This window comes from Acerihabitans sp. TG2, assembly GCF_035013185.1.
Taxonomy (GTDB): domain Bacteria; phylum Pseudomonadota; class Gammaproteobacteria; order Enterobacterales; family Enterobacteriaceae; genus Acerihabitans.
On sequence record NZ_JAYGJO010000015.1, the window covers coordinates 1 to 57671 of the forward strand.

The 57671-nt window shown below is 53.9% G+C and carries 56 protein-coding genes, 1 tRNA gene and 5 pseudogenes (1 of these 62 running past the window's edge); 39 read left to right on the plus strand and 23 right to left on the minus strand.

The genetic code is table 11. From position 1 onward, the window contains the following. The first annotated feature begins 131 nt into the window (after positions 1-131). The 11 genes and pseudogenes from SJI19_RS14060 (at position 132) to SJI19_RS14100 (ending at position 7038) form a co-directional block, all read left to right on the plus strand. Positions 132-878 carry a hypothetical protein gene (locus tag SJI19_RS14060; RefSeq protein WP_323478898.1) on the plus strand — a complete coding sequence of 249 codons (747 nt, stop codon included), beginning with the start codon at positions 132-134 and terminating at the stop codon, positions 876-878. Positions 879-1947: 1069 nt separating this feature from the next. Continuing rightward, entirely contained in the window at positions 1948-2352 is a 405-nt protein-coding gene (locus tag SJI19_RS14065; protein WP_416347547.1) for a TIGR03757 family integrating conjugative element protein, read from the plus strand. After that, positions 2349-3101, plus strand: a pseudogene (locus SJI19_RS14070) (TIGR03756 family integrating conjugative element protein); the annotation flags it as partial. The gene SJI19_RS14065 and the pseudogene SJI19_RS14070, both read left to right, overlap by 4 nt. Beyond that, entirely contained in the window at positions 3073-3222 is a 150-nt protein-coding gene (locus tag SJI19_RS14075; protein ID WP_323478899.1) for a hypothetical protein, read from the plus strand. The pseudogene SJI19_RS14070 and the gene SJI19_RS14075, both read left to right, overlap by 29 nt. Positions 3223-3561: 339 nt before the next feature. Beyond that, a pseudogene (locus SJI19_RS24860) lies at positions 3562-3750 on the plus strand (hypothetical protein); the annotation flags it as partial. Between the two features lie 44 nt (positions 3751-3794). After that, on the plus strand, positions 3795-4265 hold the full coding sequence (locus SJI19_RS14080; protein ID WP_323478900.1) for a hypothetical protein: 471 nt from the start codon (positions 3795-3797) through the stop codon (positions 4263-4265). 311 nt (positions 4266-4576) lie between these two features. After that, positions 4577-4870 (plus strand): DUF1778 domain-containing protein, encoded by a 294-nt coding sequence (locus SJI19_RS14085; protein ID WP_323478901.1) that lies wholly within the window; start codon positions 4577-4579, stop codon positions 4868-4870. Further along, positions 4867-5355, plus strand: a complete 489-nt coding sequence (locus SJI19_RS14090; protein WP_323478902.1) for a GNAT family N-acetyltransferase — start codon at positions 4867-4869, stop codon at positions 5353-5355. Before SJI19_RS14085 ends, SJI19_RS14090 begins: the two co-directional genes overlap by 4 nt. Before the next feature lie 176 nt (positions 5356-5531). Further along, positions 5532-5795 carry a hypothetical protein gene (locus tag SJI19_RS24865; protein ID WP_416347548.1) on the plus strand — a complete coding sequence of 88 codons (264 nt, stop codon included), beginning with the start codon at positions 5532-5534 and terminating at the stop codon, positions 5793-5795. Further along, positions 5792-6049 (plus strand): annotated as a pseudogene (locus SJI19_RS24870) (integrase core domain-containing protein); the annotation flags it as partial. The gene SJI19_RS24865 and the pseudogene SJI19_RS24870, both read left to right, overlap by 4 nt. Positions 6050-6141: 92 nt before the next feature. Further along, the gene (locus SJI19_RS14100) at positions 6142-7038 is read left to right on the plus strand and encodes a LysR family transcriptional regulator (protein ID WP_323478903.1); all 897 of its coding nucleotides are present in this window, start codon (positions 6142-6144) and stop codon (positions 7036-7038) included. 3 nt (positions 7039-7041) lie between these two features. Here SJI19_RS14100 and SJI19_RS14105 read toward each other — a convergent pair whose 3' ends face one another. Continuing rightward, positions 7042-7746, minus strand: a complete 705-nt coding sequence (locus tag SJI19_RS14105; RefSeq protein WP_323478904.1) for a sulfite exporter TauE/SafE family protein — start codon at positions 7744-7746, stop codon at positions 7042-7044. A 286-nt stretch (positions 7747-8032) separates the two neighbouring features. Here SJI19_RS14105 and SJI19_RS14110 point away from each other — a divergent pair, with 286 nt between their 5' ends. The 19 genes from SJI19_RS14110 to SJI19_RS14200 all read left to right on the plus strand — a co-directional run bounded on the left by SJI19_RS14110 (position 8033) and on the right by SJI19_RS14200 (position 32290). Continuing rightward, complete coding sequence (locus SJI19_RS14110) at positions 8033-9211, plus strand: SfnB family sulfur acquisition oxidoreductase (RefSeq protein WP_323478905.1); 1179 nt, start codon at positions 8033-8035, stop codon at positions 9209-9211. A gap of 516 nt (positions 9212-9727) precedes the next feature. Beyond that, positions 9728-10537 carry a thioesterase II family protein gene (locus SJI19_RS14115; RefSeq protein WP_323478906.1) on the plus strand — a complete coding sequence of 270 codons (810 nt, stop codon included), beginning with the start codon at positions 9728-9730 and terminating at the stop codon, positions 10535-10537. Positions 10538-10560: 23 nt separating this feature from the next. After that, the gene (locus SJI19_RS14120; RefSeq protein ID WP_323478907.1) at positions 10561-11427 is read left to right on the plus strand and encodes an isocitrate lyase/phosphoenolpyruvate mutase family protein; all 867 of its coding nucleotides are present in this window, start codon (positions 10561-10563) and stop codon (positions 11425-11427) included. Beyond that, entirely contained in the window at positions 11421-12353 is a 933-nt protein-coding gene (locus SJI19_RS14125) for a hypothetical protein (protein WP_323478908.1), read from the plus strand. Before SJI19_RS14120 ends, SJI19_RS14125 begins: the two co-directional genes overlap by 7 nt. After that, complete coding sequence (locus SJI19_RS14130) at positions 12353-14536, plus strand: iron-containing redox enzyme family protein (protein WP_323478909.1); 2184 nt, start codon at positions 12353-12355, stop codon at positions 14534-14536. The genes SJI19_RS14125 and SJI19_RS14130 overlap by 1 nt, the downstream gene beginning before the upstream one ends. Positions 14537-14568: 32 nt before the next feature. Then, positions 14569-15762, plus strand: coding sequence for an acyl-CoA dehydrogenase (locus SJI19_RS14135; RefSeq protein WP_323478910.1), 1194 nt, complete (start codon positions 14569-14571; stop codon positions 15760-15762). After that, positions 15759-16907: a cytochrome P450 gene (locus tag SJI19_RS14140; RefSeq protein ID WP_323478911.1), complete on the plus strand. Its 1149-nt coding sequence runs from the start codon at positions 15759-15761 to the stop codon at positions 16905-16907. The genes SJI19_RS14135 and SJI19_RS14140 overlap by 4 nt, the downstream gene beginning before the upstream one ends. A 9-nt stretch (positions 16908-16916) precedes the next feature. Beyond that, positions 16917-18239, plus strand: a complete 1323-nt coding sequence (locus tag SJI19_RS14145; protein ID WP_323478912.1) for an ATP-grasp domain-containing protein — start codon at positions 16917-16919, stop codon at positions 18237-18239. After that, on the plus strand, positions 18232-19500 hold the full coding sequence (locus tag SJI19_RS14150) for an MFS transporter (protein WP_323478913.1): 1269 nt from the start codon (positions 18232-18234) through the stop codon (positions 19498-19500). Before SJI19_RS14145 ends, SJI19_RS14150 begins: the two co-directional genes overlap by 8 nt. 59 nt (positions 19501-19559) lie before the next feature. Beyond that, complete coding sequence (locus tag SJI19_RS14155) at positions 19560-20915, plus strand: lysine N(6)-hydroxylase/L-ornithine N(5)-oxygenase family protein (protein WP_323478914.1); 1356 nt, start codon at positions 19560-19562, stop codon at positions 20913-20915. Between the two features lie 31 nt (positions 20916-20946). Further along, positions 20947-21987, plus strand: coding sequence for an FAD-dependent oxidoreductase (locus SJI19_RS14160; RefSeq protein WP_323478915.1), 1041 nt, complete (start codon positions 20947-20949; stop codon positions 21985-21987). Positions 21988-21999: 12 nt separating this feature from the next. Then, a complete protein-coding gene (locus tag SJI19_RS14165; protein ID WP_323478916.1) occupies positions 22000-24279 on the plus strand; it encodes a class I tRNA ligase family protein in 2280 nt (759 codons plus the stop codon). Then, positions 24276-27530, plus strand: coding sequence for an amino acid adenylation domain-containing protein (locus SJI19_RS14170; protein ID WP_323478917.1), 3255 nt, complete (start codon positions 24276-24278; stop codon positions 27528-27530). The genes SJI19_RS14165 and SJI19_RS14170 overlap by 4 nt, the downstream gene beginning before the upstream one ends. Further along, entirely contained in the window at positions 27527-29044 is a 1518-nt protein-coding gene (locus SJI19_RS14175; RefSeq protein WP_323478918.1) for an AMP-binding protein, read from the plus strand. Before SJI19_RS14170 ends, SJI19_RS14175 begins: the two co-directional genes overlap by 4 nt. After that, positions 29034-29318, plus strand: coding sequence for an acyl carrier protein (locus SJI19_RS14180; protein WP_323478919.1), 285 nt, complete (start codon positions 29034-29036; stop codon positions 29316-29318). The genes SJI19_RS14175 and SJI19_RS14180 overlap by 11 nt, the downstream gene beginning before the upstream one ends. Positions 29319-29320: 2 nt before the next feature. Beyond that, positions 29321-29935, plus strand: coding sequence for a GNAT family protein (locus SJI19_RS14185; RefSeq protein ID WP_323478920.1), 615 nt, complete (start codon positions 29321-29323; stop codon positions 29933-29935). Beyond that, the gene (locus SJI19_RS14190; protein WP_323478921.1) at positions 29932-30984 is read left to right on the plus strand and encodes a C45 family peptidase; all 1053 of its coding nucleotides are present in this window, start codon (positions 29932-29934) and stop codon (positions 30982-30984) included. The genes SJI19_RS14185 and SJI19_RS14190 overlap by 4 nt, the downstream gene beginning before the upstream one ends. Before the next feature lie 23 nt (positions 30985-31007). Beyond that, a complete protein-coding gene (locus tag SJI19_RS14195; protein WP_323478922.1) occupies positions 31008-31487 on the plus strand; it encodes an OsmC family protein in 480 nt (159 codons plus the stop codon). 263 nt (positions 31488-31750) lie between these two features. Further along, on the plus strand, positions 31751-32290 hold the full coding sequence (locus tag SJI19_RS14200; RefSeq protein ID WP_323478923.1) for a 4'-phosphopantetheinyl transferase family protein: 540 nt from the start codon (positions 31751-31753) through the stop codon (positions 32288-32290). A gap of 133 nt (positions 32291-32423) precedes the next feature. Here the strand turns inward: SJI19_RS14200 and SJI19_RS14205 are convergent. Together SJI19_RS14205 and SJI19_RS14210 are read right to left on the minus strand one after the other, a co-directional pair. Further along, a pseudogene (locus SJI19_RS14205) lies at positions 32424-32549 on the minus strand (IS1 family transposase); the annotation flags it as partial. A 117-nt stretch (positions 32550-32666) separates the two neighbouring features. Next, positions 32667-32960, minus strand: a complete 294-nt coding sequence (locus SJI19_RS14210; RefSeq protein ID WP_323479005.1) for a LysR substrate-binding domain-containing protein — start codon at positions 32958-32960, stop codon at positions 32667-32669. Between the two features lie 283 nt (positions 32961-33243). On the opposite strand from SJI19_RS14210, the gene SJI19_RS14215 reads away from it, so the two are divergent. Next, the gene (locus tag SJI19_RS14215) at positions 33244-33951 is read left to right on the plus strand and encodes an ash family protein (protein WP_416347549.1); all 708 of its coding nucleotides are present in this window, start codon (positions 33244-33246) and stop codon (positions 33949-33951) included. A gap of 52 nt (positions 33952-34003) precedes the next feature. On the opposite strand, the gene SJI19_RS14220 is transcribed toward SJI19_RS14215, so the two are convergent. Next, a tRNA-Phe gene (locus tag SJI19_RS14220) sits at positions 34004-34079 on the minus strand. A 641-nt stretch (positions 34080-34720) separates the two neighbouring features. Here SJI19_RS14220 and SJI19_RS14225 point away from each other — a divergent pair. After that, the gene (locus tag SJI19_RS14225) at positions 34721-36877 is read left to right on the plus strand and encodes an ornithine decarboxylase (protein WP_323478924.1); all 2157 of its coding nucleotides are present in this window, start codon (positions 34721-34723) and stop codon (positions 36875-36877) included. A 114-nt stretch (positions 36878-36991) separates the two neighbouring features. Here SJI19_RS14225 and mltC read toward each other — a convergent pair whose 3' ends face one another. From mltC to mutY, 3 genes are read right to left on the minus strand one after another with little or no spacing between them, the layout of a single operon-like run. After that, a complete protein-coding gene (mltC, locus tag SJI19_RS14230) occupies positions 36992-38059 on the minus strand; it encodes a membrane-bound lytic murein transglycosylase MltC (protein ID WP_323478925.1) in 1068 nt (355 codons plus the stop codon). Positions 38060-38119: 60 nt separating this feature from the next. Continuing rightward, positions 38120-38392 (minus strand): oxidative damage protection protein, encoded by a 273-nt coding sequence (locus SJI19_RS14235; RefSeq protein WP_323478926.1) that lies wholly within the window; start codon positions 38390-38392, stop codon positions 38120-38122. Next, the gene (mutY, locus tag SJI19_RS14240; RefSeq protein ID WP_323478927.1) at positions 38389-39495 is read right to left on the minus strand and encodes an A/G-specific adenine glycosylase; all 1107 of its coding nucleotides are present in this window, start codon (positions 39493-39495) and stop codon (positions 38389-38391) included. The genes SJI19_RS14235 and mutY overlap by 4 nt, the downstream gene beginning before the upstream one ends. Positions 39496-39665: 170 nt before the next feature. On the opposite strand from mutY, the gene trmB reads away from it, so the two are divergent. Continuing rightward, positions 39666-40385 carry a tRNA (guanosine(46)-N7)-methyltransferase TrmB gene (gene trmB, locus SJI19_RS14245; protein WP_323478928.1) on the plus strand — a complete coding sequence of 240 codons (720 nt, stop codon included), beginning with the start codon at positions 39666-39668 and terminating at the stop codon, positions 40383-40385. A 33-nt stretch (positions 40386-40418) separates the two neighbouring features. After that, positions 40419-41144, plus strand: a complete 726-nt coding sequence (locus SJI19_RS14250) for a DUF2884 domain-containing protein (RefSeq protein ID WP_323478929.1) — start codon at positions 40419-40421, stop codon at positions 41142-41144. Between the two features lie 13 nt (positions 41145-41157). On the opposite strand, the gene hemW is transcribed toward SJI19_RS14250, so the two are convergent. The 6 genes and pseudogenes from hemW to SJI19_RS14280 form a co-directional block, all read right to left on the minus strand. Continuing rightward, on the minus strand, positions 41158-42291 hold the full coding sequence (hemW, locus tag SJI19_RS14255) for a radical SAM family heme chaperone HemW (protein ID WP_323478930.1): 1134 nt from the start codon (positions 42289-42291) through the stop codon (positions 41158-41160). Further along, on the minus strand, positions 42284-42877 hold the full coding sequence (gene rdgB / locus SJI19_RS14260; RefSeq protein ID WP_323478931.1) for an RdgB/HAM1 family non-canonical purine NTP pyrophosphatase: 594 nt from the start codon (positions 42875-42877) through the stop codon (positions 42284-42286). Before rdgB ends, hemW begins: the two co-directional genes overlap by 8 nt. 55 nt (positions 42878-42932) lie before the next feature. Next, positions 42933-43217 (minus strand): annotated as a pseudogene (locus tag SJI19_RS14265) (DUF167 domain-containing protein); the annotation flags it as partial. After that, the gene (locus SJI19_RS14270; RefSeq protein WP_323478932.1) at positions 43214-43768 is read right to left on the minus strand and encodes a YggT family protein; all 555 of its coding nucleotides are present in this window, start codon (positions 43766-43768) and stop codon (positions 43214-43216) included. The gene SJI19_RS14270 and the pseudogene SJI19_RS14265, both read right to left, overlap by 4 nt. Positions 43769-43821: 53 nt before the next feature. Further along, on the minus strand, positions 43822-44643 hold the full coding sequence (gene proC, locus SJI19_RS14275) for a pyrroline-5-carboxylate reductase (RefSeq protein ID WP_323478933.1): 822 nt from the start codon (positions 44641-44643) through the stop codon (positions 43822-43824). 43 nt (positions 44644-44686) lie between these two features. Then, the gene (locus SJI19_RS14280; RefSeq protein ID WP_323479007.1) at positions 44687-45385 is read right to left on the minus strand and encodes a YggS family pyridoxal phosphate-dependent enzyme; all 699 of its coding nucleotides are present in this window, start codon (positions 45383-45385) and stop codon (positions 44687-44689) included. A gap of 71 nt (positions 45386-45456) precedes the next feature. Between SJI19_RS14280 and SJI19_RS14285 the strand changes: the two genes are divergently transcribed. Both SJI19_RS14285 and SJI19_RS14290 read left to right on the plus strand, forming a co-directional pair. Beyond that, positions 45457-46428 (plus strand): PilT/PilU family type 4a pilus ATPase, encoded by a 972-nt coding sequence (locus SJI19_RS14285; RefSeq protein WP_323478934.1) that lies wholly within the window; start codon positions 45457-45459, stop codon positions 46426-46428. A gap of 46 nt (positions 46429-46474) precedes the next feature. Then, positions 46475-46600 carry a hypothetical protein gene (locus SJI19_RS14290; RefSeq protein ID WP_323478935.1) on the plus strand — a complete coding sequence of 42 codons (126 nt, stop codon included), beginning with the start codon at positions 46475-46477 and terminating at the stop codon, positions 46598-46600. 480 nt (positions 46601-47080) lie between these two features. On the opposite strand, the gene rhaR is transcribed toward SJI19_RS14290, so the two are convergent. Next, positions 47081-47965 (minus strand): HTH-type transcriptional activator RhaR, encoded by an 885-nt coding sequence (gene rhaR, locus SJI19_RS14295; protein ID WP_323479008.1) that lies wholly within the window; start codon positions 47963-47965, stop codon positions 47081-47083. A gap of 88 nt (positions 47966-48053) precedes the next feature. Next, positions 48054-48881 carry an HTH-type transcriptional activator RhaS gene (rhaS, locus tag SJI19_RS14300; protein WP_323478936.1) on the minus strand — a complete coding sequence of 276 codons (828 nt, stop codon included), beginning with the start codon at positions 48879-48881 and terminating at the stop codon, positions 48054-48056. Between the two features lie 444 nt (positions 48882-49325). On the opposite strand from rhaS, the gene SJI19_RS14305 reads away from it, so the two are divergent. From SJI19_RS14305 to rhaM, 3 genes are read left to right on the plus strand one after another with little or no spacing between them, the layout of a single operon-like run. Then, complete coding sequence (locus SJI19_RS14305; protein ID WP_323478937.1) at positions 49326-50582, plus strand: L-rhamnose isomerase; 1257 nt, start codon at positions 49326-49328, stop codon at positions 50580-50582. Positions 50583-50594: 12 nt separating this feature from the next. Beyond that, on the plus strand, positions 50595-51422 hold the full coding sequence (rhaD, locus tag SJI19_RS14310) for a rhamnulose-1-phosphate aldolase (protein ID WP_323478938.1): 828 nt from the start codon (positions 50595-50597) through the stop codon (positions 51420-51422). 49 nt (positions 51423-51471) lie between these two features. Next, positions 51472-51786, plus strand: a complete 315-nt coding sequence (gene rhaM, locus SJI19_RS14315) for an L-rhamnose mutarotase (protein ID WP_323478939.1) — start codon at positions 51472-51474, stop codon at positions 51784-51786. Here rhaM and ruvX read toward each other — a convergent pair. The 8 genes from ruvX to SJI19_RS14355 all read right to left on the minus strand — a co-directional run. After that, on the minus strand, positions 51774-52217 hold the full coding sequence (gene ruvX / locus SJI19_RS14320) for a Holliday junction resolvase RuvX (RefSeq protein ID WP_323478940.1): 444 nt from the start codon (positions 52215-52217) through the stop codon (positions 51774-51776). The genes rhaM and ruvX overlap by 13 nt on opposite strands. Beyond that, the gene (locus SJI19_RS14325) at positions 52217-52780 is read right to left on the minus strand and encodes a YqgE/AlgH family protein (protein WP_323478941.1); all 564 of its coding nucleotides are present in this window, start codon (positions 52778-52780) and stop codon (positions 52217-52219) included. Before SJI19_RS14325 ends, ruvX begins: the two co-directional genes overlap by 1 nt. Positions 52781-52887: 107 nt before the next feature. Beyond that, positions 52888-53844 (minus strand): glutathione synthase, encoded by a 957-nt coding sequence (gene gshB / locus SJI19_RS14330; RefSeq protein WP_323478942.1) that lies wholly within the window; start codon positions 53842-53844, stop codon positions 52888-52890. Between the two features lie 10 nt (positions 53845-53854). Beyond that, positions 53855-54586, minus strand: coding sequence for a 16S rRNA (uracil(1498)-N(3))-methyltransferase (gene rsmE / locus SJI19_RS14335; RefSeq protein ID WP_323478943.1), 732 nt, complete (start codon positions 54584-54586; stop codon positions 53855-53857). 51 nt (positions 54587-54637) lie between these two features. Then, positions 54638-55336: a deoxyribonuclease I gene (endA, locus tag SJI19_RS14340; RefSeq protein ID WP_323479009.1), complete on the minus strand. Its 699-nt coding sequence runs from the start codon at positions 55334-55336 to the stop codon at positions 54638-54640. Between the two features lie 168 nt (positions 55337-55504). Further along, a complete protein-coding gene (locus SJI19_RS14345; RefSeq protein WP_323478944.1) occupies positions 55505-56005 on the minus strand; it encodes a SprT family zinc-dependent metalloprotease in 501 nt (166 codons plus the stop codon). Between the two features lie 10 nt (positions 56006-56015). Beyond that, positions 56016-56357: a hypothetical protein gene (locus SJI19_RS14350; RefSeq protein WP_323478945.1), complete on the minus strand. Its 342-nt coding sequence runs from the start codon at positions 56355-56357 to the stop codon at positions 56016-56018. A gap of 112 nt (positions 56358-56469) precedes the next feature. Continuing rightward, positions 56470-57671 carry the 3' portion of a sugar porter family MFS transporter gene (locus SJI19_RS14355; RefSeq protein ID WP_416347550.1) on the minus strand. Its footprint extends 211 nt past the window's final position, so the window shows 1202 of its 1413 coding nt (coding positions 212-1413); its start codon lies off the right edge, out of view; the stop codon is at positions 56470-56472.

Here is a 57671-nt window from a genome sequence, read left to right on the forward strand (position 1 = left end):
GTAATAATACTCAGATTTTAATAATTATCCCATTTACCAATGACAGATACATTGCCCATCAGTTATCCTGAATGATAGGGTCATTATGCTGATTTACATGCATGTCGTTGGCATCAAAATGAGGGTAAAAAATGAGCGATGTGTTTATAGAAAAAACCAAAAGAGCAATACAGGACAGAGCTGGAAACAGGTGTTCAAATCCTGATTGTAGGGTACTAACTTCCGGGCCAAATGCGCATCCAGAAAAATCAACTAAGACTGGCGTCGCGGCTCATATTACTGCCGCGTCTCCAGGAGGTGCAAGATTCGACCCATCGCTGACAACAGAACAACGAAGGTCAGCAGAAAACGGTATTTGGTTATGCCAAACTTGTGCTCATTTCATTGACACAGATTATTTAAATTACCCAGTGCAACGTTTATATGAATGGAAATTTCAAGCTGAATTTGATGCTGAATGTGAAATTAAACGTCTCCCTAAAAAAACATCATCCACTGACGGATCACGCTCTCGCGAAAACCAAGAGGAGGGATGGATATGTCCTTTCTGTGGGACGGTTGTTGGACTCGGAAAATTTGTTTGCTTGGGATGCCATGCAGAAGTAGTTCCCGGATTAACTAAAAATGAACGAGTTGAGCAAGCTAAAACCGGGATGATGGCTGGCTTCGCGTTATCCGCTATATTTTTATATATACTGCCAAGCTGGATCTTATCGTATTTTGAATTATCAATTTCATTTTCCGGTAATAGGTTTTTATTTTTATTCATTTTTATAAGTGCAATTATTACCTTTGCTTGCGGAAGGGTATTTGTATATTTTTCTGAAAAATCAAGAATGCAAAATCCCCCTAGATTTTTCCGTAGTTCAGTCAGGTAGCCCTCTAGGTATTGGATCATTTCTAGGGGGGGAATACAATTAGCCGTCGTGACTATATAGACAACTATATCAATAATAGTCGATAATTTTTCCGAGCAATATATACAGGCAATAGTTAACTTCTGTCGCAACCAAGAAAATCTTACGACTATACTACTCTTATGAACCGCCTGTTAACCATCTTCCGGCGTGAAGTGGTTTACTGAATTTGGCCACCTGAATAGAGATGTGAAACGTCTGCTTATGGCACTTTGCAGTCGGCAACAAAGGAACTCTCTTCGATTTTTTTTACAGTCGTTTGACAGGGAATATGCACTAAACCATTTAACTTGCATCATGATAAAGCAAGTTTTCATTATTTCAGTAATCAACTATTTTGTACGCCTACAAGCCGGTGGCTTAGGTCAACTCGCCCTAAGGCCTGTTTTAACTGTGTGCGTAAAGAATGTTTAAGGGCTGGCAAATGCAAAAAAAGCCCCGAAAGGCTTTTGTGTTATTCACTTCTTAGTGACGTTTTTATGGTTTGGGATTTTTGCTAGGTTTTACCTTTGGGTTATTTCCCGGAGTTTTTTTGTTATCACGTTGACGTTGATCAGGTTGTCCTGTCGAATCAGCAATTCGCTTTGGACCAGGCTTAAGCCCCATGATAATTCTCCTTAACGTTTAAGAGGGAATTCCTCATGTTTAAAATATGGTCAACCATGAACTTTATCAAGAGATCTTTTTGGCAAATCTGAGAAGTGATCCATGTCCAATCCTCAACAGTATCTACCAGGGTGCACATGACCTGCTCTCGATTGAATAGTATATAGTAAGTCAGAAACGTCCGGTCTTGGCACTGAGCTGACAGTCAGAGCTGATCGGACCCAGAGTAGTAAGGATGCCATATCAAGTAAGAGTCAGGGCACTTTGTGACAACTTTTCATGCTGAGATAGATTATCTGCCGTGGCGGGCGGAAAGTAAAAATCCTGCCGTATAAATTTTCTCAGCCACATATAGAGTTGTTTACTGACGTCAATGCCGTATCGACGCACCTTAGGCGGGTAATCCGCTTAAGGAGTGTTCACCATGATCAAACTCATCGGTTGTTTGCCCGCACTGTGCTTGTCTGCAGGCGCATTCGCCGGCACGGTTATCTACACCGATAGCACCCATCCCGTATCCTTTACGCCCTCCGATACCTCAATTATTTTTCTCGATGCGCCGGACCGCCAGCAGGTTGAGCTGTTTGGCTCTTTGCCGTCCGATGCCGCACTGGCTGAAACTCAGGTACGTGGATCGTTGGTTTCACCGTCATTTAAAGCTCGCGAGCAGCGACTGGCCAGCGCCTACCAGGGAGTGATCAAAGCCTGGTCGCTGGGCCTGGAAAAATACCCGGCTGTGGTATTTGACGATAAATGGGTAGTGTACGGCACCACCGATGTTGGTTTGGCCACACAGCAGATGAATGCCTGGCGGGAGGTGAATCAATGACCCTGATCCCCCCGAGTTCTCGGCGTGTGCTGCTAGTCAGCCTGTTAGCCGGCAGCAGTCTGTGCCTGGCGAATATCAACACCGCCAGTCTGGTCACCAGTGCGGCCAGCGTTTCGTGCATCAGTTGGAAGGTAAAAGGCATTTGTTATTGGTTGTTGTGCACGCCGTTCGGCTGTTCGGTTAAAACCTCCGTTAAGGTTGAGCATTTTATTCCCGAAGCGGTTGTTTCCGCCTATAGCGGTCCCGGTGAGAACCCCTGGACGGAAATGTCGAGCGTTAGCGCAGCGGCCGGTGGGGCTGAAAGCAGCATCACCGGCGCACTGGCTGGCGCCAGTACTGGCGGCGGTCAGCAGGAAATGAAAGCCCCCGGGTTGCGTAAGCAGAACCTGCACTTTTTTTATGCCGACGCTTATGGCCACCCGGCAACAACGCTGATTGGCGGACAGATAGCCGGTTACTCCTGTCAGTCCGCCGCTGCGCCGTTCACACCCTATTTTGCCAGTTCCCTTGATGCCCTGGTCTGGCGCAGCGGGTTGCCGGAGTCGTTATATCCGGAGGCGTTGGTTCCGGGCCAGCGTGAGCTGGGTAGCCAGGCCAGTGCCAATATGTGGGGCAATATTTATCCCCGCAGCGGTTTTGTCACCCAGCAGGATAGCTATAAGTCCGCTGCGGTGGTGGCGCAGCGCGTGGCCGATGTGATCACCCGCCAAGGCCAGCCGCATGTTTACCAACCGCTGGTCGGCCAGCGGCGGCATTAGCGATGGCCTGTTTTACTCCATCGGCGGTGGTTCGGTGATTGTATTCACGCAACAGCATCTCGCGGCTCACCAGCCCGAGGCGCTGGCCGAAGGAAGGGGACCGTCGCATTAATGCATTGGACCTTTGCGTAGAATGAAGAACTGAACATCACACCGTCGCACAGCCGAACGTAGGTGAGTCATACCGATTCATTCAACAACGCCTGTCGTTTTAAAAATCCGACTATGTTATGCGTAGAACCACACCACGCATAACGCCAGGAAACCGACACATTGCATCCTTCGCTGCCACACGAATACGTCATGATCACATGCGCGCCCGCATGATTTTGCAAGCCGCATTCCAGTTTAGCGTTACGCCATGCTTACCGTGGTAAAATCCCTTGCAACGCGTTGTCGTTAACGGTATTTTTTAGCTGCGCTTGCAAAATCAGGCGTCGGGATTGGTCTCCTGAAATTACTTCGTTGGCGACATAGGGCGCATATGCGTCTTTTTTTATGTCATGTGTTCGGCTCTGGAGGCGATAACTTATCGCTTTACCATTCTATGGTGGGCTGGGCGGGGGCGCCGCAAGGTGCGCCGGCAGCCAACGAGGCCGGTAAGACCAACTCCGCTCAGCCCATCACCCACAAGATTGGTCTCTTCAGTGGTGGGAAAATAAATCTCTCGTTGGAGGCTGCCTTATGGCTACTATCCCCACTCAAACTCACGCGTTACTCTCCATCCCGTTCGATTCAACCACCGATTTCACCGTTCTGGCTGGCCATTGTGAAAACCTGGCCGACGCGTTGCTACAAAGTGACGATCCGGCGCAGCGCCAAGCACTCTGCCGACGGCTTACCGATTGCCTGGGGCAGTTGCTCTCGACATTGGACGACCCCATCCCGCCTCATCTGATTGACAGCCTGACCGTGGATGACCGGCCCATGACTTCACTTTGCTTTGAGCCCGATGCCGATCTGCTCTGCGGGTACAGCCAGGCGCTAGCGCAGTTGTTGTCGGAACAGACATTATCGCCAGAGATGGAGCCGATTCTTTCCGGGTTGTTGTTTGATTTGGTGGTGTATTTCGCCGAGGAACTGCGAGCACCGCGCTGGATACGTACCGCTAACGGGGTAAAATTTATAGAGGAGCTGGATGCTGGATATAGTTAAGTAAAACTGAATACCTTGAAAGCAAAAAACCAGCCGCTAGGCTGGTTTCTTTAAATCATGGTGCCCGGACTCGGGGTCATTCAGTTTTCTATTAAATTGAATTCCATCATAAATTTTATCCCCGCCGGTTGTCAAGACCCGCAGATTGACCCGTATTTTTGCTGGTAGATCAAAAAGGTGGGTCGGTGGCACGGTAATAAGTCCGGTTCGTTCCTTTGGTTCGATTCCCCATGCTTTCATTAAATCGTAATGACATCAGCGCTACGTGTGCTGGATAATTAATATCTAAGGACCGCCCGGAGGATTGCATCATGCCAGCGACCAATGGCGTTTCTGACAAGTGTGAGACGTTGAATTTACGTATCAAACCTGCCGAGCGCGATCTTATCGATCGAGCGGCGAAGGTTAAAGGGAAAAACCGTACTGACTTTGTGCTGGAGGCCGCGCACGCCGCCGCAGAGGAAGCGCTGATCGAGCAGCGCATCATTATGGCGGACCCGGACGCCTATCAGGAATTTCTGGCTCGTCTGGATCAAGCTCCTGCTCCGAACGCCGCGCTGTGTAAAACCATGCAAACGCCTGCGCCGTGGGAGCGGAAAAGTTGATCTTAGCCCCTGGGCCTCTTCAGGCTGGACACGTCTTATACTCATTCTGTTGCGGCGGGGAGTCTATGGACAACTGGCTAAAACAGCGGGCGATGAAAAATCAGCTAACTGGCGCATCCCGAACGTTCGTCTGCTGCGACGACTCGAAGGTGACGGCGTATTACTCGATGGCGTCCAGTGCTGTGATGACCAATGCCGCGCCTGGATGCTTTCGCCGCAATATGCCTGATCCGATCCCGATCGCGGTGTTGGGCCGTTTGGCGGTAGATACATCATCGCACGGTCAGGGCGTCGGGCGGGCACTGGTGCGGGATGCCGGGCTACGGGTGATTCAGGTGGCAGAAACTATCGGTATTCGTGGAATGTTGGTTCATGCACTGTCTGATGAGGCGCGGGAATTTTATCTGCGGGTCGGGTTTGAACCTTCGCCGATTGATTCGATGATGTTGATGGTGACATTAGGAGATTTGGTGGGGAGCATTTGATTTCTTCCGTATAAAGCGATTTATTCCTCGGTATAGCGGGTCTTTTCATGGCAGGATTGTCTCTTTTGTAAGGGAAAGAAGGGCAGAAAACCCCATGAAACGGTAAGACTAAATTCAAGTGGGGACTACAGCTGGACTGGGTTCTTCTACCGCAACGCCTGTTAGGCAAGAAGGCCATGGATAATGAGATCCTGAAAGAGGCCGTGGAGTATGGCCGGGAAAAAAATGGATTGCGCATCGCCCTTGTTACCCGGGGACGACGACTTACCCTGGTGAGTCAGTCGTTGGGCGTGTCGCGTGCGCAGCTATCCGTTCTTGTCCATCGTAAACCCGCCTGGCAGGATGGGCGACGGAATCGTCCAACTGATGACGGTGAGTTGGTGATGCGTATCCAGCAGGCGGTGGCCGATGTACCGACTTACGGTTATCGGCGATACTGACACCGCGAACAACGGCAGTCAGGAGTCCGCAAAGTAACGGCATAGCGGAAAGCTTCGTAAAGACGATAAAGCGTGATTATATCGGCATGATGCCAAAACCGGATAGCCAGATAGCGATACCGAATCTGGCGATAGCGTTCGAGCACTATAACGAACACTATCCGCATAGCGCATTGGGCTACCGTTCACCACGCGAACATCAACGCCGTCGGATAATGAAAAACGTAGGCGGGAAAAAGCGTCTGGATCTATAGGGGCAAATCCACTGTAGTTAAGCTCCAGACTCAGGATAAGCAGTGATGAAAGGTCGGATAAAGCGCTATATATCAGAGGGAGTCTGTTTTTTATGCGATTTGATATTGTTGATTTGCGTCTGTTTCTAAACGTGTATAAGGCTGGAAGCATCACCGGCGGCGCTGCGCTGTCAAACCTGACCTTGCAGTCGGCCAGCGAGCGCATTCGCGGTATGGAAGGCGAGCTCGGCGTTCCGTTGTTTAGCCGTTCGAGAAAAGGCGTGAAGCTGTCAGATGCGGGATATTCGTTGGTCAACCATGCCAATATCGTATTGCAGCAGGTTGACCATATGCGCAGTGAATTGCACCAATATGGCAAAGGGCTGCGCGGGCATATCAATCTATTATGTAACTCTTCGGCACAGAGCGAATTTTTACCCGCTCTGATCGGGCCTTATTTACTCAGTAATCCCAACATTTCCATTTCCGTTAAAGAGATGCTTAGCTACGACATTGTCGCGGCAGTTAAGAATCAAATGGCGAATTTAGGCATCGTGGCCGACTCGACCCAGTTGAACGGACTGGCCTCACTCCCTTTCAGTGATGACGAACTGGTGGTGTTTGCACCGGCAAAAGGCCGTTGGCATGATACCGAAAGCACGACGTTTGAAGAGATCGTCACGGCCGAATTTATCGGATTATCCGAAGGGAGCGCGCTTCAGGAGCATATCGAAGATCACGCCAAAAAGTTGGGGCACCGCCTTAATTACCGTGTCCGTATGACCACGTTTGATGCCGTTATGCAGGTCGTCAGCAGCGGCGTCGGTATCGCGATTATCCCGAGGCATGCCACTGAGCGTTATTGTCATCACCATAGCTGCAAAATTATCCGCCTGTCAGAACGTTGGGCTGACCGAAAACTGATCATTTGTGCGCGGGATTTCGCCGATCTTCCCGGTTATATAAAGGAGTTTGTGGATTTCCTGGCGCAACACCCGACCGATTCATAGCCGCTACTTAATCGCCATATAAGCGCCCAACGCGATTAATCCGATAAAAAAACAGCGGCGGAAGGTGAGTTCGCTGATCACCTTGCGCAGGTATTGACCGGCATACATTCCTACAATCGCTGGGATCAGCGCAATGGCGGATAAATAATAGTCAACGTGATCCAGCTTGCTGTCCAATGACAAATGTATCGCCAGCGCGATAGTTGAAGCCGTAAACGCCAGTCCGAGCGCCTGAACAAGATCGTTTTTATTTAGCTGAAGCGATTGCAGGTAGGGGACCGCTGGAATAACGAAAACGCCGGTTGCAGCAGTAATAGTGCCGGTAATACAACCCACTAGTGGTGAAAGCCATTTCTCTGATTTACCCGGGGACGGGAGTTTCGTGGCAATAAGTCCCCAAAGGCCATACATAATAAGAACGATACCCAATGCCACTTCAGTCCATGAGGATGTAGACGTTAAGCCGGGTAACACACTGAATAGCGTGCCAATGAAAATCCCTGCGATAAATCCCCATAACCTTTTAATTAAATTAAGAAATGCGGGGCCGATGAAGAGTTGCCATATATTCGTCACCAGAGACGGAATAATTAACAAACTGGCTGCGCTGGCCGGCGCCATAACGACGGTTAATAAACCCATGGATATCGTCGGCAACCCCAGCCCAATCACACCTTTCACTATTCCGGCCAATAGGAATACGGACATAATGGTAATCACTTGATTCCCCCTGTTATATGACACCGAGCTTTATATCTTTGATAGCAGGGATATTAAGTGGAGCAATAATTCCTGTATATGAGTTTTTCGCTGAGGGTATATCAAGGAAAAACTGATTTTAGTATTTACCATGATATACGTGAATACATGGCGTAACAGAAAATGGCCTGATCAGGATTTTCCTTAGGATATCAACGGAAATAATTAAGTAAGAACATCTCATTAACGATTAATATACCTGTTCTGAAAAGTAACCACTCCGGAGTCATGTGCTATGAAATTGATGATAAGCCCACTGTTATCCAAGTCGTTGTCTGATGCTAATGATATTGCACAATGGTTACGCCACAGCGCATCTGAGCGGGATCAGACCCGTCATATCAGCACGGAGCAGGTGGATGCCTACGCGTCATCCGGACTTTGGGCCGTGACAGTACCCCGGGAGTATGGCGGCCCTGATTTGGGTTATAAAGCGCTCAGCCAGATAACGCGCCTCATTGCGGCGGCCGACCCCTCGATAGCGCAAATTCCCCGCAGTCATTTTCATATTATTGATCTCCTCAATGCTGTAGCCCTTCCTTCCCAGAAAACGTTTTTCTTTAGCGAAATCCTGGCGGGTAAAAAATTTGCTCAGGCGGCGTCGGAAATCGGCGGCAAGAATGCATCCGATATTCAGACGACGCTGACGCAGGGAAGAGGGGCCTGGCGGCTGAACGGTAAGAAATATTATGCGACGGGCTGCATACACGCGGACTGGATAGGCATTGTCGCCAAAGATGACATCGGCGTATTTATGCATGCATTTGTCCCGAAGGACGCGCCGGGTATGGAGATTAAAACGGACTGGTCAGGCTTTGGCCAAAAAGTGACGGCAAGCGGCACCGTGCTGTTGAATGACGTTGTAGTAAATGAGGAACATATCATTCCGTTCACCGAAGCATTTCTTGATGTCCATCCGATAGGTGCTGCCTCACAAATGATTCATGCATCAATTGATATCGGGATTGCTCGGGAATCTATTGATGAGGCGACAAAATATATCAGGCAAACGGCCCGCCCGTGGATTGACAGCGGTGCGGAGCAGGCAAGTGATGACCCCTATCTTATCTCGGGGATTGGCGATCTCGAAATCCGCTATGCAGCAGCCGCTGCGATGCTGGATCAGGTAGCCGGAGAGCTGGATGAAACGGTAATCAGCACCGACGGCGATCTTGCCCGGCTTTCCGTGCGCGTGGGAATTGCAAAAGTGCTGGCAAGCGACATTGCGTTATTGGCTAGTAATAAGCTTTTTGAATTTGCCGGAACCGGCTCAACCCGTGAATCGCTCAATTTGCACCGCCACTGGCGTAATGCGCGCACGCATACGTTGCACGATCCGGTGCGCTGGAAGGTTAATGCCATCGGTCAGTACTATTTAAACGGCGTCTATCCCAAGCGGCACAATTACATTTAGCGGCTTTGCTTTACCCGGCGTGATGATGCGGGTTGGCGGCAATAAGTCATCCGTCACGCCGGAGCAGAGGCATGCAGGCAAAGACCAGGGTCTGCTGAAGCAAAGAGATGCGCTGTACCGTAAGGCCAGGGAGCGTCACCCGGAACACGGGTTGCGTGAGACGCGGAACTGGCGGTGGAAAGCAGAGGTCACGCTGAACCCGGAGCGGGAAAAACAGGCAGCATAATTAACATCAGGGATGACAACTTCGTTGACTCTTACCGCGTCTTAATGGCTATGGTTTCATCAGTTTTACGCAATGACCATTATTATTCCATTTTGATCTATTTATTCACGCTTTTGTAATTTGCTGATTTTAATAAATTAAATAAATTAATAAGGTTTTGTTTGTGGTTACATCAGCTAAATCCTTATGTACATAATTCAAAATGCAACGTTAAGATTGTGAAATAAACATCTTATTAACATTAAATGAATTGATGTGTGTGAGATTTGGCTTAGCGAAGGATGATTGGGATGCCTGCAACAGGAGTTACAGCAAGAATGAGTCATGGGCTTGGACAGGGCCATTGGTTTACGACGGCCAGAGAAGCGCGGTCAAATGATTCGGCGCTCTATTGCCTGGCTCACGCGGGAGGCAACGCGCAAGATTACCTTCGCTGGCAGTCCGGATTATCGGACGATTTGATCATGAAGGCCGTTACGTTACCCGGAACCGGACGCCGCTACGGCGAAGCGTACCCAACCGATATCAATCTGCTGACGGAAAATATTGCTGCCGCTATTGAACGGGAAGGCGATAAGACGTTTTATCTTTTTGGCCACAGCATGGGAGCAATACTTGCCTGGGAGGTTGCAAAAAAGTTACGGACACCTCCCGGTGGATTGCTTCTTTCCGCCAGCCTGAGCCCGACGGAAATACCTTCACCACGTATCATCCGAATGGCTGAAATGGATAATGAGACGTTTATTCAGGAAATGGCTTATTTCAACGGCATTGATGAAAGCCTCATGCACAATCCGTTTCTTAATGACATCGTTGCCGAAAAATTAAAGCGCGATTTCAAGCTTATTGCCAGATACCGCTATCAATATTCTGCGCCGGTGAGTGTGCCCGTCATGGTTATCGTCGGTGAACATGATGCGCATGTTACGGTCGGCAGCCTGATGAAATGGCAGTCACATACGCAGCATTTTCTCGGTGCAAAACAGGTGTGCGGGAATCATTTTTATTTTAACGATCATCCGGAAATTATGATTAATGCCATCAGTGAGATGGTTCACGAAAGCCGGAAAAAAATCGACGATAACTCCATAGTTATTTAAGTGTACGTTTGCTGAGGTTATTTATGTTTACGGCGAATACGCAACCTAACAATTTGAGCCAATACGAAAAGGCTGAACGATTCAAAAAATTGCATACTGGAGGAACTCCTTTCGTAATGCCGAATCCCTGGGATCGCGGAACCGCGATTCTGATGCAAAACGCCGGGTTTAAGGCTATCGGGACGACTAGCGCCGGGTTGGCGTTTTCGCTTGGTAAGCTGGATCGCGCACAGTCCGTAACGCTTGAAGAAACGCTGGAAAATGCCCGGGCACTGGTTGGCGTGACGCAGCTTCCCGTGTCCATCGATCTTGAGGATGGCTTCGGTGACGACGCTGACGCCATTATGCAGACCATCCGTGCCGCCGCAGAAAGCGGCGCCGTCGGGGGATCGATCGAAGATTACAGCAGCGTTCCGGCAAACCCGATCCGGGATTTCGCCTCGTCGGTGGCCCGCGTAGAAGCGGCAGTCGCGGCGGCAAAGCGTTTGCCCTTTCCCTTCACCATTACCGCGCGAGCGGAAAACTATCTTTATGGCGTCTGCGACCTGAAGGACACGATCGCAAGACTAAAGGCATACCGTGATGCCGGTGCCGACGTACTTTACGCGCCGGCATTGCCGGACGCCGACGCTATCAGAACGCTATGCGCGGCCGTTGACGCTCCGGTAAATGCGCTTCTGGGCGCGGGCAATCGTTTGTCCGTTACGGAGCTGTTTGCGCTGGGCGTCACCCGTATCAGCCTGGGCTCGGCGCTATCCCGCGCCGCCCTGGGCGGATTCGTTGCCGGGCTTCAGGAGCTACAGCAGCACGGTACCTGCCACTTCCTCGAGCGCGCCGTCGGCTATTTTGATGTGGCTAAGTTGCTTGAGAACGGAGATCTCCCGTGCTGAACGCAGTTGCTGCTTCGCAGAGCAAGCTACTGGCTGCGCAGTATGTGTTGGGTGAGCAAAAGCTTGCTTGGCATGAACTTGCGGATCTTCAGGCGCGGGCAAAACAGTTTTTCATGCCGCTGCAGGCAGATTTGTGGGGCTGGGGGGAGATCTACAGAACAACGGGTTCCATCATAGACATGGCGATAAAGACGGCCCGGATGACGCTCGCCGAAGCCGATTACACGGGGCAGGACATCGACACGACGATCGTGTGCAGTTCTTCGTTACAAAGCGGCACGGAGGCGCATCAGCATTTTTTGCGCGAGTTCGCTGGCCAGCTGCGGCTGGAGCAGTCGGCGATCGCCGGCGTGTCGCTCGGGCGTTGCACGAATTTGCTCAAAGGGATCCATCTGGCCCGTAGCCTGATTCACAGCGGCCAGGCAAGACGAGTATTGGTCGTCACCAGCGACGCCATCAGCGATGAACGACAGCGGATGGAGAACTTCGCGCTTTTCTCTGATGGCGCCGCCAGCTGCCTGATTTGCCATGCCGATGATGCGTCTCAGGGGGATACACTGCTTGCCAGCGGCGGGCGGCAGGATCTCAGCCAACTGCATCAGGGGCTTTCAGCCGGGCTGGTCCGAGCGGTCAATCAGGACTTATTTTCGTCTGCGGGCATCACGCTCGGTGATATCACCCGTTTGTTTCACAGCAACGTTTATCTTCCCCTGTGCCAGTTGAATGAAATGCAGGCTGGTTATCAGCGGACGCAGCTTTATACCGACAATATCCCGCGTTTCGGACATTGCTTTGCCGCCGATCCGCTGATCAATTTTATCGATGCCCGGAATAACGGGGCCGTGAGCGACACAGCGTTATATCAGCTGGCGGTCAGTATTCCCGGTGCCAGAGCCTCACTGTTACTGCGAAAAGGAAGCGCCTGATGTCTTTCTCATTCACCGATAACACCACATCGCTGCCCGATGAAAAATTTCATTTTTCTCCTGATGCCCACGCGGCGCTGATCGCGCTGCGTGACAGCGCGGACGTACATGAACTTTACAGCAATCTGGTCAGCGATATTGAAAGCGAAACACAGCAACTTCTGGCCTTACAGCTGATCCAGACATTCCTGAGTGCGCCGTCGCCGGCATGGGAGCGCGCCGCTTTTGAGGCGTATATAGCCCGGGCGAAAACGACGCTGGCGCAGTCCGTGGCCATGCTGCTCCGGTGTGATGAAGAAGAGCGCAGTATCCTGCTCAAGCAACGGGCGTTGCTTTCGATGTTGGCCGGATGCTGGCTTGACCGGGTGTCCCAGCCCGCCACCGAGCCTGCCGGTGTCGTGAACTTGTTGAATGCCCAGCACTTTACGCTGAAGGGCTGTGGCGAAATCAGCCTCAGTCAGCAACAACAACGTCAGCGCCGCTTTGCCGCGTCAGGTATCACCCTTCCTTTTGTCGGCGTACCCGGCGCGCCAGCGCAGTTGCACAGCAATGCGCTGACGCTCTGGCAGGCAGTATTTTGGCTGGCTTTTTCCCGTTTGCCCGCCAGCTACCTGCCGGAAGTTGCCGGTATTCATTTCGCTTATTACGCGCTCGGTTTTGACGATGCGTTGCTGGAAATGCCGCCGTCGCTGACAGCCGCGCAGTGCACGACGCTGCTGGACGGTTGGTTAATCGCCTGTAATGACTCAGCGAGTGGTCAGGAGGATCTGCAACGGTTTTATCGGGCGGCCAGCCTGGCGACGGAGCTGGAACTGAGCCATGTCGGCATGCTGCTGACGCAACGGGAACAGCTTGCGGCCCGAACGCCTGATGATCGCATGGCTGAAATCATGGCGCGCCATTTTCCTTTTGCGGGGAAACAGCACCAACTGGTCATGCTGGAGAAAAAAGCGCTGAGCCAATGGCGCGTTGATGATGCCGCCGGGATGACGGCGTTTTTAACCGCCTTTAAACGCTCACCGTATTTACGGCAAAAGGACGCAAAGCCGGAGGGCTGCCGTTTCATGCAGGCCATCCGTTTCGGCGGCGCCATGTTCGGTATTTTCAGTCAGCATGAGGCTGAAATCATGGCGTTCTGGATTGCCGATGTCCAACAGCACGAACGTGAAATTACACTGAGCCGTTTCCGGGAACCGGGTGACGCGCAGGCGGCTGTCTGGCGCGATCGTTATCGTTGTACCCGCATTGATTCACTGTTCATGCTTGAAACGCCATCGTTGCCGGAGGCCCGCACGCTGTTTTATCGCCTTGTGAACATTGAACACTATGCCAATCACCTGGCGGCGATCAAACAACAAGTGATGGACACGCTGCAACAGGCTCAGACGCTGTTTGCTTGTGGTCAGCAGGGGCGTTACACCGACGCCAGCGAGTTCGATTACAGTCCAGAGGCCTTGCGGACGCGAACGGATGCGATTTACTGGCAAAAACTGGTGAACCCTCTGGAACGGCTGACGACCATTCCCGATCGTGAAAGCGTGATTTTCAATCAGAAACTGATGGCGCTGGGAAGCATGATTGACGGCGCCTGGGCCCATCGTTTCGGTAGCGTATTGCGCAGCCATCGCCGCAGCGACGGCATGATGCTGGCCATTTATGCGGATGAAATGGGGCGCGGTGACGTGGAGAAAAACCATATTACGCTGATCCTGCGTGTCCTGCACAGCATGGGGATTATGCTTCCGCATATCCGCGCCCCTGAATTCTGCCACCAGCAGGAATTACCGGATATCTACGACTTCTCCTTGCACCAGTTGGGTATGTCCCTGTTTCCGGATGCATTCTATGAAGAACTGCTGGGCTACAACCTGGGAATTGAAATGCTGGGGCTGGGCGAAATGCGCATGCACGAGATTCAGAAGCTGCGCCGCTACGGCTTCGACACCATTTACGAGGAAGCCCACCTCACCATCGACAACTTTTCCGCCGGCCATGCCCGGCAATCCGTTGATTTGATTATCGCCTACATGGAAGACCTACCGCCGAATATGACGCCGGACGAACGTCAGCAACGCTGGCGCCGCATATGGCGGGGATATGCCTCTTTCGCGTGGTTCCTGGAAACTGACCTGAAAAATAACGTATCCGCCGCTGCGAACACATACAGCGAAGTACTTATTTAATTGTTTTATGACTATTTATGTAAGGATGCCTTGTGAATCAATGCATTAGCCACGACATAACGCTGCTGTCGCTGCCTTTTTTCACGCCGGGGCACCAACAATATGTGCATGAATTGGACTGGTGGTGCCAGCAGCAGCGTGAAACGTTACTGTCATTACGTCACCGTCCGGTGGCAGAGCAGAGCCGTCAGATGCTGCATCTGCTGGGGAAGGAGGGGTGGCTTGATCACCTGAATACGCCTGAGCTGCCGGTGCCGAACGATGCGCGCAGAATGTGTTTATCCCGGCAGACGCTGGCCTATTTTGACGATCTGCTTGATTTTTCCTGGTCGATTCAATCTCTGAGCGCCAGCGTGATTCAGCGCTATGGCAATGATGCGCAACGCAGCGACTATTTACCCGTGCTGGCGCGCGGAGAACGCATTGCCGCATTTGCTTTGTCCGAATTACAGGCTGGGACCGATATTGCCGCGCTGACGCTGGAGGCACAGCGCTGCGAGGGCGGCTGGCGGCTGAACGGGGAGAAGGCGTGGATTGCCCTAGGGGATATTGCCAGTGACATCATCGTGATTGCCCGCACCGGTGAAGGGCCGGGGCCGCTGGGGCTGAGTGCGTTTATCGTTGATGCTGTCGCCGGCGGCGTCAGCGCCCGTCCGCTGGACGCCGTTGCTCCTCGGTCATGGTCGCACCTGCGTTTCGACAATGTCCGGGTGTCACCGGAGAACCTGCTGGGGCAACCGGGGCAAGGATTCATCATCGCGCTAGATATTCTCGATCGTTTTCGCATGACGGTCGCCAGCGCCGCGATCGGGTTCGCCCGGCGTGCGGCGGATATCGCACTGCGGCATGCCGCGCAGCGCAAAATTTACCGGGGACGCCTGCTGGATCTGCAACTGACCCAGGCAACGCTGGCCAAAATGGAGGTTTCGCTTTCCGCCGCTTCTCTGCTGACGGCCAGAGCCGCCTGGCAACACGACGATGGCCGGTCGTTCGCGCGGGAGTCCGCCGCCGCGAAATATTTCGCTTGTGAACAAGCCTGCAAAATCGTTGATGATGCGCTGCAGCTTCTCGGGGCTGCGGGCATCGTGGCGGGCAGTCAATTGGAACGGCTGTATCGGCAAATTCGCCCACTACGCATTTATGAAGGCGCATCCGAAGCCTTACTGATGAACATCGCTTCTGCCCTGGATACCCAGCGGGTTATTAACCGGGAGGACTTATCGTGAGTGATTTACTTAACCCGCTCAGCGCGATTCAGCATGACTCGCCCTGGGAATATTACGCCCGGCTGACCCGCGAGACCCCAGTCTATTTTGACAGTGCCCTTAAGCTGTGGGTGGTGAGCGATGCCGCTTCGACGGACGCGGTGCTTAACAGCCCGGTGCTGCAGGTACGCCCGGTGTCTCAGCCTGCTCCTCCCGGCCTTGTCGGCCAGCCGGCCGGCGATGTCTTCGGCCAACTGGTCCGTATGCGTGAAGGTGAGTATCAGCAGCGGCTTAAGTCCGTCATTATCCGCGCTTTTTCCACGGTGGATTCAGCGTATGTGAGCCAATTGGCCCGGCAACTGGCGCAGCAGGCGCTGAGCGACGGCGAGGAGATTAACCGCTGGATGTTTTCCGTACCGGCGGCCGTCGTCGCTACGCTGTGCGGATTCATACCGCGGGACGTGCCGGAGGTTGTGGCGCTCATTGCGGAGTTTGTGTTGTGCATTCCCGCCGCCGCCGGTCCTGAGCACCAGCAGCGCGCCAGCCTTGCGGCAAGGTCGCTGCTGGAGAGATTTTCCGCACAAATCGCGCAGGCGCACCATGGCTCTCTGCTGACGGAACTGCTGCGATGCGCCGGCGAAGAAGGCTGGTCTCAACGTGCGCCGCTGATCGCCAATGCTATCGGTTTCTTGTCGCAAACCTATGATGCCACGGCCAGCCTGGCGGGCAACACGCTGCTGACCGCTCGGTGTTATCCGGATCTCTGGCAGCGCGGACCGGCCGACGCCTTTATTGATGAAACCGCGCGTTACACCTCGCCGATACAAAATACCCGCCGTTTCGCCGTGCATGAGGTGACGCTGCTCGGCCAGCGGATCGCGGCGGATGAGACGATATTGCTGCTGCTGGCGGCGGCAAACCGCGATCCTGCCCGGTTTGCGCAGCCTGATGTTTTTCAGCCAGAACGAAATATGGCGGCGTATTTCTCTTTCAGCGGAGGCCGTCATCGCTGCCCGGGTGCCGCGGTTGCGCGCGCCATCACGCACGGCATGGTTTCCGCGCTGGATGTGCACATGCCGGACTGGCATCAGCGTTTACATAAGCGTCGTTACTTGCCTTCAGGTAATGCCCGTATTCCCGAATTCTCACTTTCCGAGATTAACTGAGGTCCCTGGATGAATACTAAAACGCCGCTGCCTGAAGCTTTTGTTTTAACCGGTGCTTTTTGGGTTATTTGCCGTAATTCGCTTTATCTGACGCAGCTGGCCGAACGCGGGCTGCATATTTTGGTTTTAACGCCGGAAAGTTACCGTCGGCAGGTGGAGGAAGCCCGCAGTAATCCGGACAGCCCCGTCTCACGGATTACCGATGTGGCGTATGCAGAGGGATCGCTGGACAGAGAGGCATCATTTAACCCCAGCGTTGTTGCCGCCATACAGCGCTGGCGTACGCACTATCGGATTGTTGGCGCTTTTGCAGTAGGAGAGACTCTGGTGGAACCGACCGGCATTATCGCCGATGCCCTGGGTATTCGCTCTCCGGGGCTGCGTGCTACGCGCACCTGTCGCAGCAAATATCTCCAGCGTTTTTATCTTAACGCGTTCAGTCCTGATTCAGTGATGGTGCCGCCAGAGCATCGCCACCGCATCAGCACGGAGGGGCTCGCTTATCCGCTGATCATTAAACCGGCTACCCGTCACTCCTCTTCCGGCGTCATCAGCGTCGATGCGCCGCAGCAGGCCAGTCGCGCACTGGCGGATTACCCCGCCCATGAAACGCTGTTGTTGGAACAGAAAATCGTGGGGCAGGAGTATTCGGTGGAAACCCTGTCGCAAAACGGTGTGGTGATATTCGCCTCTGCGACCCATAAGGTTACGACGGATACCCACTCGAACACCTTTGTGGAACTGGCGCATACGGTGCCTAACCCCGATCAAAACAGCGCGCTGCTGCTGGAAGCGACGCAAAAGGTTCTGACGGCGCTGGACTTCGGTGATGGCATCGCGCATGCCGAATGGCGTGTAGACGCCAACGGCCGTCCCTGGCTGATGGAAATCGCTTCGCGTACGCCGGGTGACGGTATTTTACCGCTTTATAACCTGGCGTACGGTCAACCCCTCGAGCCGGTTATTTTACGCATCATGCTTGGTGAACCGGCCGCTTTACCCGCGCCCGTGCGTATCGCACGCCAGGTGTATCTGGAGCATCCCCCCGGAATACTGAAGGACGTGCACATAGACTGGCCGGAAGCGGAGATCGCCTGGCTTAACGACAACGATCCCTGGCCTGTCGTCCCGGCCGGCGAGCGGGATGATGAGCCCACCCTGCGGGCCGTTTTCGTCCATAAACAGCGCGGGGATCGTCTGGAGTCGTTGCGCTCTTCGGAAGATCGCGCAGTGGTCTTTTTTATCGATGCGCGCAGTGCGGAAGAGCTGGATCGGCTGGAAAAACAGGTCAGGGAAAAAATTACGTTGCATATCGAGGGATATCATGACTAATTCATCGTCCGCGCCGGGCGTACTGGAAACATTGTCGCAAAGCCCGCTGTCATTAAAAGTCGTCTTGCTCGGCGTGATGATCAATCGGTTGTCCGGGTTCCTGCAAATCTTCATCGTGCTGTATCTGGTGTCGCTCGGCTATTCGCATCAGCAAACCATCATTGCGCTAGCAGTGTACGGCACCGGTGCCGTTATCGGCACGCTTCTCGGCGGCGCGATCAGCGAACGCTTCGGGCCACGTCTTGCCAGCATGATCAGCATGGGGGCGACCGCGGTGCTGACGGCGGCGTTGCTCTACCTTGACCACTTTATTTCCATCCTGATCGTCGTGGCGCTGGCCAGCCTGTGCGCCCAATTATTCCGCCCGGCCTCCGCGGCATTGCTGTCCTGGCAAACGCCGCCGGAGCGGCAAACGATGATTTTTGCCATTTACCGCCTGGGCCTGAATCTCGGGGCGACGGGAGCGCCGCTCATCGGCTACGCCCTTTATCACTGGGGCGGGGAGAGTTTTACGCTGCTGTTCTGGGGAGAGGCAATTATTGCGGCGCTGTATGCCATGCTGGCAATGCTGACCCTGCCGGGAAAAAACGAAGTCGGAGAAATCAGCATGCGGGCAGGTGCGGATAAAACGGCCGCGGGCGGCTACCTTGACGTGCTGGCCGACCGGCGCTTCGTCTTATTTTTACTGGCGACCTTCTGCCATTCCGCGGTTTACGTGCAATACATCACCACGCTTCCTCTCTACGTTGAAGACAAAGGGATCGCACTGTTCTGGTATACCCTGGCGGTATCGCTCAACGGCATAATCGTTATCTGTTTTGAGCTGTTCATCACCAAGTTCACCCAGGGATATAACAAACGTTACGTACTGGCGTTCGGTTTTGCGCTGATTGGCGCGGGCGTTGCCTTTTATGCCGTTCCCATCGGGCCTGCGGCGCTGATCGTCGGCACACTGATTTGGTCGTCGGGGGAAATCATCTCCGGTCCTTCCTTCTTTGCTTTCCCGGCGAACGCCGGCCCGGGGCATCTGAAGTCCCACTATCTGGGCAGTTTTCACTTCATGTTCAGTCTGGGGATCGCGCTGGGGCCGGTTATCGGTGGCTGGCTCTATCTGTCGCTGGATACGGTCTTCTGGCCCGTCATTGCGTTGGGTTCCATCTTTGCGGCCCTGGTTTGCGGTGCGTGCGTCAAAGAACCGGCCACGGCGCCGTTGAAAACGGAGGCGGGTACGTCAATGACGTCCAGTGAGGCTATCGAGTAATTAACGATCCCGAATTCATTATCCCGGATGAATTATCTCAAACATATAAGGGTGAATTTATGAAACAGGCATTAAACGGCGCACCTTCTCATTATACCCTGCTGGGTATCGGGGCAGGGCCGGCAAATCTGAGTCTGGCCTCTTTGTTACATGATAAGCCAGAAATCAGTAATCTTTTTCTTGACCAGAAAGCCGCCTTTTCCTGGCACGACGATCAAATGATCGACGGCGCCACGTTGCAGGTTTCACTGTTTAAAGACCTGAGTACGCTGACCGATCCGACCAATAAATTTACCTTTATGTCTTATCTGCATGAGAAGGGACGCATTTACCACTTTCTTAATGCACAGTTTGATGAGATCCCGCGCCGTGAGTTTCGCAATTACATGGCCTGGGCGGCGGAGAAAAATCGCAACATATCATTTGGCGAACGTGTGTTACACATTGATTTTGAAGGCGTATTCCGCATTGAAACCGACAAGCGCCAACTCACCGCCGATCATCTTGCCGTCGGCGTAGGCACCAAACCCTGGATACCGGAATTTGCGGCGCCGCTGCTTGATAATTCGCAGTTCCACGTCAGCCAGTATATGAAGAAAAACCATAATACCGCGGGGAAACAGGTGGTCATTATCGGCGGCGGTCAGTCTGGGGCTGAGGTATTTCTCGATCTGTCGTCGAAACCGGCGAGCGAGCGCCCGGAACGCATTACTTGGCTGTCGCGGCGGCGTAATTTTTTCCCGATCGATGACTCGACGTTCACCAACGATTTTTATATGCCCTGCTATTCGGAGTATTTCAGTAAACTGCCTTTGCACCTGCGTCAGAAAACCAACCGAGAGAATATATTAACGTCCGACGGCATTTCCGAGTCAACGTTACGGGCAATTTATCAGAAGCTTTATTGCCTCCGGTTTATTACGCCGGGTGAACTTGAATTCGATTTAATGACCAGCCGTTCGGTAAGTAATGTGGTAGAGACATCATCGGGGCGCTGGCGGGTTGATTATAAACATTTGGACGTTGAACAGGCAGAACATATAGTGGCTGATGTTATTATCTGGGCAACCGGTTATGCGCCGGCGGAGAAAAACTTCCTGAATGGACTGAAAGAACGGATTCATTATGAAAATGATGAATTCGTTATTGATGATGACTTTGCGATCGTATGGGATGGTCCCCGCCAAAATAATATCTTCGTGCAAAACGCGGTACGCGGCCAGCGCGGGCTGCCGGACGTCAACCTGAGCCTGAATGCATGGCGGGCGCAGCGCATAATGGGACGGCTGTGCGGCGAGTATCCGCGCCAGCAAATATCCTCATTTATTGACTGGTCGCCCGACGTTGATAATAACAGCGTGCATAAGGTTAAGGATGACGTCATGCCGGAGAAGAAAATCATTACGGCGCGTTAAATATCACACTTCAATAAAGTCTTAATATATCATGATGAATAAAAACGATATTGCTATTATCGGTGGTGGTATTATTGGCATCGTTATTGCCCGTGAGGCAGTGAAACAATACCCATGGGCAAATATTTCACTTATAGAGAGGCAACTGTGCGGTGCCGGAAGTTCATTTTATTCCGCTGGCGTCCATTTCCCCCGGGGCATAAGTGAACGCGTGCGGGAAATGTCCCGTTACAGCCATGACTATTATCAACCGTTCCTGGATGACGGGGCGCCTTTTTATTCTTTACCCATGGAACTGGTGACCGGAAAAGCGCATTGGGAAGAGACGTGCCGTAATTACCTTCCCGCAGCCGGGTTTGCACCGTCGGAAAGCATGAATCCCCGGACTCATCTTTCTCCGGATGACGAGCGGGTCGTGCTGCGGGGAAAGGGGGCACATTATGCCGATGTGTTTGCCCTGATCCAAAAATGGCTGTCGGCGCTGCGCTCGTCCATTGCGGTGCGTGAAGGACTGCGGGTGACAGCGCTGCATCCCCGGCGCGGCGGCTATGACGTGGCGCTCAGCGACGGCACGGTTCAGGCGGTCAGTCAGGCGATCCTGGCGCCGGGCCCCTGGTTGGCTGAGCCGGCCTGGCGCGAGCGTATTGCTGGACTGGGTATTCGGGTGAAAAAAATCGTTGCCGTCCATATTGCCAGCAAACCGGAGCCCGGCGCGCCCCTGACGATTTTCCATGACGAAGATGCTTTTCTGGTGCCGTGCCACAGCCGCGGGCATTGGTTGTTCAGCTATACCTGCCAGGAGTGGGATGTCCTGCCGGGAGAGACCGGGCCGCTGCAGGCCCGTGATTTGGCGGCGGCGCGGGAACTGCTGCACCGCTACGCGCCGACGCTCGCCGAGGAAATCAGGGACGGCCGGGTTTTCTGTGACGCTTACAGCCCGTCGCGGGAGCCTGTCATCACCCGCCTGGATAAACACCTCATCTTTGCCGGCGGCGCCAATGGCTCCGGTTACCGGCTGGCGCCCGCTATTGCCGCCGATGTTATTCACCTTTTAACGCAAACCACTTTCTAAGGATGCCCGGATATGATCATTCATCGCTATGATGCCACACGTATGTCAAAGCAGTTCGGTATTGATATCAGCAGTATTGACGGTATGGATTTCCCTGCTGGCTGGGGACGGGTCGGTGCCGGAGAGCGTTCGGACAGTCATCAGCATGATGAAACCGAGATGTTCGTTATCGTCGCGGGAAAAGGGGTGTTGATCGTGGACGGCCACCGCCATCAGGTGAGCGCGGGCTGTGCGGCGCAGTTCGCGCCTTTTGAGTCGCACGTGCTGGAAAATACGGGAGATAAAGACATTCTCTTTTTCCTCCAGTACCGCCGCGACGCTGACAGCGCCCGGCATTCCGCCTCTTCCCGGGAACGGCAGAATCCCCGGCGCCCGCAGTTCGTTTTCTCTACGCCGCCGACGCCAAACGGCGATTTGCATCTCGGCCATCTGTCGGGCCCGTATCTGGGCGCCGACGTCTATGTCCGTTATCAGCAGATGATCGGCAATTCGGCGTGGCACATGACCGGCTCCGATGATTATCAAAGCTATGTCGTCGCACTGGCGGAACGTGAAAACACGACGCCCGCCGCCGCCGCGCAGCATTTCTCCCGCGAGATTTTGCAGACGCTGAAGATGATGGATATCGAGCCGGATCAATACACTGTGACCAATGATGCGCCCGGTTATATTCAGGGCGCACAGCGCTTTTTCAGCCGTACGCTGGGCGAAGATAAGGTGGTTTTTGCCGAAAGCGCCGCCCTGCGTGACGCGCAGAGTGGTAAATATCTTTATGAGGTTGACGTTTTCGGCCAGTGCCCAGGCTGCGGCGGCGGTACCAACGGCAACATTTGCGAAGAGTGCGGGGAACCCAACGTGGTCACGGATATGGCACAGTCGTTATCCAAAAGCTCCCAGCTGCCGCCTGAACGCACTCAGGTAGCCCGTTATCTCCTGCCGTTACACCGCTTTGAACAACAGATCGCGGAGCATCACAAGGTCGGCAGGGTTCCTGCCCGACTGCGCGAACTGGCTCACCGGGTTTTTTCCCGTCCTGAATTCACCGTGCCGGTGTCTCATCCTTCCGAATGGGGGATCGCACCGGCTGAAGCCGAAGGCGAGGGGCAAGTTATCTGGGTATGGCCGGAAATGAGCTATGGCTTCCTGTACGACATCGAGCAACTGGGTAAAAAAATCAATCGTCCCTGGTCGGCGGATGAACCCGGTAAAGACTGGAAAATCGTGCATTTCTTTGGTTACGACAACAGTTTCTATCACAGCATCCTTTATCCGGCGCTGTATCACCTGGCTTATCCGGAATGGCAGCCGGACATCGATTACCACTACAACGAATTTTATCTGCTCGATGGTAAAAAGTTTTCGACCAGCCGCCGCCATGCCGTGTGGGGGAAAGAGATCTTGACACCGGAGAGCGTGGATGCAGTGCGCTTTTACCTGTGCCTGACGCGCCCTGAGCAGGAGAGAACCAACTTCCGCCTGTCGGATTGGGAAAAGGAAGTGCGCGACATCCTGCTCGGCGAATGGCAGGTCTGGCTGCACGATCTGGGCGAACGGGTCGGTACGATCTATCAGGGGAATGCGCCGGATGCCGGTATCTGGACCAAAGAGCAGGTCGCCTTCTGGGCACGGTTAAACGGGTTGTTACAGGCGATCACCGATGCGCTGAACCCCGACGGGTTTTCGTTGCGCAACGCCGCCCGTCACCTGAAAACGCTGGTCACGGAAACGCGCGCTTTTTCCCGCAGCCAACAGCAACTGGCGGGTATCGCACAATGGCGCGATGAATACCGTACCGCCGTGGCGCTGGAGCTGGCGGCTGCGAATCTGCTCTCCGCCGTTGCCCAGCCGCTGATGCCGCGTTTCTCCGCCCGCCTGGCGGCGGCGCTCGGCAATGAGACGGCGCAGTCATGGCCGCGGCAGGCACAGCTGGTGACGCCGGGTAACCGCATTACGTTGCAGGAAACGCGTTTCTTCTATGATCCACAAGAACGAGATCCACAAGAACGAGATCCACAAGAACGAGCTCCACAGGAACCGGCTGTTCAGGAACAAAACGGTGGTGCCCATTGGCAGTGGCTGGAGGAAAAGCTGGGCGTTCTGTTACCTGAAACCCGCTTGCATCCGGCGCACGTTCTGTCGCAACTGGGAGCAACCTCACTGATGGCCGTGACGCTGCAATATCAGTTACTTCATGAATGTCAGGTCGACGTTCCGCTGGAAACACTGCTGAATCAGCCGCTGGGGGAAATCGCCGGTCATATTGCACGCCAACGGCAGGGGGCTACAGCATGAGCGTCAGCGCGTTACTTGAACAAATAACCGGTGCTGGGCTCAGGATCAGCAGGCAGGGTGATAACCTGAAACTGGAAGGACTGACGAACGCGATTCCGCCGCAGCTGGTGGCGGATATCCGTACGAATAAGGCGCAACTGCTCGCCTGGCTGGAAGAGAGCCTGGATACGTTTCCGCTGACTCCGCTGCAACAGGCGTATTACCGTGGCCGCGATTTGGTCACGGTAGGCGGGGGCGTGGCCAACCAGGTCTACCATGAGATCGAAGGCGTCTGGGACATCGAACGACTGGATCAGGCATTGCAGCGCGTGGCGCAGGAGCATTCGGCGCTTCGTTTGCGGATGACCGGCGATGACGCGCAGTATGAAAGCAGCGAACTGCCCCGCATCGCCCGCCGCGATTGGCAGGGGCTCAGCGACGGGGAACAACGTCAGTTGCGCGCCCGGCTGCGTGAGGAGAAGTCCCATCAGGTACTGCCTCCGCAGGCTTCACTGTTGCAGGCGGAAGTCGTGATCCTTTCGCCGGAAAGCATGGTGCTGTACGTCAATCATGACGGCATGGTTGTGGACGGCATCAGCATGTTTTTACTGTTCCGGCTTTGGCACCAGCATTATCAAACGCCACAGCCGCAGACCGAATATCTGGCGTTCCGCCAGCACATCGCCGCCCGCGAGCAAGATAAACAGCACGCCGTCAGCGACCGTTCGCGGGATTACTGGCTGCGGCGTCTGGAGTCGTTGCCGAAAGCGCCTGCGCTGGCGCAAAATCCCCGCCCTGCCACAGGGATGCCCCGCTTCCGGCAGCATCTCGTCACCCTGGATGCAGCCCGCTGGCAACAGTTGCAGCAGCAGACCAAAGCGCAGCGACTGACGCCCGCCGTCGTGCTGATGGCCGCCTGGGCGGAAACGCTGTACGTCTGGGGGGCCGGGGAGGATTTTACGCTCAACGTGACGATCTCTGAACGTCGCCCGGTTCATCCGCGGGCCTTCAGCACGATCGGGCCGTTTTCCATTCCGATGCTGACCGAGATTCATCTTGATCACCGGCAACCGTTTATCCAGCGCGTTCAGCACCTGCAGGCGCAACTGCATCAGGATATCGATCACCGCTATTTTTCCGGCATCGACGTAATGCGGGAACTGGCGAAAACGCGCGGGCTGGCAGACGCGCTGATGCCGTACACGTTTAATTGCACGCTGGGCGCGCTGGAAGGGGTGAACGGCGATGCGCTGACGCTGCTCGGTCGTGAGGTTTACACGCTGAGCCAGACGCCGCAGGTATTGCTGGACGCCTTCCTGTTTGAGCAGCAGGGGCAACTGGTGATTCGGTTGGACGGTGTGGAATCGGCGTTTCCTGAAGGCTTTCTGGCGGCGATGGCGGAAGGCTTTCAGCGTATGCTGCTTACGCTTTGTCAGCCGAAAAGCTGGGAACGGGCAAGGTTCGATCTGCTTCCTGTCGCACAGCGCCAACGGCGGGATCAGGTCAATGCAACCGAAACGGAAATCCCGTCTGAATTGCTCGGCGACGCCTTCGTGGTTCAGGCCCGCCGGAATCCGGCAGCAGCGGCGATGTGTACGGCGGAGCGACAAATCAGTTACGGCGAGCTGTTGAACCGCGCTGCGGAGGCCGCGCAATGGCTGCACGATCAGGGGGTAAAGCGCAACGAACTGGTCGGTCTCATCGCGGTCCGCGGGCCGGAGCAGATTATTGGTATTCTGGCCATCGTTCTGGCCGGTGCCTGTTATCTGCCCATTGACGCCGGTCTGCCCGAAGCCCGTCGGCGCTATATGTTGCAGGATGGCGGTGTTCGGGTTGTGCTGACCAACGTTGACGCTGCCGCATTGCTGCCCTGTTTCGATTTGCGCACCCCCGCGGAGAAAACCTTCGTCTTGCCCGCACGTGATGCTGCCGCGACGCAGGACGATCTCGTCTACGTGCTGTATACCTCCGGAACGACCGGCGATCCCAAAGGCGTGATGGTAACACACCGCAACGTGGTGAACCTGGTCGCCGACTGTCAGCGGCGTTTCAGCGTCCGTCAGGAAGATCGCTTCTTCGCCATCAGCGCTTTCAACTTCGATCTGTCCGTCTGGGATATTTTCGGCGCACTGGCAGCCGGTGCGGCGCTAGTGATGCCGGATGCGGATCGTGCCGCCGATGTGGAACATTGGGTGGCACTTTGCCGGATGCACCGCGTCAGTATCTGGAACTCAGTACCGGCTATCGTGCGGATGATGTTTGACTATCAGCCTGAGCTGGCGGACAGCCTGCGCCTCATTATGATGAGCGGCGATCGTATTCCGCCGGATCTGCCGGCGGCCATGATGGCACGCCGTCCCGATATCGCGTACTGGTCACTGGGCGGGCCGACGGAAACGACCATCTGGAACATTTGCCATCCGATTTCGCCTGAGGATTGCAATGGGGAAAATATTCCCTATGGCCGCCCCAATGCCAACAACCAATGCTCGGTGCGCAACGCGCAGGGCGGCGAATGCCCCGACTGGGTGGCCGGTGAAATCTATGCCGCCGGGGCCGGGATTACCCGCGGCTACTGGAATGACGAGGCCAGAACCCGTGAGCGATACCCTGTTGATGCGCCCGGCGGGCAACGTTGTTTCCGCACCGGCGATCTGGGGCGCTATTTACCCAACGGGGACATCGACATTCTTGGTCGGGTGGATTTGCAGATAAAAATCAACGGATACCGTATTGAGGCCGGAGAAGTTGAGAACGTGCTTACAACCTTACCTGAGATTGCCCAGGCCGCGGTGGTCGCCACCAAAGACGCGCGGGGCGACGTGCTGGCCGCGCACCTAGTGGCCGATGGCGTCCGGCCTACGCTGGCCGAACTGCGTCAACGCGTTGCGCATTTGTTGCCGGACTACATGATCCCTGCACACCTGGTGTGGCACGAAGCCCTGCCTCTGAACCGCAATCATAAAGTCGATCGCAAGGCCCTGGTCCAGCGTCCCTTGATCGCCGACGCGCTGGAAGGCGCCGGATCCCGGCAGGCTAGTGGCGATATCGAACGCACGCTGCAGGCGCTGTGGCAGGACATTCTGGCCTGCGACAACGTCGGGGTGGAGCAGGACTTTTTCAGTCTGGGCGGCAACTCCCTCAAAGCCCTGCGGATTCTGACATCTGTGCGTAAGGCGTTCGGCGTGGCGATGCCGCTGGAATCCGTTTATCAATTTAACACCGTGCAGGCGATGGCGGGCCAAATTGCGGATCGCGGAGGAAAACTATGACGATCTCCATCATTAATGAGATTGTTAACCGGCCGCCGGCGCCGGGCGGCAATCTGTACATCGCAACCCTGAGCGAACAAAAAACGATCTCATTGCGTGAGCTGTACCGCATGGCGGGGCAGGTCGCCAACGGTTTGCTGGCGCAAGGCATTAGTGCCGGGGATACCATCGGTATCCTGGCGGATAACCGACTCGAATGGGTATTGCTTGACCTTGCCGCGCTGCGCCTGAAGGTGCGCACCGCCGGGTTTGATCCCGGCAAGTTTACCGCGACGCCGGCACTGGTGCAGGATTACCGGCTTAAGTGTTTGTTTACCGATAAAAAAGCCGATGCCGCGCACCCGGCAATCCGCGACATTAAATCGATCAACGCGTTTACCGATGTTTATCCTGAAGACCTGCCCGCTGTTGACTATGCGGCGGGCGAGACGACCACCATCAAATTTACCTCCGGCTCCACGGGCGTGCCGAAGGGGCTGGCGGCCACGGTCGGCAGCATCGACGCCTCGCTACGCGGTGTTCAGCGTCTGTTCGTGCATGCTCAGGGAGACAGCCTCTTCGTCTTTTTGCCGTTATCACTGTTACAGCAGCGCTATTGGATCTATTCGGCGCTGAAATACGGCCATGACGTTGTTATAAGTAATTACCAGTCGGCATTTGTCTTTATGGCGCAGCTGCAGCCGACCGTGGTGATGGGGGTGCCCGCGTTCTTTGAAACCGCGCGCCAGCACATTATCCAGCAGGGCGGCGATGACGCGGCGATGAAAGCTCATGCCCGTGCGCTGTTCGGCGGACGTATCCGCTATTTATGGACGGGGTCTGCGCCCGCCGATGCTGCAACGCTCGATTTCTACCCGCGCATGGATCTGCCACTTTATGAAGGGTACGGCATGAATGAAACGTGCATCGTCACGAAAAACCACCCCGGCGCCTTCCGTCCGGGCAGCGTCGGGCAGGTGATCGACGGGAAGAAGGTGGTGATCGATGAAAACGGCAACGTCGTCGTCTACAGCGATTATCCGGTCAATACCCGCTATCTCTACGCTCAGGAAGGGGCATCGGAGAAAATCTTTACGCCGCACGGCGGGGTACGTACCGGCGATCTGGGATTTATCGACGAAGACGGCTTTTTATATATCAAAGGCCGTTCGGACAACGTCATTGTCCTTGATAACGGCAAAAAAATCGACGTACAGCCGATTGAAGCCCGTCTACGTAATGCGGGCGTTATTGCGGAATGCGTCATCTTCAGCCCGCAACAAACGGATCTGGTCGCCGTCGTTTCACCGGCGTCCGTTCCCGCCGATATTCCGGCGATTCATGCCGCGCTGGAAAGCGTTAATGCCGCGACGGAAAAAGATGAGTTTATCAGCCGCCTCGTGATTGCCGGACAGCCGTTTAGCATTGATAACGGCCAGCTGACCTCTCAGTACAAACCCATCCGCAAGGCGATATTCGAACGTTATCAACATGAACTGAATGCTACCGTTAAGGAGAGTCACTATGTCCGTTAATCTGGAAACCGTTGCTCGACAAAAGCTCGCCGCCGTGCTGGCGTCTCCCGCAGAGATCGGGCAACTGGACGTCGGCGCCAACATGCGCGATGCGTACGGCCTGACGTCGCTGAATAAAATCTTATTCATCACGTCACTGTGTCAGGCGGCGGGGATCAGCCTTACCGGACTGACAGAGGATGATCTGGCGCATATGAACACTCTGGACGATGTTATCCGTATTCTGACGCCGCTCGTTGATACACCGGCGGCAAACCACCTGCAGGGAGCGTAAATATGAACTGGCAAATGACGGCGTCGGCAACGCTGGAAAATGAGCACGTCATTCTGCGTCCCGTCAGTGAAGACGATCGGGAGAGCATTCGCACCCTGGCGCGCGACAGTCATATCTGGCGCTATTTCGTTTTTCGCGTCAGCAATGATGAAGAGTTTGAGACCTTCTTCAATGCGATGCTCGGCGATCAGGCTACAGGCGTGCGCGCCGTGTTTATCGTGGTAGACAAAGTCAGCGGACAGATTGCCGGCAGCATGAGCTTTGGCAACATGGTGGAAAAAGAAGCCCGGCTGGAAATAGGCTGGTCCTGGCTCGGCGAGGCTTTTCGCGGCAAAGGCATTAATCGCTGGGCCAAATACTTGCTGATGCGTCATGCGTTTGAGGCGCTTTGCGCATTGCGGGTGGAATTCAAAACGGATGTGCTTAATCTTCAGGCCCGGGCCGGATTGCGCAATATCGGGGCTAAAGAGGAGGGGGTGCTGCGCAGTTTCAACTTTATGCCGGACGGCCGGCGCCGTGACGCTATTTTCTACAGCGTTCTCGCTGACGAATGGCCGTGGGTGTGCGATGCCTTGCAGCGCCGGGCGAAAGCCGGTCCGCGCCCGGAGGCGCAATGAGCGCCATGATTCCGGTTGTTAGGCTATCGGGCGACGCCCACAGCAGAGGGATTCAGCATGGCGAGCAGTGCCGGCAGGCACTGTGGCAATTTGCCGACGACTATCTGTGCCGGCTCAATCTGCTGAGTGATGTTTCGCTCTCACTGGAGGCATTGGAGGAAAAAATCGGCCGCTATCGCCGGATTATTACCCATTGGCTACCGGAAATCGCGCAGGAGATTGGCGGACTGGCCGTTGGCGCGCGGATGCCAGTGGCATTGGCGTGGCTGTTGCAGCTGCGGCGTGAGATTCTCGGCTATAACCGGATTACCACGGGTGGGGACTGCACCACGCTTTCTTCTCTGGAAAGCGAGCCGTGGCTGACGCAAACCGTGGATCTGAACGGTAATCTGGATGATTTCATCCATGTCCTGGCCTGTCAGGGAACCCGTATTCCCGTGCGGGTACTGAGCTTTGGCGGACTGTTGGGGTATCTCGGCATTAATCAGGCAGGGCTGGCAGTCGGCTTGAATATGGTGCTGGGCGGAAAGTGGGAACCGGGTATTCCGCCTTATCTGGCGATCCGACATATACTGGACACCTGCGCCAGCGCAGAAAAGGCGCTGGAGGTCCTGACCCGGTTGCCGCTTTCCAGTTCGCGCGCGTTTACGCTTTGTGACCGGCAACAGACTTTCTGCGTTGAAAGTCTGAACAACCAGTGGCGTATCGTTTCGCAGGGTAATGTCCGGCAAGGCGGTGGTACGACGTCGCATACCAACCACTTTCTGCACCAGGACTTTTTAGCCGATGATGCGATCAATATTTTTGCGAAGAACTCGTCGCTTCAGCGGCTGGCTAAGGCCCGTGAGTTTCTGGCGTCCGGACCGCATACCGGTGAGGCCTGCTTCACGCCTTTCAGCGCGGCCCCTCTGTGCGTGGCCGACAGCGGCGACATTCGGCGTGAACGCACCGTGGCGGCAGCGGTGATGTTGCCGGCGCAGGGGGTATTGTTAGTCCGTCCGGGGAATCCGGCCGTGAATCTGACCCAATGTTTCTCATTCTCTGATTAATCAATGCTATTGAGGGCAAGAATATGTCAAAACATCTTCACTCTTACCAGGTTGCGCTGACCTGGACCGGTAACCGGGGAGAAGGAACGACGAGTTATAAAGCCTACGGTCGTGAGTACGACGTCACGGGGAACACTGGCAAAGTAATGAAGGGCTCGGCGGATCCGCAGTTTCTGGGCGATCCCGCCCGCTGGAACCCGGAAGAGATGCTGCTGGCATCCCTGAGCGCCTGCCATCAGCTCTGGTACCTGCATCTGTGTGCCGACGCCGGGATAACGGTAGTGCGTTATGAAGATGCGCCTCGTGGCGTTATCAATGAGCTAATCGGTAGTTTTACTGACGTGATGTTAATGCCGAAAGTGGTTATTTCTGCTGAGTCAGATATGGAGTTGGCGATAGGCTTGCATCATCTGGCACATGAAAAATGTTATATCGCTAACTCGCTTAATTTTCAGGTGAAAATCGTACCTGATGATGTTATGCGTGAAGCTAAGAAGACTTAGTTAAATCCCTGAGGGTCGTGTTCCCCGCCCCTTGGGGCGACGAACTACCTTGTAGTTGGCTATTGGTTTTGATACCCCGCAGCTTGCGGCGGGGTAGTTCATTTGTGGTGTATCTGATGAATTTATGTCCAGTTGATGACTTTTCTTTGTCTCCATTCATAAAAAAAGGCGAATTTGGCTATCTGAAACATTGCCCTTAGGTTTTATACGGACTGATTGAATACGATAATAGCGTATATACTGATGATCTTTTCCCTCAATTAGTGCAACCTTTTCCCGAACAATTACGTCAGTCAGTGGTGAAGCGTAAAGCTGAATTTCTTGCTGGTCGTTATTGCTGTTCAAGGTTGTTGAAAATAGCCGGGGCCAGATCAACATATGTTGGTTCTCAAAAAGGAGTACCCCTATGGCCCTTAGGCTGGTATGGCAGCATATCCCATACAGATAGCTATGTGATAGTGGTACTGGCAAATGAAACCTTGGCATTAATGCCAGGTGTTGATATTGAAAAGTATGACTCAAAATTATTACTAAGTGTAGTGGAAATGTTTTCCTCTCCGAATAAATTAATTATTTTAAGAGCATCAACATTAGATTTTACCAAGGCTCTGCTATTACTTTTTTCTGCTAAAGAAAGTCTTTTTAAATCACTCTGGCCAGAAACCACAGGAGGAGTCGACTTTCATTTTGCTAATATAACATCCATAGATGTCGTACAACAGACAGTTACATTAGCATTATCATCTTCTTTATCCTCTAGATTATATGCAGGTAAAAATCACTGGGAGATATGTTTTTTTTAATGATCATGTAATAACATTTGTCGGTTTTCTGAGAACAGCAATATCGCTGATATAAATGTATCTCTGAAAAGAGATAGTAGAACTAATTTATTCTGGCACTGCGAGTATCATTCTTGGGTGATGCCTCCAATTATTAGAACATATATTTTTCGATAAAAGCGCCAATGACTTTTTCATGAAATTCAACAAAGCGAGATAAGCAGATGGTTCTGCGAGCCAACCGTTTGATTCGGGTTCTCAGTATCAGGTTGTTGCGCTCGAATGCGGTCTTCGTATGAATACATGGACTACCTCCCAAGTAGTCCAAGTTATCGTCCGCACCCCCACTGTATTCGTTTTAAATCGCCGTTGACAACCGGCCAGACCACACTCCAGCTCATTCATCATTATCCCATGGGACCCGTTTCCATCTTTCTGCAATGAAATCGATAAATGCACTAAGCCTGCGAGGTATGGGGTCGCGCCGCGCCCGGACAACACTGATCTGGGACGTGTTTGCTTCCCAATCAGGCAGAACTCTGCAAAGTTTCCCTGCCCTCAATTCATCATGAATGTCCCATGTTTCTCGCAGAGATATGCCAAGCCCGGCCATACACCAGGCATGCAGCACGTCTCCGTTATCACTGATAAGGTTGCCGTTCCATTTCTGGAAGATTGGCGATTGGTCCAGCCGTTAAAAGACTGGACTCCCGCATTCCCCGATTTTCTCAATTATGTTATGTGTGAAACTGCACCACGCATAACGCCAGGAAACCGACACATTGCATCCTTCGCTGCCGAACGAATACGTCATGATCACATGCGCGCCCGCATGATTTTGCAAGCCGCATTCCAGATTAGCGTTACGCCATGTTTACCGTGGTAAAACCTCTTGCAGCGCGCGGTTGTTAACGGTATCGTTTAGCTGCGCCTGCAAAATCAGGCGTCGGGATTGGCATCCTGGCTAACCATACTTGGGACATAGGGCGCGTCTGCGTCTTTTTTTATGTCATGCGTCCGGCTCTGAAAGCGATAATTTATCGCTTTACCATTCTATGGTGGGCTGGGCGGGGGCACCGCAAGGTGCGCCGGTGTCCAGTATGGCCGGTAATGCCAAACCCGCTCAGTCTACCACCCACGAAATTGGCATTTCAGGTGTGGTAGTTAAGAAAATACATACTGGAGGCTGCCTTATGACTATGGCTACGATCCCCACTCAAACTCACGCGTTACTCTCCATCCCGTTCGATTCAACCACCGATTTCACCGTTCTGGCAGGCCATTGTGAAAACCTGGCCGACGCGTTGCTACAAAACGACGATCCGGCGCAGCGCCAAGCACTCTGCCGACGGCTTACCGATTGCTTGGCACAACTGCTCCCCACCTTGGACGACCCCATCCCGCCTCATCTGATTGACAGCCTGACCGTGGATGACCGGCCCATGACTTCACCTTGCTTTGAGCCCGATGCCGATCTGCTCTGCGGGTACAGCCAGGCGCTAGCGCAGTTGTTGTCGCAACAGACATTATCGCCAGAGATGGAGCCGATTCTTTCCGGGTTGCTGTTCGATTTGGTGGTGTATTTCGCCGAGGAACTGCGAGCACCGCGCTGGGTACGGACCGCTGAGGGGGTAAAATTTATAGAAGAACTGGATAGGGTTCAGGAATACGCATTACCTTAAAAGCAAAAAACCAGCCGATAGGCTGGTTTCTTTAAATTTGTTTTTTCAAAAGTGGTGCCCGGACTCGGAATCGAACCAAGGACACGGGGATTTTCAATCCCCTGCTCTACCGACTGAGCTATCCGGGCAACGGGGCGCATTAAACCGTATTGGCCGCATGGCGTCAACGGCTTTATTGTTTTACCGGTTTAGTTGCTGCGTTTTCACTCAGTTCTCAAGTTACCCGCTTGGGCGACAATGGGATCCTCAGTACACTCGTTGCCTGACGTTAAGTTATGTCAAAATATAACAAAAATATTGTTAACTACTGATTTTTATTGATTTAATAAGAACTATTGTTTTAACGGCCAGTGGTTTTTTTCTTGAACCTGGTGGGAAAAAATGCAATTATTGCGCAAAATTCACCTACTTCTGCTGCAAGGCCATTGAGAGCGTCGGTATGATAGATTCCATGCTGCTGCGTCATCCCATTAGTCATCTTTATCTGATGACGGCACACTTGCGGCAATACGTTCTTCATCCCATCATGTCACCCAAACACCCCATGCGGTGAGGGTACCTCCCGGCTTCCTGTCAGACCGTGGTAAAAATAGGCACTCTGCGTTATTTACCTATGTTTGTGGAACGCCGCAGCGATGAGTTTTCCCGATTATTTGCCTTTATCCCTGTTGGGAATGCTAATCACACCTTATGCGGGCGGAGACGTTTTCTTGCCCTTGACGTGCCGGGTAGGCACATCCACTCATCCTTAACCTTCGGGATTGGTGCCATGAAATTATTTAAAATCGCTGCCAGTGCGGCAGTTGCCGATCGTTTATCCACCGTGCGTGAAATCGTCTTGATGGACAATACGGATTTTACCGATGTCGCCGCCCTGGTGGTCACCGTGGACGAAGCGCGGGCGGGGTTGTTGAGCATTTTGCGCAATACCGGGCTGACCATCCCGGCATTTGTGGCAATTGAGTGCTCGGCCCAGGCCAACGAGGTGATACTGCCGCCCAATACCCATCTGCTGCAACTCGATGATGCTAATCAAGAACACCTGTTGGAGACCGCCGCCGGCGATTATCAACAAAGCATGCTGCCGCCGTTTTTTGATACCTTGACCAAATATGTCGCCATGGGCAATAGCACGTTTGCCTGTCCCGGTCACCAGGGGGGGCAATTTTTTCGTAAGCATCCGGCTGGGCGGCAGTTTTATGAATTTTTCGGCGAGAATATGTTTCGGGCCGATATGTGCAATGCCGACGTGAAATTAGGCGATCTCCTGATACATGAAGGGTCGGCCAAAGAAGCACAGAAGTTTGCGGCTAAAGTGTTTAACGCCGATAAAACCTACTTTGTCCTTAATGGCACCTCATCGGCCAATAAAGTCGTCACCAATGCGCTATTAACCCGCGGCGATCTGGTGTTGTTCGATCGTAATAATCATAAATCAGTCCATCATGGTGCCCTGATCCAGTCGGGTGCCACACCGGTTTATCTGGAAACGGCCCGCAACCCATTCGGCTTGATTGGCGGTATTGATGCCCATTGTTTCGAGGAGGCTTACCTGCGCCGCGAAATCGCCCGGGTTGCCCCTTTGCGGGCCAAACAGGCGCGGCCGTTTCGCCTGGCGGTGATCCAGCTCGGCACGTATGACGGGACCATTTATAATGCCCGTCAGGTGGTGGATAAAATTGGTCACCTGTGCGACTACATTTTGTTTGATTCCGCCTGGGTGGGCTATGAACAATTTATTCCGATGATGGAACAGTGTTCTCCGCTGCTGCTTGATCTTAATGAGCATGACCCGGGCATTTTTGTCACGCAATCGGTGCATAAACAGCAGGCGGGTTTTTCCCAAACCTCGCAAATACACAAAAAAGACACCCATATCAAAGGGCAGAAACGTTTTTGCAACCATAAGCGATTTAATAATGCGTTTATGCTGCATGCCTCCACCAGCCCATTTTATCCACTGTTCGCCGCCCTTGAGATCAATGCCAAGATGCATGAAGGGGCCAGCGGTCGGCGATTGTGGCTTGATTGTGTGACCCTTGGCATTGAAACCCGTAAACAACTGCTCGACGAATGCCGTCTGATCAAACCATTTATACCCGAGCGGGTGAACGGCACACTGTGGCAGGATCATGATACCGCCACGATGGCCCATGACGTCAGGTTCTTTAATTTTGTCCCTGGCGAAGCCTGGCATGCTTTTGACGGCTATACCAAGGATCAGTATTTTGTCGACCCGTGTAAGCTGTTGCTGACCACCCCAGGTATTGATCGGGTCAGCGGCCACTATTCGGCGTTTGGTATCCCTGCCACCATTCTGGCGACTTACCTGCGTGAAAATAATATCGTGCCGGAAAAATGCGATCTGAACTCGATTCTGTTTCTGCTGACGCCGGCGGAAGATGCCGCCAAAATGCGGCGACTGGTGGCGGCGCTGGTGCGCTTTGAGCAGCTTATCGAGCAGGACGCACCGCTTGAGCAGGTGCTGCCCAGTATTTGTGAGAAATTTACCGCCCGTTATCAGGGTTATACTCTGCGGCGCCTGTGTCAGGAAGTGCATGATTTATATGTGAGTTATGATGTGAAGCAGTTGCAGCATGATATGTTCCGCCGCGATGCGCTGCCGCACATGGCGATGAATCCCCAAGAGGCGAATATGGCGTTTGTGCGCGGTGACGTGGCGTTAGTGCCGCTGAGCGAGGCCGAAGGCCGGATTGCCGCCGAGGGGGCGTTGCCTTATCCCCCTGGCGTGTTATGCGTGGTGCCGGGCGAAGTGTGGGGTGGGGCGGCGTTACGTTATTTTATGGCGCTGGAAGAGGGGCTGAACCTGCTGCCAGGCTTTTCACCGGAGTTGCAGGGGGTGTATGCGGTGCAAGAGCAAAATGGCGTCAGGCGCCTCTACGGCCACGTGATTGACCCTGTCTGAGGGTGGTGTGACCTAACGTCGTGTCTTGCCCATCATCGCCCTATTCAATGCGTAAGAATATGACTCAGGGGCCAAATACGTGGCCCCTGAAGGTTGACTCACTGCCGCCGGGGGTTAGCGGTAGTGTTTTTGCAGGCCGGTGACCTTATACAAATAGCGCCGCGACTCGGCCGAGGGGTGTTTGGTCTCTAAGGCTTGATACACCTCGTCCGGATCCATATTGTTAATCACCGAGAAGGCGCGGTTTTTATCACTGGAAAAGACGCGCAGTACGCTGCCGGCGCCACCGTTATAGGCGGTTATCACGGCGTAACGTCGAGAGGTGGGGTTGACTATACCCGCCAGGTAACTGGATTGCAGCAGCGACAGGTAGGCGGTGCCGGCATCAATATTATTTTCCGGATCAAACAGATAGCTCCGACTTGGTTGTCCCCATTTGCCCTTCATTTTAAACACATCACGCCCGGCGCTGTGCTGGACCACCTGCATCAGGCCCAATGCGTCTGCATTGCTGACCGCATAGGGGTTGAAACTGGATTCGGTTTCCATAATGGCCAGGATCAACGACTCATCCACACCGTATTTTTGTGAGGAACGGCGCACCATCGGCAAATATTTATGGGCGCGCTTATTCATATGGTTAGCCACTAACTGGATAGTGATTGACCAAATTTGATGCATGCCGGACGTGCGGCTTTGCAGGCGGTTTTGCAGCAGGTAATCGGCAAAATGCGCGGCGCGCCCCTCCCAGCGTATCGGGGCGCCATTGTTATCGACCACCTGCCCATACAGGAACGGTTGCTTACTGATCTTGATATCATTGGCATCAGAATACAGATCGATGGAGCCGGGATTGTCACCCATTAACAGCGTGCTGATAATCGCCTGACGTAGGTGTGCCGACGGATTGTCCGGTGCAATGGTTTCAATGGTGATGGTACCGGCGTCAAAGTTGATATGACTGCGGGTGTTATATTGATCGGTATACTTGACATAGTCCTTCGGCCCGGCGATCAGAACTTCGTTCAGTCCCCAGATATTCTCGACATTGTTGGCAAATTGCCCCATCAGAATATCGAACCCGTTGGTGTCTTTTACATAAGCCTCATTGTTGTCGTTTTTGTGGCTTGAACATGAAAACAGCAAAGGGGTGATCACAAGTAACGCTAAAATTTTCTTCATCTTACGGCCGCGTCAGAACGAGGTGTTTGCAAAGGGTCCGGGGGGACCCTGGAAAAAGGATCATTTGGTCGGAGGTGTATAGCCATCGACATGCACGTCATGGCCTTCAAACAAAAATTTAATCATCTCCTGTTCAAGAATTTTCCGATCGGCGAGATTCATCATGCTGAGTTTTTTTTCATTAATAAGCATGGTCTGTTTGGTCTGCCATTGTGCCCAGGCGTCCTTGGAAATCGTGTCGAAAATGCGTTTACCCAGTTCACCCGGGTAAAACTGAAACTCCTGACCTTCGGCCTCTCGGTTGAGAAAGGTGCAAAAAATCGTTCTGCTCATGATAAATCCTCTTGGTTGGCCGGGCTGCCTGCCGCCCGTTGCCGGGGGTTGCCCATTGGCATTTTCCCCACTTGCTGTAATAAACGTTCCACCGGCGCGGCAAGTCCCACCGACGGCGGTTGCGCTAAGTTATACCAGAGTCCGGCAGCTTCATCCATGCAGCGATGGGCGCTAGCCAGATCCAGGCGCAGCGGTACAATATCGAGGTGGAAATGGCTGAAGGTGTGACGAAACGCGGTTAACTGCTCGCTTTGCCCGATATCCAGCCCCCTGGCGCGCAGCCAGTGTTCCACCTCCTGTCGTTGGCTAAACTGGGGAAAGCAAAATAATCCCCCCCACAGACCCACACCCGGGCGTTGTTCCAGCCAGATTTGCCGGTCCGCTTGTAAAATTAAGAACCAGGCGGTTTTTTCGGGTAGCACCTGGCGCGGCTTTTTACCGGGATAAAGCGCCCAGCTGTGGGTGGCGTAAGCGGTGCACTCACCGCGTAACGGGCATAATTCACATTTTGGCCGCGACCGGGTGCAGACCAGCGCCCCCAGATCCATCATGGCCTGGTTAAACTGGCCCACCCCATCGGCCGGGGTTTCCTGCTCACTGTAGCGCCAAAGGCGTTGCTCCACCTCTTTTTTACCCGGCCAGCCGGCAACGGCATAATAACGCGCCAAGACACGCTTCACGTTGCCATCAAGGATAGGATAATGCTGACCAAGCGCCAATGATAAAATCGCCCCGGCGGTAGAGCGTCCAATCCCCGGTAGGGCGGTGATCTCCTCAAACGTGGTGGGAAACTCGCCACCGTGCCGCTCGGCAATCAGCTGCGCCGCTTTATGCAGGTTGCGCCCGCGCGCGTAGTAACCCAATCCGGTCCACAGATGCAGCACTTCATCCAGGGGCGCGGCCGCCAGGGCCGTCACCGTCGGGAAGGTGGCGATAAAACGCTGGAAATAGGGGATAACCGTGGCCACCTGGGTCTGCTGTAACATGATTTCCGATAGCCAGACTTGATACGGTGTTTTGTCCTGTTGCCAAGGCAGTGTTTTGCGGCCGAAGCGCTGGTACCAATCCAACACGTGGTGCGCGAACGGTTGAGTTTGTATCATCAGGGGGGTATTACTCTCCGACAGGCGATTAAGTTAATTCTTAAGGCAGCGATTCCAGCATAGAGTTGCCATACTGTAAACAGGAACTTTCAGTGTTCGCCTACTTGCTAATCAACGCTATCTTTGCATAATGCGCGATTGCCTTTCAATTTGCACAAAACGAAACGACTATGACCAATGAAGTGATTTCGCACGAATTTGATGAACAGGGGCGTCCGTTACGGCGCATTCGCAGCTTTGTCCGTCGCCAGGGCCGGTTAACCAAGGGCCAGCAGCAGGCGCTGGATACGTTGTGGCCGTTGATGGGTGTGGAGTACCAGGCCGGCTCGGCGGATTTTAGCGCACTGTTTGGGCGTGACGCGCCGCTCACCTTGGAAATCGGGTTTGGCATGGGCGCCTCGCTGGTGCAAATGGCGGCCGCCCATCCCCAGCATAATTTCCTGGGTATTGAGGTGCATTTGCCGGGTGTCGGCGCCTGTTTGCTGAGTGCCCGTGAGGCCGGTATCGATAATCTGCGGGTGATGTGCCACGACGCGGTGGAAGCCCTGGTCAATATGATCCCCGATAACAGCCTGGCGCTGGTGCAGTTGTTTTTCCCCGATCCGTGGCATAAAGCCCGCCATAATAAACGTCGTATCGTGCAGGGGCCGTTTGTTGAACTGTTGCGGCAAAAGCTGCAGCTCGGCGGGATCTTTCATATGGCCACCGACTGGCAGCCTTACGCCGAGCATATGCTGGCGGTGATGCGCGAGGCGGACGGATACCGCAATTTATCCGCTCAGGGAGATTACGTTCCCCGCCCTGAATTTAGGCCCTTGACCAAGTTTGAACAGCGTGGCCAACGATTAGGGCATGGCGTTTGGGATTTAATGTTTGAAAAAACGGTCTGATAACCAACAGACCCTGTTTCTTTTGGAGAGTCTATGCTACGCAAAGCAGTTCTGGCTATTTTGATGTTCACGGCCTGGCAGGCACAGGCTGATTACCAATGCCGGGTTAAACCGCAGGACGATATTTTTATTAGCGCACAGCAGGTTCGGGTGGTCGGCGCCAGCGGTAATCTCACCATTGGGCGCGACGGCAGTGTGACACGCGCCGATCAGCCGCTGGATCTGGATGCCAATCAGCGTCGGCAGGCGGAGGATTATCAGGCGGCAGTTCGCCGGGATCTGCCCTGGATTGATCAAGGTGCCCAGGCGCATTTGGAAAAAGGCCGTGCCGCCCTTGATCAGGTGATCGTGCGTCAACTGGGGAAAGACAGTCACGTGCGCGAGCGGCTTACCACGCTTGACCAGCAGCTCAAACAGCAAATGAACCGTATTCTCGAACATCGCAGCGAGGGACTGGCGTTCCATCACCAGGCGATTGACCAGGTACGGGAAGATGGCCAACGTATCGTGCAGCAAAGCATGGGTGGGGTGGTGCAGGACAGTCTGAACGAAATGGGGGTAAAACAAACCCTCGACGCCGCCAGCGGCAACAATCCGCTGCAGGCGGTGATGGGCAACCTGGGTAATTTGCAGCAGGCGATTCAGGCGGAGTGGAGTAATCAGCAGCAGGAATTTGAGCAGTTTGGTCACCAGGTCTGTCAGCGCGTGACCACGCTGGAGCGTCAGCGTGTTGACCTGATGAAGGCCTTGCCGAAATAATCCGGCGCGGCGCTTATTCCATAAACAGTTCCAATAGTGGGTTAAGGAACAGTTTGCCTTTTTCCGTGATGCACCATTCGGTCTGGCTTTCGGTGATATAACCGCCGGCCAGCGCCTGATCCAGCGCGTTGCGTACCCCGCGTTCATCCAGACCGGTAAAGTCGGGGTATTCATGACGCGGTGTTGGCTCCAGCAGCCGAAAGCGGTTCATAAAAAACTCGAAGGGTAAATCGGCCGCCTCGACCCGGTAGCGTTTATCGAGATATTTTCCCTGCATATAGCCGCGTGGGTGGCGCACCTTGACGGTGCGCAACACGCCGCCGTCCACCTGGGTCAGTTTGCCATGCGCGCCGCAGCCAATGCCGAGATAGTCACCAAAACGCCAATAATTGAGATTGTGCTGACACTCAAAACCGGGTTGGGCATAAGCTGAGGTTTCATATTGCCGGTAACCGGCGGCGGCGAGCAAAACATTGCCCTGCTGGTAGATATCCCATAGCGCATCATCATCGGGCAGTACCGGTGGGCGCGAGCCAAACAGCGTATTGGGTTCAATGGTTAACTGATACCAGGAAAGGTGCGGCGGGCGCAGGGCCACTGCCTGGCGCAGATCGTCGAGGGCTTGATCCAGTTGCTGGTCCGGCAGGCCGTGCATCAGATCGAGGTTAAAACTGCGCAGTCCCAGACCGGCGGCCAGGCGCGCTGCCCGCTGTGCCTCTTCTGGGCCATGGATACGCCCTAAACGCTGTAATTTTTGTGCATCGAAGCTTTGCACCCCGATGGAAATGCGATTGACCCCGGCCTGTTGATAACCGAGAAAACGGTCGGCCTCTACGGTACCGGGATTGGCCTCCATGGTGATTTCCGCCGCCGCGTTCAGCGGCAGCCGGCGACGCACACCGTCCAGCAAATGCTGCATCGCGGCGGCGCTAAGCAGGCTGGGGGTGCCGCCGCCGATAAAGATCGTGCTAATTTCCCGACCGCCGGTGTAGGCCACATCCGCATCCAGATCCGCCAGCAGATGATCGACATACTCCTCATGGGGTACCTCGCCCTTTAGCGCATGGGAATTAAAATCGCAATACGGACACTTTTGCACACACCAAGGAATATGGATATACAGACTTAACGGTGGCAGTTTAACCATGACGCAAGCCATCCAGCAACAGGGTCAGCGCTTGGCCGCGATGGGAGATGCGCTGTTTTTGCTCGCGGCTGAGTTGTGCCGCGCTGCAGGCTAAATTCGGCAGATAAAATACCGGATCGTAGCCAAAACCGCCGGCGCCCGTTGCCGTTCGGGCAATCACGCCACGCCAGCTGCCGTGACAGACCAAGGGAATGGGATCATCGGCATGGCGCAGATAGACCAGTACGCAGTGAAAGCTGGCCGCGCGCTGTTCGTCCGGTACCGCTTTCATCGCGTCCAGCAATTTATCCAGGTTTTGCTGGTCGCTGGCGGCAATCCCGGCGTAACGGGCGGAATAGATCCCCGGCGCGCCGCCCAGGCAATCCACCGCCAGGCCGGAGTCATCGGCGATGGCCGGTAAACCGGTGACGGCGGCGGCGTGACGGGCTTTGATAAGGGCATTTTCAATAAAGGTCAGTCCGGTCTCTTCTACCGAGCCGACCCCCAGATCGGTCTGCGCCGTCACCGCCAGACCGAAGTCCGCCAATAGGCTCGCCAGCTCGGCCACCTTGCCGGCATTACCGGTCGCCAGTACCACTTTTTGCATGTTTTTTTTCCGCAGTAATCATGTTGTCAGAATCCGGCGCGGGTGAGGCCTCCGCCAGCAATAGGCTGATAACCTCCGGAATGCGCCGTGGTGCCGCGACCCGCAGCTGTTTATGGCGACCCTGTTCGCCTTTTTCAATATTGACCAGGCTCTTGGCCACACCAAATTGCTTGGCGATAAACCGCAGCAGATGTTGGTTAGCCTGGCCGTCCACCGGTGGCGCGACTATGGTGACCTTTATTTCATCGCCGTGCGGGCCGAGGATCCGATCGCCACTGGCTTTCGGCTGAATATAAAGGCGTAGCACCACGTCGTCTGCGTCGCGCCAGGCATAACTCATAGGCGGAACCAGATGGCAGGAAACAGATCCATGCCCAGATAGTTAAAGGCGTACAGGATCAGGATCACCACCATAGCGGAGAAATCAATCCCCCCCATGGCCGGGATGACCCGACGTATCGGCGCCATCATCGGTTCGCTGAGTTGGCCGAGTACCTGATCCATTGGGCTGCGACCCTGGCTAATCCAGCTCATCAGGGAGCGGATGATAATCACCCAGAATATCAATCGGCCGGCGGCCTTTATCAAAGTCAGCAAACCCACCAGCAGATAGACGGGATCGGCTGAGATGCCGCCAAGCTGGATCAGCATTTCCAAGGGGAATTTCACGGTGGCCAGAATAAACGCCAGGAGCAGGGAGGCGGTATCCATCGGTCCGATGGATGGGATCATCCGCCGCATGGGTTTAATCACCGGTTGGGTGACTTTGACGATAAATTGGGAAAACGGATTATAGAAATCGCAGCGCGCCCATTGCATCCAGATGCGCAGCAGTAGCACCATGATATACAAATCAATTAGCGTATTGACCAGAAACGTCAGCGTCAGCATAGGGGGGTCGTGTCCTTAATTAAGGTTAAAAAGTATTGTTATGGCGAAAAAAATCAGAATAATTTTTCCATTTCTTCAGCGCGCGTGACCGCGGCTTGCATCGCATCCGCAACGGTTTTCCCCAACTGATGCTGATTGAATACGTCCAGCGCAGCGGCCGTGGTTCCGCCTTTGGAGGTCACATTTTGCCGCAGCTGAGCAAACGGGATGTCCGCATTTGCCTGGGCCAGTTCGGCGGCGCCGCTGGCGGCCTGCCTGACCAGCAAGCTTGCCGTGTCTTGGTCGAAACCTTGTTTTACCGCTTCGTGCTGCATAGCTTCCATCAACAGGAAAAAATAGGCCGGTGCGCTGCCCGCGGCGGCGATAACGCCGTTGATTCCGCTTTCCTGATCCACCCAGCAGATTTCACCCACGGCACCCATCAGGTCGGCGGTGAAATCGCGGTCGCTCTGGCTGATGTGCGCCGGGGCGTAAAGACCGCTCATGCCTTTGCCTACCAACGACGGGGTGTTGGGCATAATGCGTACCAAATTCAACGGTTCGCCGAGCAAGGCATTAAACCGGGTTACGGTAACACCCGCCGCAATGGAAAGCACCAGTTTGCCGGAAAAATCCACACTCTGGGCCAACTGCTGGCAAACCTCGGCCATCAACTGGGGTTTTACCGCCAGCACCACCACCTCTGCCTGAGCGGCGCCAGCGGCATTATCAGCGCTGCTGTGGACCCCGTACTTTTCGGCCATGGCATCACGGCGGGTGGCCGACGGGGCGCACAGGGTGATTAACTCAGCCGGATAGCCGTTGGAAACCAGACCGGCGACGATGGCCTGGGCCATATTGCCCGCGCCGATAAAAGTCATTTTACGCTGTTGCATGCTGTTCCTCTTATGATGTGTAGGCGGTCGACGTGCTTGTCACTTATAGGTTCCTGGCGCCAAAAATGGCGGTGCCGATGCGCACCATAGTGCTGCCGGCCACGACGGCTGCTGGCATATCGTCGGTCATTCCCAACGATAAGGTATCAATTCCCGGCAGTTGGCGCTGCAAATCAGTAAACAAGGCGGCCATTTGTTGGAAAACCGCGAGTTGCCGCTGATAATCCGGCTCCGGCGCGGGGATGGCCATCAGGCCGCGTAAGCGCAGCCGGGGCAGTTCCACCACCTGTGATACCAACTCACCAAGTTGCGCCGGCGCTAAGCCTGATTTGCTGTGCTCACCACTGATATTGATTTGAATCAGCACATTCAGTGGCGACAACCCTTGCGGACGCTGGTCGTTGAGTCGCCGGGCCAACTGAGGGCGATCCAGGGTATGCATCCAGTCGAAATTCTCCGCCACCAAACGGCTTTTATTCGATTGCAGCGGACCGATGAAATGCCAGCTCAGTGGCGGGGTGATCCGCTGTTGCTGAAAATAGACAATTTTTTCCACCCCTTCCTGAACATAATTTTCACCAAACGCTCTTTGCCCAGCGGCAATGGCCGCTTCAATCGCCGTCACAGGTTTGGTTTTGCTTACCGCAAGCAGCGTGATTTCTTGCGGATCGCGGCCACATTGATGTGCAGTGGATGAGATAAGTCCGATTACCTGCTGTAGATTTTGTTCAATAGTGCTCATGGCTTGATGGTTCTCGTCGCTGTCGCCCATGAATCTTTCCAGAGATGCCACTCATGGTGTCAGGAGATCATATGGATATTAACCAACTGGTGGCCCTTAGTGTAAAGCATAATGCCTCCGATCTGCACCTTTGTCCTGGTCAGATACCGATCATGCGTATCGACGGTGTTCTGCGCCGTCTGGATAACCAGGAATTGGTGGCGGCGACGTGGGTCGATCACTGCGGCGGGGAATATCTGGATACCCACGGCCGCCGGGCGCTGGCGTTGACCGGCCAAGCCGATTGTGCCGTGACCTTTCCCCAGGGCCAACGGGCGCGGGGGCATTTTTTTCGCCAGCAAAGCGGGGTCTCCGTCGCCTTTCGTCTGATCCCGGCGCAGTGTCCTACGCTTGCGACGCTGGCGCTGCCGGCGTCGATCGCCGGGCTGCTGTCCAAACGGCAGGGGCTGCTGTTGGTGACCGGTGCCACCGGCAGCGGCAAGTCCAGCTCGCTGGCGGCGATGTTGGACCATCTCAATGAGCATCACCGGGTGCATATTATTACGCTGGAAGACCCGATCGAATATCTCCACCGTTGCCGACACAGCCTGATCCAGCAGCGGGAAATCGGGGTGCACTGTCCCGATGTTGCCAGCGGACTGCGGGCGGTGCTGCGCGAGGATCCGGATATCGTCTTGTTAGGCGAACTGCGGGATCCGCCCAGTATTCGCCTGGCGCTTACCGCAGCTGAAACCGGCCATCTGGTGTTGGCGACGCTGCATGCCCGTCACGCGGCCCAGGCGGTGGATCGGCTAGTGGATGGGTTTGGCGCGGGAGAGCAGGGGTTTGTCCGCAGTCTGTTGGCCGGCAGTCTGGTGGCGATTATGGCGCAACAACTGGTGGCCAGGCCCGAAGGAGGGCGGCGGGCGTTGTTTGAGCTGATGGTGGCTACCCCGGCGGTGCGTAACCTGATTCGCGACGGCAAAACCCACCTATTGCCGGCGTTGTTGCAAACCGGCAAAGGGCAGGGCATGCAACTGTTCGACTCCCCGGTTTTGGTATAAAATCAGGCAAATTTTCGGTATAACACCGCACAGCACAAGAGACACCATGAGAAAAATCACCTGGATATTTATCGCCATCGCCTTAGGCGTGTGGTATTTCAATAGCAAAGATGTCAAAAAAACCGTGACGCCAGTGACCCCGCCGGCGACCCAGCAACCAAGCAAAAACTGACCTATTGCAGCAGCCGACGAGATAGACATGGCCGAACCTGGGTTTTGCTGCGGTTTTATCCGTGATCGGTCGGTTTTTCTTCGCGCGGCGGTGATTAAGATAACCACGGATATTTTTGCAAAATAACGTAGTGCATATCCTGGTATTTCCCGGGGAAATAATCATTACTGTTTTTTTAATACGTAAAATACATTTATTTTATGAAATAATAATACTTTATTTTCTGTTGTTGACGGCGTGATGGTTTTTTTTTGCTGTTTTTCTTTTCTGTCTGGAATATCCCTACGCAATACGCAATACGCAATACGCAATATGCAATATGCAATATGCAATATGCAATATGCAATATGCAATACGCAATATGCAATATGCAATATGCAATATGCAATACGCATATCAGTGGGATGCGCCATAGGCACGATGATGTTTTGGGTGGAAAATTGTCGGGTGATGTTAAAACAGTGGACCGGGGTTGCACACTCACGATCGTATAATGTGTTCAGCCGCCAGGTTTTTTTGAAAGCGTTGGCGGTATTCCCGAGGCGCTACCCCAACCGATTGGTTAAATACCACGGAAAAATAGTTGCTGTCTTCAAAACCACAGCACGCGGCCACTTCACCAATGGTTTGCTGGCCATGCCTGAGTAAATCCATGGCTTTGCATAACCTCAACTGTCGCAGGTATTGATTGACCCCCATGCCGGTCTGCTGCTTAAACAATTGTTTTAGACTGCGGGCGTTTAAGTGATATTGCTGGCAAAAGTCGTCTAATTTAAATTGCTGATCAATGCTGACACGCAGCGCCATCAGTAATAAATCCAGTTGCTCGGCATCGGATAATAACGGGCTGTCGGGGGCGTGGCGAAAACGCATCAGTAGCAGACTGACCTGCAGAAAAAGCGCTTCGCTAAGTAGCGCCGACAGAGGATCGGTTTTCATGCATTCGTCGGCCAATGCATCCACCTGTTGGCGCAATACCGACATCCCCGGGGTGCCTAATCGCCAGTAGCGCTGGCGCTGGTCGGTGCCCGCGTCGGGCAATAATCGATCCCAGTCGGCACCGAGGGTCAACCGCTGGCGGTTATAAAGAATATTATCCAGCTCTAGCGCGTTGACCGATTCGTAGCTGTGATGATCGTCGGCGTTAATATAAAAAACATCGCCGCAGGTGATGGTGTAATGAACGTCATTAAGGATATGCAGACCGTTGCCGCGCCAGACGATCACCAGTTCATTAAAGTCATGGCTATGGGTAGCGAATTCCGGCTGAGGATGTCGGTCGGCCACCGTGATGGCATGCTTATCTGACAGGAAATAATCGGTGGTCGCCAGCTTTAGGTGAGACACAATTAGGGCCCTAAGCATCATTATAAGGTGAGATATGATGGCATGATGTCAACATAAAAAAATTGAAACAGGCAGCAGTTGTCAGCTTTGGATCGTGGGGTAAGGGTTACTGTTCACCTTTGCGGATGGTTTTGGGAGAATGGGAAAATTCGCGCCGAAACTGGGTGGAAAAATGATTACTGTCACTAAAACCACAGGCATGGGCAATTTCAGTAATGGTTTTATCGCTTTGTTGCAGACGTTTGCGGGCTTCCAGCAGGCGTAGGCGATTAAGGTAACGCTGTGGCGTCATGCCGGTCCGCTGTTTTAACTGGCGATGTAGCGTGCGAAGCGGCAGTGAAAACTGCTCGGCCAGCACCAGCCAATCGACATCATTGCAAAAATTGTGCTGTAACCAGCTCAGCAATCCCTGCAGACGTGCCTCACCCCCTCCTTCGCCCTGCGCTTGAAAGCAACTGTGGCGCAACATGATCAATAACTGCAAAAATTGTCCTTCGCTGGCCGCGATGCCTTCCGGCGACGTGTCCGTCGTGAGTTCGGTGAGCGTCTGGATAAAACGCTTGGCCTGCTGCATGCCGGCATGATTAATCTGCCAGTTTACCTGGCCTCCCTGTGCATCTTTGGCGGGTAAAAAACGGCTAATATCGGCGAGATAATGAAATTTACTCGGTGCGCGGTAGAGAATATTGATCAAATTGAGGTCATCGACATTTTCAAATAAATGATGATCGTCAGCCCGGATAAAACACACCGAGCCACTGCCCAAGACATAAGGCTGATCATTAAGCACGTGAATGCCCGATCCCTTTTCCACCAGCAGAATTTCCCAGAAGTCATGGTAATGCTCCGGGAAGGCAACCTGGGGCAGGCGGGGTTCAATGGTTACTGTGGCGTCTTCTGAACTAAAAAAGTTCTCGGCATACAGTCGGGTCATATTTTTATCCTCACCATTTAACGGGCTTTCATAATAAGTCGCGATGAGGAGAATAAACCTTGAATAAATGACCGTCAGTGGGCGTATTGCCGCGTTTTTTTTAAGATTAGCGGGGTAATAATCAAAATTGCGGGATTGATCACAGGTCTTACTTATTATTTTTGACCACGGCCATTCGTTATATTCCGCATGATTTTGTGATCCGTTTCACATTCACCTTGACGATTCTGCCACCGCAATGAAACCCATGGCATTCACCGGAAGGTAGCGGAATGAATAACTTCCTACACTGCAGTCATAGGATGAAAGGGGGCATTTTCATTATGGTCTTACCGGTGCTTAAACCATCAATACGTCTCTTTCCTTTGTCGCTTCCTGATTGTTATTTTTGACTTATTGGCACCGTTTTGTGGCGCGCTGCCATCATCAAGAGGAATTGTTATCATGAGCTTATCCGTTGAACAAGCTTGGCAACTGGCCAAACAAAGATTTGCCGATATCGATGTCAACGTCGATGGCGCCCTCGAACTACTTGATACCCTGCCGGTATCCATGCATTGTTGGCAGGGTGATGACGTCACCGGTTTTGAAAACACCGGTGGCGCATTGACCGGCGGTATACAGGCCACCGGCAACTACCTGGGTAAGGCCCGCAATGCCGAGGAGCTACGGACCGATTTGGAAATGGCGTTTAGCCTGATCCCCGGGCCGAAACGGCTGAACCTGCATGCCATCTACCTGGAAGCTGAAGGTAAGGTTGAACGCAACCACATTGAGCCCAAACATTTTGCCCGTTGGGTTAGCTGGGCGCGTGAACATCAGCTGGGACTCGATTTTAATCCTACCTGTTTCTCCCACCCGCTCAGTGCGGACGGTTTTACCTTGTCCCACACCGACGAAAAGATCCGCCAGTTCTGGATTGAGCATTGCCAGGCCAGTCGTCGTATTTCAGCCTATTTTGGCCGCGAGTTGGGCACCCCATCGGTGATGAATATCTGGATTCCGGATGGCATGAAAGATATGACCATCGATCGTCTGGCACCACGCCAACGGCTGCTGTCAGCCCTGGATGCCATCATGGAAGAAAAATTCGACGCCAAATACCATATCGACGCCGTGGAGAGCAAGTTATTTGGCATCGGTGCTGAAAGTTATACCGTGGGGTCGAGTGAATTCTATCTGGGTTATGCCGCCAGTCGGGGGACGGCACTGTGCCTGGATGCCGGTCATTTCCATCCTACCGAAGTGATCTCCGATAAGATTTCCGCCGCGATCTTATTTGTCCCGCGTCTGCTGTTGCATGTGAGTCGCCCGGTTCGTTGGGACAGCGATCATGTGGTGCTGCTTGATGATGAAACGCAGGCTATTGCCAACGAAATTGTTCGTCAGAAATTATTCAACCGCGTGCATATTGGCCTGGATTTCTTCGATGCGTCGATTAACCGCATTGCCGCCTGGGTTATCGGTACCCGCAATATGAAAAAGGCGCTGCTACGGGCGTTGCTGGAGCCTACCGAAGAACTGCGCCTGTTGGAACAACAAGGCGACTATACGGCGCGTCTGGCATTGCTCGAAGAGCAGAAATCACTGCCCTGGCAGGCGGTGTGGGATAAGTATTGTCAGTCGCATGACACGCCGGTGGGCAGCGATTGGCTGCAACCGGTACGTGAATATGAAAGCTCTACTTTACGCGCACGCTAAGGATAACCAATAATGCAAACAATATTAACTTCCTGGTTTGTGCAGGGAATGGTCAAAGCCACCACTGATATGTGGCTTAAAGGCTGGGATGAACGCAATGGTGGCAATGTTAGCTTACGTCTGACCCCCGAAGACGTGGCGCCTTATCTTGGGGAGCTCAGTCCCCAACCGCGCACCGAAGTGTTAACCGATCCGGTACCGGAATTGGCCGATACGTTTTTTCTGGTCACCGGCTCGGGTAAGTTTTTTCGTAACGTGCAGATTTCGCCCTCGGATAACCTGGTATTGCTGCAGGTCAATCATACCGGGGATGCTTACCGCATTCTCTGGGGACTGACCGCCGGCGGTTTGCCAACCTCGGAGCTGGCCTCGCACTTTCAGTCCCATGTAGTGCGTAAACAGATAACCCAAGACGCCAACCGGGTGATTATGCATTGCCATGCCACTAATTTGATTGCCTTAAGTTACGTTTTGGAACTCGATAGTGCGCATTTCACCCGTGAATTGTGGGAAGGCAGTACCGAATGTTTGGTGGTGTTCCCCGACGGCGTGGGCATTGTGCCCTGGATGGTTCCCGGCACCGACGGTATTGGCGCTGCCACCGCAGAGCAAATGCGTTCGCATCCGCTGGTGTTATGGCCATTCCACGGTATTTTTGCCAGTGGCCCGACGCTGGACGATGCTTTTGGGCTGATCGATACAGCGGAAAAATCGGCGGAGATCATGGTTAAGGTGCGCTCGATGGGTGGGAAAAAACAAACCATCAGCCGCGATGAGCTGATTGCCCTGGGGCGTCGTTTTGGTGTTACACCGATGGCGGCAGCGCTGGACGTCGAGTAGCGTTCGGCAGATCCCCCTCTTTGCAGTGATAAACCACAGAGTAGGCCTTATGATCAGAAAAGCCTTTGTTATGCAGGTCAATCCCGACGCCCATGAGGAGTACCGGCGCCGGCATAATCCCATCTGGCCTGAACTGGAACAGACCCTGAAAAGCCATGGTGCTCATCACTACAGTATTTTTCTTGATGAGCAGCGCCATCTGCTGTTGGCGTATGTGGAGATCGAATCCGAGGAACGTTGGAACGCCGTGGCTAATACCGAGATTTGTCAGCGTTGGTGGCGGCACATGACCGATGTCATGCCGGCCAATGCGGATAACAGCCCGGTAAGCGCCGAGCTGAGCCCGTTATTTTATCTGGAGTGAGGATGGCGCACGGCCAGCAGCTGTTCAAACCAGCTTTCCAGGATCACCACGGCGGAACCTGCGTCAATCCGGCCTTTGTTTAATGCGCGGTAACCACCGCGCTCGAACAGGCCGGCCCGCGCTTCGACGGTGCTTAAGCGTTCATCGTGCAGCACCACTTCAAATCCGAAACGACCGTGCAGGCGGCTGGCGAATTTACGCGCCCGCGCGGTCAGCGGTTGTTCGCTACCGTCCATATTCAGCGGCAGCCCCACGACAATCACGTCCGGCTGCCATTCTTGCAATAATTTATCCACCTGTTGCCAGTCGGGTATGCCCTCCTGGGCTTTGAATGCCGTCAGTGGCCGTGCGGTACAGGTAACTTCTTGGCCGATCGCCACGCCGATGCTTCTGGTACCGAAATCAAACGCCATCATGGTACGGTTAGTCATTATGCATGGCCCGCTTCGGTGGCGATGTTATGGATATCAATACCTAATTTCCTGGCCGCGTCACGCCAGCGCGCGGCGATGGGCGTATTAAACAGGATTTGGCTGTCGGCGGGAGAGGTCAGCCAGGCATTCTGCAGCAGTTCTTGTTCTAGCTGGCCTTTTTCCCACCCGGCATAACCCAAGGCCACCAGCACGTTATGTGGCTGGCTAGGGGTGCCTAATGTTTCCAGCACATCCTTGGAGGTGGTGATCATGGTGTCTTCAGAAATGCTGATGCTCGATCCGAAACCTTCACAAGGCGTATGCAGGATAAATCCACGATCGTCCGCCAACGGACCGCCGGCAAACACCGGTGTATCCAGGCTAATGGAAGGATCGCGCTCCGCCGGCATGATCTTGAGTTTATCCAAGACGTTTTCAACGGTAAATTGATCAACGGGTTTATTGATAACCAGCCCCATGGCCCCGTCATCATTATGCTCGCAGATATAAATTACCGCGCGTTTGAATAAAGGGTCTTGTAGCGAGGGCATGGCAATAAGAAAGTGATGCTGTAAATTCATTCTGTTTTTATGGCAAATAGAGTAATAAATAGTCGACGTGTAGTATGCGGGTAAACGAGTGATAAGTCACTGGCTGCGAGCAAAATCCGCTCACAGCCAGGGTAAAATCAGCGTTTGCCTTGACTCAGACGCCGTTCGATGGCATCCATCAGCATACCGGTAATGGAGATTGGAAAGGCGGCTTCTATCTCTCTCACACAAGTGGGGCTGGTGACGTTAATCTCCGTGAGTTTGTCGCCGATAATATCCAGACCGACAAAAATCAGTCCTTTTTCTTTGAGCACCGGGGCAACGTCACGGGCGATTTTCCAGTCACTTTCACTCAGTGGCCGTGCTTCGCCCCGTCCGCCCGCCGCCAGGTTACCGCGCGTTTCACCGCTTTTCGGGATCCGCGCCAGGCAATAAGGGACCGGCTCGCCATCCACCACCAGCACCCGTTTGTCGCCGTCTTTAATGGCCGGCAGGAAATTTTGCGCCATGCAGAAACGCTGGCCATTATCGGTCAGGGTTTCAATGATCACCGACAGATTGGGATCGTCTTTTTTTACCCGGAATATCGACGTCCCACCCATACCGTCCAGGGGTTTAAGGATGATATCCTCGTGCTCGCGCCAAAACGCCCGGATATGATCGTCGCGCCGGCTGACCAGCGTGTCCGGCGTGTGCTGGGCGAACCAGGCGGTGAACAATTTTTCGTTACAGTCGCGCAGGCTGCGCGGTTTGTTGACGATAAGGGTGCCTTGGTCCTCGGCACGCTCCAGAATATAGGTGGCGTAGATAAACTCGGTATCAAACGGGGGATCTTTGCGCATCAGGATCACGTCGAGATCGCCCAGTTCAATATCCTGTTCGCCGTGAAAACTGTACCATTCGTCATAGTCCTGCTTTACTGCCAGTAGGCGGGTGGTGGCGCGTGCTTCGCCGCCACGCAGATAAAGCGAACTCATCTCCATGTAATGGATCTGCCAGCCGCGGCGTTGTGCTTCGAGCAGCATAGCAAAACTGGTATCTTTTTTGATATTGATGGCGGAAATCGGATCCATCACAATGCCGAGCTTTAACATTTTTTCTCCTTTAACCCAGGTCGCCAAAACGCACCTGTAACGCGGTTATGGCGGTGAGGGCAGTAGTTTCTGTGCGTAGCACACGAGGCCCTAGCTGGATTTCGGTAAATCCATGGCGGGTGGTCATGGCTATTTCTTCATGGGTCAAGCCGCCTTCGGGACCTATCAGCAACCGGACGTTTTCTACCGGCAGCGGCAGGGTGTTGATACTGTGCTGGGCGCGTGGATGCAGGTTCAGTTTTAGCCCGTCATCAAGTTCAGCGCACCAGTCTTCAAGGATCATGGCGTCGCGAATCAGCGGTAGGCTGTTGCGCCCGCATTGCTCGCAGGCAGCAATGGCGATTTTCCGCCATTGCTGGATTTTTTTATCCAGTCGTTCACCGTCCAGCTTGATGCCGCAGCGCTCGGAAAACAATGGGGTAATGACATTGACACCCAATTCGATGGATTTCTGGATGGTGAATTCCATTTTTTCGCCGCGTGACATCACCTGACCCAGATGCAAACGCAACGGTGATTCAACATCTGCCGGGCGCGAGGCCAGGATATTGGCCACCAGGTTTTTCTTGCCCGCCACCGCAATTTCCGCTTCAAACAGATGATTACTGCCGTCGAATAAATGCAATAGCTGGCCTTCCGACATGCGTAACACGCGGGTCAGGTGATGAGCAGCATCTTCGCTTAGCTCGACGCTACCTTGTGCCGGCAGCGGAGTGGAATGATAAATACGCGGTATTCTCATGCTGATATCGTTTCAGTCCTGATGGTAAGGATAGAGAGTAGGCCAGCGGCGTTATCGTTGGCAAGCCGCTAGAATATACGGATTGCCATTTCCCTGCACGGATTCGATACGCCGGTTGCGCTCGCATTCCCAGGGGGTCACCGGATATTGTCGATCCCAGACCTCGAACAGTTGGGTTTGCTGCGATGAAAGCCGGAGCTGGTAGCGATCGCGCATGTAAAAATAAGTACGGGCAATGGCCCCTCGCGCCCGGGACGGCGGTTCGGCCTGCTTATGCTTAAAATCGATTTTCATCGCACACTGTCCGTATTGGCCTTCCCCGCCGCGCCACTGGCTATAGCGAAAATTGCCGCGATCGCCATTCACCTCGCCCACCGCCGGCTGCAGATTGTGCAGGTCGGTTTCCATCTGGCGGTAGTCAGCGTCTTTATTGCAATTTTTACGTCCGCCGTCCTGCCAGCATTGGTGCTGGTGGCCAAACTCCCAGGCCGGTACCACATGTTCCCATTCGATCCGGCTGGCACGCTGCGCGCTTTTACGCACTTGATATCCGCAAGAGGCTAAGTCCGGCGTGCCTTTTTTCCCTTCCCAGCTGATTTTGCAGCCGCAATAAAAGGAACCTGGTGCGTCACGGTTGATGATAACCGCCGCCGCTTTCGCCTGACTGAAATTATTTATGCCCTGCGCCGTCGCAGCGGCCGGCAGCAGCATAAGGGAAAGATAAAGAAAATAAAACCACGCACGTAACATCATCGATTCTGACTTTTAATGAAAACACGCAGGGTAATCAATCATGACATCACAAGCAAATCGACGCGATAAAAATTCGCTTTCCCTATGAGGTTTTGTCGCGAAATGGCACGCAATGGCTGCATCCGGTTACATGGCGCCATTCAGGTAGGCCCGCGACGTTTTCCGCTATTGCGCGAAACACAGTATATCGCCGCAATGACGGCAGCGGTATTGTGCCTCGCCACGTAGCACACGGTTATGGCGACGCACCGTCAGATGATGGCTTTGACAGCCACAACGATAGTGGAAGGTCGTCGCCCGCACCGTCGCCACATCAAAATTATGCGTGCGCCGCGGTTCGGTCAACAACACCTCGGACATCATCCATCGCCACTGCTGACCGTGGGGCGCCACCCGGCCGAACTGGCGATAAACCAGTAAATGTGCCAACTCATGCGGGATCACTTCATCAATAAACGTCGCTTCATTGGCTAACAGCAACACCGGATTTAAGCGAATTTCCCATTGTTCCAGCCACGCAGTGCCGGCAATCGTACCGCGTTGCCGGTAAGACAGCGCCGGTTCGGGAAAACGACATGAAAAATAGGCATCGGCCTGCTGTAGTTTGGCGCGCAAACACTGCATAACGGCTTGGTGCAGAGCAATAGGAATATGAGTCGGTTTCATAGCAGCAAGACTAACTGGGGGGAGCGGGGGATGCAATATACCCTTCATCTTTCACGCTGCGAGTGTGTTGGCTACGCTCTCTTACCCGAATCACTTTTTTGAGTAAGCTCATCGGGATGCGTTCGCTTGCCGCCTGCTCGCAACATGAAATCTTTTGGGTAGCTTCATCTTTCACGCTGCGAGTGTGTTGGCTGCACTCTCTTACCCGAATCACTTTTTTGAGTAAGCTCATCGGGATGCGTTCGTTTGCCGCCTGCTCGCAACATGAAATCTTTTGGGTAGCTTCATCTTTCACGCTGCGAGTGTGTTGGCTGCACTCTCTTACCCGAATCACTTTTTTGAGTAAGCTCATCGGGGTGCGTTCGTTTGCCGCCTGCTCGCAACATGAAATCTTTTGGGTAGCTTCATCTTTCACGCTGCGAGTGTGTTGGCGATGCTCGCAGCGTGAGAGATGGGTTATATCATTAGTCTTTATCGCCGATGTCGCGCAGGCGCTTACCGGTCATGAGGTTGCGTTCAATATGTTCCAACGAGATGTTCTTGGTTTCGGGGATCAGCCAGAACGTCAGCAGGATAAACAGCACATTCAGTCCGGCGTAAACCCAGAACGTATTGGCGTTGCCCAGTTGATTAAGCATGGTCAGGAACGTGGCGCCGACGATCATATTGGCAATCCAGTTGGTGGCCGTTGAGACGGTGATACCAAAATCGCGGCCTTTTAGCGGCTGTATTTCGGAACACAATACCCAGATTAACGGACCGGCGCTCATGGCAAAACCGACGATAAACATCATCAACATAATGATGGCGAAGTATTTCATAAAGTCGGTTTCAACGCCCAGGTGCAGCAACGTACCCAGCACGCCCATACCCACCGCCATCACCAGGAAGCCCAGTCTTAAGGTCGGTTTACGTCCCCAGCGATCGACCAGGCCGATAGCAATAAAGGTGGCCAGAACATTCACCAGACCGACAATGACCGTGCCCCACATCTGTTCTGCCGTACCGGAGAAACCGGCAATACCGAAGATTTTCGGCGCATAATACATGATCACGTTCATCCCGGTGAACTGCTGCATCACCTGCAACAAGATACCCAGATAAACCGCGCGGCGGAAATTACTATTACTGGTAAACAGCGCCCAGCCACTTTGTTTGACCTTGAGGCTTTCACGAATCTCGTCCAGTTCCTTTTTGGCCTGTTCCGAGGTATCACGCAGCATATTCAGCACTTTTTGTGCTTCGGTATAACGACCTTTCGTCGCCAGCCAGCGCGGGCTACCGGGCAGGAATAATACGCCGATAAACAGTAAGACGGCTGGAATGGTAATGATACCCAGCATCCAACGCCAAGAGCCGCTATAGCTAAAACCGGTGTCCGAGAGGTAGGCTGCCAAAATACCGATGGTGATCATCAACTGGTACATGGAGATCATGCTGCCGCGAATCTTCTCCGGTGCAATTTCCGACAGATAGAGTGGTGCAGTAAAAGAAGCAATACCGACCGCCAGGCCCAAAATTACCCGGGCAAGCACCAGAAATTCAACGTTTGGTGCGAATGCGGAACATAACGAGCCAATGACAAACAGCGATGCACCGATCAGCAAACTGTATCTACGCCCGAGTTTGGCCGACAGCCAGCCTGCGCCCACTGCACCAATCGCGG

Bases quoted from the DNA above. Each gene is read 5' to 3' on its own strand.
- SJI19_RS14085 (WP_323478901.1), top strand. From the start codon at position 4,577: ATGCCAGCGACCAATGGCGTTTCTGACAAGTGTGAGACGTTGAATTTA.
- SJI19_RS14225 (WP_323478924.1), top strand. From the start codon at position 34,721: ATGAAATTATTTAAAATCGCTGCCAGTGCGGCAGTTGCCGATCGTTTA.
- SJI19_RS14305 (WP_323478937.1), top strand. From the start codon at position 49,326: ATGAGCTTATCCGTTGAACAAGCTTGGCAACTGGCCAAACAAAGATTT.
- SJI19_RS14110 (WP_323478905.1), top strand. From the start codon at position 8,033: ATGAAATTGATGATAAGCCCACTGTTATCCAAGTCGTTGTCTGATGCT.
- trmB (WP_323478928.1), top strand. From the start codon at position 39,666: ATGACCAATGAAGTGATTTCGCACGAATTTGATGAACAGGGGCGTCCG.
- SJI19_RS14270 (WP_323478932.1), bottom strand. From the start codon at position 43,768: ATGCTGACGCTGACGTTTCTGGTCAATACGCTAATTGATTTGTATATC.
- SJI19_RS14350 (WP_323478945.1), bottom strand. From the start codon at position 56,357: ATGAGCTTACTCAAAAAAGTGATTCGGGTAAGAGAGTGCAGCCAACAC.
- SJI19_RS14160 (WP_323478915.1), top strand. From the start codon at position 20,947: ATGATGAATAAAAACGATATTGCTATTATCGGTGGTGGTATTATTGGC.
- rdgB (WP_323478931.1), bottom strand. From the start codon at position 42,877: ATGCAAAAAGTGGTACTGGCGACCGGTAATGCCGGCAAGGTGGCCGAG.
- SJI19_RS14130 (WP_323478909.1), top strand. From the start codon at position 12,353: ATGTCTTTCTCATTCACCGATAACACCACATCGCTGCCCGATGAAAAA.
- SJI19_RS14150 (WP_323478913.1), top strand. From the start codon at position 18,232: ATGACTAATTCATCGTCCGCGCCGGGCGTACTGGAAACATTGTCGCAA.
- ruvX (WP_323478940.1), bottom strand. From the start codon at position 52,217: ATGACTAACCGTACCATGATGGCGTTTGATTTCGGTACCAGAAGCATC.
- SJI19_RS14185 (WP_323478920.1), top strand. From the start codon at position 29,321: ATGAACTGGCAAATGACGGCGTCGGCAACGCTGGAAAATGAGCACGTC.
- SJI19_RS14345 (WP_323478944.1), bottom strand. From the start codon at position 56,005: ATGAAACCGACTCATATTCCTATTGCTCTGCACCAAGCCGTTATGCAG.
- SJI19_RS14195 (WP_323478922.1), top strand. From the start codon at position 31,008: ATGTCAAAACATCTTCACTCTTACCAGGTTGCGCTGACCTGGACCGGT.
- SJI19_RS14170 (WP_323478917.1), top strand. From the start codon at position 24,276: ATGAGCGTCAGCGCGTTACTTGAACAAATAACCGGTGCTGGGCTCAGG.
- SJI19_RS14165 (WP_323478916.1), top strand. From the start codon at position 22,000: ATGATCATTCATCGCTATGATGCCACACGTATGTCAAAGCAGTTCGGT.
- SJI19_RS14065 (WP_416347547.1), top strand. From the start codon at position 1,948: ATGATCAAACTCATCGGTTGTTTGCCCGCACTGTGCTTGTCTGCAGGC.
- SJI19_RS14250 (WP_323478929.1), top strand. From the start codon at position 40,419: ATGCTACGCAAAGCAGTTCTGGCTATTTTGATGTTCACGGCCTGGCAG.
- hemW (WP_323478930.1), bottom strand. From the start codon at position 42,291: ATGGTTAAACTGCCACCGTTAAGTCTGTATATCCATATTCCTTGGTGT.
- gshB (WP_323478942.1), bottom strand. From the start codon at position 53,844: ATGTTAAAGCTCGGCATTGTGATGGATCCGATTTCCGCCATCAATATC.
- rhaD (WP_323478938.1), top strand. From the start codon at position 50,595: ATGCAAACAATATTAACTTCCTGGTTTGTGCAGGGAATGGTCAAAGCC.
- rhaR (WP_323479008.1), bottom strand. From the start codon at position 47,965: ATGCTTAGGGCCCTAATTGTGTCTCACCTAAAGCTGGCGACCACCGAT.
- mutY (WP_323478927.1), bottom strand. From the start codon at position 39,495: ATGATACAAACTCAACCGTTCGCGCACCACGTGTTGGATTGGTACCAG.
- rhaM (WP_323478939.1), top strand. From the start codon at position 51,472: ATGATCAGAAAAGCCTTTGTTATGCAGGTCAATCCCGACGCCCATGAG.
- SJI19_RS14280 (WP_323479007.1), bottom strand. From the start codon at position 45,385: ATGAGCACTATTGAACAAAATCTACAGCAGGTAATCGGACTTATCTCA.
- SJI19_RS14100 (WP_323478903.1), top strand. From the start codon at position 6,142: ATGCGATTTGATATTGTTGATTTGCGTCTGTTTCTAAACGTGTATAAG.
- SJI19_RS14115 (WP_323478906.1), top strand. From the start codon at position 9,728: ATGCCTGCAACAGGAGTTACAGCAAGAATGAGTCATGGGCTTGGACAG.
- SJI19_RS14290 (WP_323478935.1), top strand. From the start codon at position 46,475: ATGAGAAAAATCACCTGGATATTTATCGCCATCGCCTTAGGCGTGTGG.
- mltC (WP_323478925.1), bottom strand. From the start codon at position 38,059: ATGAAGAAAATTTTAGCGTTACTTGTGATCACCCCTTTGCTGTTTTCA.
- rsmE (WP_323478943.1), bottom strand. From the start codon at position 54,586: ATGAGAATACCGCGTATTTATCATTCCACTCCGCTGCCGGCACAAGGT.
- SJI19_RS14145 (WP_323478912.1), top strand. From the start codon at position 16,917: ATGAATACTAAAACGCCGCTGCCTGAAGCTTTTGTTTTAACCGGTGCT.
- SJI19_RS14235 (WP_323478926.1), bottom strand. From the start codon at position 38,392: ATGAGCAGAACGATTTTTTGCACCTTTCTCAACCGAGAGGCCGAAGGT.
- rhaS (WP_323478936.1), bottom strand. From the start codon at position 48,881: ATGACCCGACTGTATGCCGAGAACTTTTTTAGTTCAGAAGACGCCACA.
- SJI19_RS24865 (WP_416347548.1), top strand. From the start codon at position 5,532: ATGGATAATGAGATCCTGAAAGAGGCCGTGGAGTATGGCCGGGAAAAA.
- proC (WP_323478933.1), bottom strand. From the start codon at position 44,643: ATGCAACAGCGTAAAATGACTTTTATCGGCGCGGGCAATATGGCCCAG.
- SJI19_RS14120 (WP_323478907.1), top strand. From the start codon at position 10,561: ATGTTTACGGCGAATACGCAACCTAACAATTTGAGCCAATACGAAAAG.
- SJI19_RS14075 (WP_323478899.1), top strand. From the start codon at position 3,073: ATGTTTACCAACCGCTGGTCGGCCAGCGGCGGCATTAGCGATGGCCTG.
- endA (WP_323479009.1), bottom strand. From the start codon at position 55,336: ATGTTACGTGCGTGGTTTTATTTTCTTTATCTTTCCCTTATGCTGCTG.
- SJI19_RS14175 (WP_323478918.1), top strand. From the start codon at position 27,527: ATGACGATCTCCATCATTAATGAGATTGTTAACCGGCCGCCGGCGCCG.
- SJI19_RS14105 (WP_323478904.1), bottom strand. From the start codon at position 7,746: ATGTCCGTATTCCTATTGGCCGGAATAGTGAAAGGTGTGATTGGGCTG.
- SJI19_RS14285 (WP_323478934.1), top strand. From the start codon at position 45,457: ATGGATATTAACCAACTGGTGGCCCTTAGTGTAAAGCATAATGCCTCC.
- SJI19_RS14080 (WP_323478900.1), top strand. From the start codon at position 3,795: ATGGCTACTATCCCCACTCAAACTCACGCGTTACTCTCCATCCCGTTC.
- SJI19_RS14190 (WP_323478921.1), top strand. From the start codon at position 29,932: ATGAGCGCCATGATTCCGGTTGTTAGGCTATCGGGCGACGCCCACAGC.
- SJI19_RS14155 (WP_323478914.1), top strand. From the start codon at position 19,560: ATGAAACAGGCATTAAACGGCGCACCTTCTCATTATACCCTGCTGGGT.
- SJI19_RS14180 (WP_323478919.1), top strand. From the start codon at position 29,034: ATGTCCGTTAATCTGGAAACCGTTGCTCGACAAAAGCTCGCCGCCGTG.
- SJI19_RS14060 (WP_323478898.1), top strand. From the start codon at position 132: ATGAGCGATGTGTTTATAGAAAAAACCAAAAGAGCAATACAGGACAGA.
- SJI19_RS14325 (WP_323478941.1), bottom strand. From the start codon at position 52,780: ATGAATTTACAGCATCACTTTCTTATTGCCATGCCCTCGCTACAAGAC.